Annotated in this window: 47 protein-coding genes and 5 tRNA genes (2 of these 52 cut by a window edge); 17 read left to right on the top strand and 35 right to left on the bottom strand. The window is 63.4% G+C overall.

Annotation, left to right across the window (positions count from 1 at the left end):
- Nucleotides 1-419, top strand: the 3' end of a protein-coding gene (locus NFJ07_RS03975; RefSeq protein ID WP_269992636.1) for an MFS transporter. It extends 826 nt beyond the left edge of the window; the window shows 419 of its 1,245 coding nt (coding positions 827-1,245); its start codon lies beyond the left edge, outside the window; it ends in the stop codon at nt 417-419.
- A 67-nt stretch (nt 420-486) separates the two neighbouring features.
- On the opposite strand, the gene ftsY is transcribed toward NFJ07_RS03975, so the two are convergent.
- The 7 genes from ftsY to coaD form a co-directional block, all read right to left on the bottom strand.
- Nucleotides 487-1,710 carry a signal recognition particle-docking protein FtsY gene (ftsY, locus tag NFJ07_RS03970; RefSeq protein ID WP_269992634.1) on the bottom strand — a complete coding sequence of 408 codons (1,224 nt, stop codon included), beginning with the start codon at nt 1,708-1,710 and terminating at the stop codon, nt 487-489.
- A gap of 20 nt (nt 1,711-1,730) precedes the next feature.
- On the bottom strand, nt 1,731-5,324 hold the full coding sequence (gene smc / locus NFJ07_RS03965) for a chromosome segregation protein SMC (RefSeq protein ID WP_269992633.1): 3,594 nt from the start codon (nt 5,322-5,324) through the stop codon (nt 1,731-1,733).
- A 97-nt stretch (nt 5,325-5,421) separates the two neighbouring features.
- The gene (gene mutM / locus NFJ07_RS03960; protein ID WP_269992632.1) at nt 5,422-6,417 is read right to left on the bottom strand and encodes a bifunctional DNA-formamidopyrimidine glycosylase/DNA-(apurinic or apyrimidinic site) lyase; all 996 of its coding nucleotides are present in this window, start codon (nt 6,415-6,417) and stop codon (nt 5,422-5,424) included.
- Between the two features lie 6 nt (nt 6,418-6,423).
- The gene (rnc, locus tag NFJ07_RS03955) at nt 6,424-7,155 is read right to left on the bottom strand and encodes a ribonuclease III (RefSeq protein ID WP_269992631.1); all 732 of its coding nucleotides are present in this window, start codon (nt 7,153-7,155) and stop codon (nt 6,424-6,426) included.
- Between the two features lie 22 nt (nt 7,156-7,177).
- On the bottom strand, nt 7,178-7,381 hold the full coding sequence (rpmF, locus tag NFJ07_RS03950) for a 50S ribosomal protein L32 (RefSeq protein ID WP_028264646.1): 204 nt from the start codon (nt 7,379-7,381) through the stop codon (nt 7,178-7,180).
- 32 nt (nt 7,382-7,413) lie between these two features.
- On the bottom strand, nt 7,414-7,941 hold the full coding sequence (locus tag NFJ07_RS03945) for a YceD family protein (RefSeq protein ID WP_269992630.1): 528 nt from the start codon (nt 7,939-7,941) through the stop codon (nt 7,414-7,416).
- 146 nt (nt 7,942-8,087) lie between these two features.
- The gene (coaD, locus tag NFJ07_RS03940) at nt 8,088-8,573 is read right to left on the bottom strand and encodes a pantetheine-phosphate adenylyltransferase (RefSeq protein ID WP_269992628.1); all 486 of its coding nucleotides are present in this window, start codon (nt 8,571-8,573) and stop codon (nt 8,088-8,090) included.
- Nucleotides 8,574-8,678: 105 nt separating this feature from the next.
- Here coaD and NFJ07_RS03935 point away from each other — a divergent pair, with 105 nt between their 5' ends.
- Together NFJ07_RS03935 and NFJ07_RS03930 are read left to right on the top strand one after the other, a co-directional pair.
- Entirely contained in the window at nt 8,679-9,908 is a 1,230-nt protein-coding gene (locus NFJ07_RS03935; RefSeq protein WP_269992627.1) for an aminotransferase class I/II-fold pyridoxal phosphate-dependent enzyme, read from the top strand.
- A 2-nt stretch (nt 9,909-9,910) separates the two neighbouring features.
- Nucleotides 9,911-10,699 (top strand): spermidine synthase, encoded by a 789-nt coding sequence (locus NFJ07_RS03930; RefSeq protein ID WP_269992626.1) that lies wholly within the window; start codon nt 9,911-9,913, stop codon nt 10,697-10,699.
- 43 nt (nt 10,700-10,742) lie between these two features.
- Here the strand turns inward: NFJ07_RS03930 and rsmD are convergent, their stop codons facing one another.
- Genes rsmD through thiL form a run of 4 tightly spaced genes read right to left on the bottom strand, consistent with a single transcriptional unit; the run spans nt 10,743 to nt 15,721 of the window.
- A complete protein-coding gene (gene rsmD, locus NFJ07_RS03925; protein WP_269992625.1) occupies nt 10,743-11,309 on the bottom strand; it encodes a 16S rRNA (guanine(966)-N(2))-methyltransferase RsmD in 567 nt (188 codons plus the stop codon).
- Between the two features lie 51 nt (nt 11,310-11,360).
- The gene (locus NFJ07_RS03920; protein ID WP_269992623.1) at nt 11,361-13,640 is read right to left on the bottom strand and encodes an ATP-dependent DNA helicase RecG; all 2,280 of its coding nucleotides are present in this window, start codon (nt 13,638-13,640) and stop codon (nt 11,361-11,363) included.
- Nucleotides 13,630-14,685 (bottom strand): DAK2 domain-containing protein, encoded by a 1,056-nt coding sequence (locus NFJ07_RS03915; protein ID WP_269992683.1) that lies wholly within the window; start codon nt 14,683-14,685, stop codon nt 13,630-13,632. Before NFJ07_RS03915 ends, NFJ07_RS03920 begins: the two co-directional genes overlap by 11 nt.
- 22 nt (nt 14,686-14,707) lie before the next feature.
- Nucleotides 14,708-15,721: a thiamine-phosphate kinase gene (thiL, locus tag NFJ07_RS03910; RefSeq protein ID WP_269992621.1), complete on the bottom strand. Its 1,014-nt coding sequence runs from the start codon at nt 15,719-15,721 to the stop codon at nt 14,708-14,710.
- A gap of 96 nt (nt 15,722-15,817) precedes the next feature.
- Between thiL and NFJ07_RS03905 the strand changes: the two genes are divergently transcribed.
- Nucleotides 15,818-16,333 carry a DUF3515 family protein gene (locus tag NFJ07_RS03905; RefSeq protein ID WP_269992620.1) on the top strand — a complete coding sequence of 172 codons (516 nt, stop codon included), beginning with the start codon at nt 15,818-15,820 and terminating at the stop codon, nt 16,331-16,333.
- A gap of 56 nt (nt 16,334-16,389) precedes the next feature.
- Here NFJ07_RS03905 and NFJ07_RS03900 read toward each other — a convergent pair whose 3' ends face one another.
- Genes NFJ07_RS03900 through murA form a run of 4 tightly spaced genes read right to left on the bottom strand, consistent with a single transcriptional unit; the run spans nt 16,390 to nt 20,718 of the window.
- Nucleotides 16,390-17,538, bottom strand: coding sequence for a D-alanine--D-alanine ligase family protein (locus tag NFJ07_RS03900; RefSeq protein ID WP_442865282.1), 1,149 nt, complete (start codon nt 17,536-17,538; stop codon nt 16,390-16,392).
- A gap of 17 nt (nt 17,539-17,555) precedes the next feature.
- On the bottom strand, nt 17,556-18,608 hold the full coding sequence (locus tag NFJ07_RS03895; protein ID WP_269992617.1) for an NAD(P)H-dependent glycerol-3-phosphate dehydrogenase: 1,053 nt from the start codon (nt 18,606-18,608) through the stop codon (nt 17,556-17,558).
- Entirely contained in the window at nt 18,605-19,381 is a 777-nt protein-coding gene (locus NFJ07_RS03890; protein WP_269992616.1) for a lysophospholipid acyltransferase family protein, read from the bottom strand. The genes NFJ07_RS03895 and NFJ07_RS03890 overlap by 4 nt, the downstream gene beginning before the upstream one ends.
- An 11-nt stretch (nt 19,382-19,392) precedes the next feature.
- Nucleotides 19,393-20,718: a UDP-N-acetylglucosamine 1-carboxyvinyltransferase gene (gene murA, locus NFJ07_RS03885; protein WP_059387657.1), complete on the bottom strand. Its 1,326-nt coding sequence runs from the start codon at nt 20,716-20,718 to the stop codon at nt 19,393-19,395.
- A gap of 321 nt (nt 20,719-21,039) precedes the next feature.
- On the opposite strand from murA, the gene NFJ07_RS03880 reads away from it, so the two are divergent.
- On the top strand, nt 21,040-21,981 hold the full coding sequence (locus NFJ07_RS03880) for a hypothetical protein (RefSeq protein ID WP_269992615.1): 942 nt from the start codon (nt 21,040-21,042) through the stop codon (nt 21,979-21,981).
- A gap of 119 nt (nt 21,982-22,100) precedes the next feature.
- Here NFJ07_RS03880 and leuD read toward each other — a convergent pair whose 3' ends face one another.
- Together leuD and leuC are read right to left on the bottom strand one after the other, a co-directional pair.
- Nucleotides 22,101-22,703: a 3-isopropylmalate dehydratase small subunit gene (leuD, locus tag NFJ07_RS03875; RefSeq protein ID WP_269992613.1), complete on the bottom strand. Its 603-nt coding sequence runs from the start codon at nt 22,701-22,703 to the stop codon at nt 22,101-22,103.
- A 10-nt stretch (nt 22,704-22,713) separates the two neighbouring features.
- Complete coding sequence (leuC, locus tag NFJ07_RS03870; RefSeq protein WP_269992611.1) at nt 22,714-24,168, bottom strand: 3-isopropylmalate dehydratase large subunit; 1,455 nt, start codon at nt 24,166-24,168, stop codon at nt 22,714-22,716.
- A 112-nt stretch (nt 24,169-24,280) separates the two neighbouring features.
- Between leuC and NFJ07_RS03865 the strand changes: the two genes are divergently transcribed.
- Nucleotides 24,281-25,000 carry an IclR family transcriptional regulator gene (locus NFJ07_RS03865; protein ID WP_028264661.1) on the top strand — a complete coding sequence of 240 codons (720 nt, stop codon included), beginning with the start codon at nt 24,281-24,283 and terminating at the stop codon, nt 24,998-25,000.
- A gap of 69 nt (nt 25,001-25,069) precedes the next feature.
- Complete coding sequence (locus NFJ07_RS03860) at nt 25,070-25,636, top strand: DUF1697 domain-containing protein (protein WP_269992610.1); 567 nt, start codon at nt 25,070-25,072, stop codon at nt 25,634-25,636.
- Between the two features lie 248 nt (nt 25,637-25,884).
- On the opposite strand, the gene ltrA is transcribed toward NFJ07_RS03860, so the two are convergent.
- From ltrA to NFJ07_RS03845, 3 genes are all read right to left on the bottom strand, one after another.
- Nucleotides 25,885-27,132, bottom strand: coding sequence for a group II intron reverse transcriptase/maturase (gene ltrA, locus NFJ07_RS03855; RefSeq protein ID WP_269992609.1), 1,248 nt, complete (start codon nt 27,130-27,132; stop codon nt 25,885-25,887).
- A gap of 631 nt (nt 27,133-27,763) precedes the next feature.
- Nucleotides 27,764-27,836: transfer RNA gene (locus tag NFJ07_RS03850), tRNA-Glu, on the bottom strand.
- A gap of 156 nt (nt 27,837-27,992) precedes the next feature.
- Nucleotides 27,993-28,064, bottom strand: a tRNA-Gln gene (locus tag NFJ07_RS03845).
- A gap of 332 nt (nt 28,065-28,396) precedes the next feature.
- On the opposite strand from NFJ07_RS03845, the gene NFJ07_RS03840 reads away from it, so the two are divergent.
- Nucleotides 28,397-29,860 carry a hypothetical protein gene (locus tag NFJ07_RS03840; RefSeq protein ID WP_269992608.1) on the top strand — a complete coding sequence of 488 codons (1,464 nt, stop codon included), beginning with the start codon at nt 28,397-28,399 and terminating at the stop codon, nt 29,858-29,860.
- An 11-nt stretch (nt 29,861-29,871) separates the two neighbouring features.
- Here the strand turns inward: NFJ07_RS03840 and NFJ07_RS03835 are convergent, their stop codons facing one another.
- The 4 genes from NFJ07_RS03835 to NFJ07_RS03820 form a co-directional block, all read right to left on the bottom strand.
- Complete coding sequence (locus tag NFJ07_RS03835; protein ID WP_269992607.1) at nt 29,872-30,585, bottom strand: HAD family hydrolase; 714 nt, start codon at nt 30,583-30,585, stop codon at nt 29,872-29,874.
- A 12-nt stretch (nt 30,586-30,597) separates the two neighbouring features.
- Nucleotides 30,598-32,112, bottom strand: coding sequence for a glutamate--tRNA ligase (gene gltX, locus NFJ07_RS03830; protein WP_269992606.1), 1,515 nt, complete (start codon nt 32,110-32,112; stop codon nt 30,598-30,600).
- A gap of 106 nt (nt 32,113-32,218) precedes the next feature.
- Nucleotides 32,219-32,995, bottom strand: a complete 777-nt coding sequence (locus tag NFJ07_RS03825; RefSeq protein WP_269992605.1) for a fumarylacetoacetate hydrolase family protein — start codon at nt 32,993-32,995, stop codon at nt 32,219-32,221.
- 56 nt (nt 32,996-33,051) lie between these two features.
- Nucleotides 33,052-33,834, bottom strand: a complete 783-nt coding sequence (locus NFJ07_RS03820) for an MBL fold metallo-hydrolase (protein ID WP_269992604.1) — start codon at nt 33,832-33,834, stop codon at nt 33,052-33,054.
- A 153-nt stretch (nt 33,835-33,987) separates the two neighbouring features.
- On the opposite strand from NFJ07_RS03820, the gene NFJ07_RS03815 reads away from it, so the two are divergent.
- Nucleotides 33,988-34,710, top strand: a complete 723-nt coding sequence (locus NFJ07_RS03815; protein WP_269992602.1) for an SGNH/GDSL hydrolase family protein — start codon at nt 33,988-33,990, stop codon at nt 34,708-34,710.
- A 191-nt stretch (nt 34,711-34,901) separates the two neighbouring features.
- Here the strand turns inward: NFJ07_RS03815 and NFJ07_RS03810 are convergent, their stop codons facing one another.
- From NFJ07_RS03810 to ilvD, 10 genes are all read right to left on the bottom strand, one after another.
- The gene (locus NFJ07_RS03810; protein ID WP_269992601.1) at nt 34,902-36,014 is read right to left on the bottom strand and encodes a branched-chain amino acid aminotransferase; all 1,113 of its coding nucleotides are present in this window, start codon (nt 36,012-36,014) and stop codon (nt 34,902-34,904) included.
- Nucleotides 36,015-36,149: 135 nt separating this feature from the next.
- Nucleotides 36,150-37,214, bottom strand: a complete 1,065-nt coding sequence (locus tag NFJ07_RS03805) for a 3-isopropylmalate dehydrogenase (protein WP_442865278.1) — start codon at nt 37,212-37,214, stop codon at nt 36,150-36,152.
- 370 nt (nt 37,215-37,584) lie between these two features.
- The gene (metG, locus tag NFJ07_RS03800; RefSeq protein ID WP_269992600.1) at nt 37,585-39,144 is read right to left on the bottom strand and encodes a methionine--tRNA ligase; all 1,560 of its coding nucleotides are present in this window, start codon (nt 39,142-39,144) and stop codon (nt 37,585-37,587) included.
- A gap of 77 nt (nt 39,145-39,221) precedes the next feature.
- Nucleotides 39,222-39,977 (bottom strand): ABC transporter ATP-binding protein, encoded by a 756-nt coding sequence (locus tag NFJ07_RS03795; protein WP_269992599.1) that lies wholly within the window; start codon nt 39,975-39,977, stop codon nt 39,222-39,224.
- Nucleotides 39,974-42,778, bottom strand: a complete 2,805-nt coding sequence (locus NFJ07_RS03790; RefSeq protein WP_269992598.1) for an ABC transporter permease — start codon at nt 42,776-42,778, stop codon at nt 39,974-39,976. The genes NFJ07_RS03795 and NFJ07_RS03790 overlap by 4 nt, the downstream gene beginning before the upstream one ends.
- 210 nt (nt 42,779-42,988) lie before the next feature.
- Nucleotides 42,989-44,584, bottom strand: a complete 1,596-nt coding sequence (serA, locus tag NFJ07_RS03785) for a phosphoglycerate dehydrogenase (RefSeq protein WP_269992597.1) — start codon at nt 44,582-44,584, stop codon at nt 42,989-42,991.
- 185 nt (nt 44,585-44,769) lie between these two features.
- Complete coding sequence (ilvC, locus tag NFJ07_RS03780) at nt 44,770-45,795, bottom strand: ketol-acid reductoisomerase (protein ID WP_269992595.1); 1,026 nt, start codon at nt 45,793-45,795, stop codon at nt 44,770-44,772.
- Between the two features lie 94 nt (nt 45,796-45,889).
- Nucleotides 45,890-46,402 carry an acetolactate synthase small subunit gene (gene ilvN, locus NFJ07_RS03775; RefSeq protein WP_028264679.1) on the bottom strand — a complete coding sequence of 171 codons (513 nt, stop codon included), beginning with the start codon at nt 46,400-46,402 and terminating at the stop codon, nt 45,890-45,892.
- 2 nt (nt 46,403-46,404) lie between these two features.
- Nucleotides 46,405-48,306 carry an acetolactate synthase large subunit gene (locus tag NFJ07_RS03770; protein WP_269992593.1) on the bottom strand — a complete coding sequence of 634 codons (1,902 nt, stop codon included), beginning with the start codon at nt 48,304-48,306 and terminating at the stop codon, nt 46,405-46,407.
- Between the two features lie 410 nt (nt 48,307-48,716).
- Complete coding sequence (gene ilvD / locus NFJ07_RS03765) at nt 48,717-50,438, bottom strand: dihydroxy-acid dehydratase (protein ID WP_269992591.1); 1,722 nt, start codon at nt 50,436-50,438, stop codon at nt 48,717-48,719.
- Between the two features lie 260 nt (nt 50,439-50,698).
- Here ilvD and NFJ07_RS03760 point away from each other — a divergent pair, with 260 nt between their 5' ends.
- The 3 genes from NFJ07_RS03760 to NFJ07_RS03750 all read left to right on the top strand — a co-directional run bounded on the left by NFJ07_RS03760 (nt 50,699) and on the right by NFJ07_RS03750 (nt 52,203).
- Nucleotides 50,699-51,781 (top strand): sunset domain-containing protein, encoded by a 1,083-nt coding sequence (locus NFJ07_RS03760; protein ID WP_269992589.1) that lies wholly within the window; start codon nt 50,699-50,701, stop codon nt 51,779-51,781.
- A 200-nt stretch (nt 51,782-51,981) separates the two neighbouring features.
- Nucleotides 51,982-52,057 (top strand) — tRNA-Lys (locus NFJ07_RS03755).
- A 70-nt stretch (nt 52,058-52,127) separates the two neighbouring features.
- A tRNA-Lys gene (locus NFJ07_RS03750) sits at nt 52,128-52,203 on the top strand.
- A 118-nt stretch (nt 52,204-52,321) separates the two neighbouring features.
- Here NFJ07_RS03750 and NFJ07_RS03745 read toward each other — a convergent pair.
- Nucleotides 52,322-52,810, bottom strand: a complete 489-nt coding sequence (locus NFJ07_RS03745; protein ID WP_269992587.1) for a MarR family winged helix-turn-helix transcriptional regulator — start codon at nt 52,808-52,810, stop codon at nt 52,322-52,324.
- Nucleotides 52,811-52,918: 108 nt separating this feature from the next.
- Here NFJ07_RS03745 and bcp point away from each other — a divergent pair, with 108 nt between their 5' ends.
- The 5 genes from bcp to NFJ07_RS03720 form a co-directional block, all read left to right on the top strand.
- Nucleotides 52,919-53,392, top strand: coding sequence for a thioredoxin-dependent thiol peroxidase (gene bcp, locus NFJ07_RS03740; RefSeq protein WP_269992586.1), 474 nt, complete (start codon nt 52,919-52,921; stop codon nt 53,390-53,392).
- A gap of 134 nt (nt 53,393-53,526) precedes the next feature.
- A tRNA-Leu gene (locus tag NFJ07_RS03735) sits at nt 53,527-53,608 on the top strand.
- A gap of 155 nt (nt 53,609-53,763) precedes the next feature.
- Entirely contained in the window at nt 53,764-55,431 is a 1,668-nt protein-coding gene (locus tag NFJ07_RS03730) for an ABC transporter substrate-binding protein (protein WP_269992584.1), read from the top strand.
- Between the two features lie 79 nt (nt 55,432-55,510).
- Nucleotides 55,511-57,016, top strand: a complete 1,506-nt coding sequence (locus NFJ07_RS03725; RefSeq protein WP_269992582.1) for a malate:quinone oxidoreductase — start codon at nt 55,511-55,513, stop codon at nt 57,014-57,016.
- 64 nt (nt 57,017-57,080) lie between these two features.
- Nucleotides 57,081-57,671 carry the beginning of an efflux RND transporter permease subunit gene (locus NFJ07_RS03720; protein ID WP_269992581.1) on the top strand. 2,634 nt of this gene lie beyond the right edge of the window, so 591 of the gene's 3,225 nt are visible here — the first part of the coding sequence; the start codon lies at nt 57,081-57,083; the stop codon falls past the right edge of the window.

Below are 57,671 nucleotides of genomic sequence, written 5' to 3'. Positions count from 1 at the left end.
TGACCTTCTCCGGCCGTATGGCCGACAGTTACGGCCGCAAACCCATGATGCTGCTTGGCTTGGTCGTCACCGGCCTGGCCACGGCCACCATCGGGTTGACCGGCAATCTTCCCGCGTTTTTAGCGGCGTCTGCCGCGGCCGGCTTCGGCTCCGGCTTGCTGAACCCGGCCCAGCAGGCCGCCGTCGGGGACATCATCGGTCGTGGCCGCTCCGGTGGCAAGGTGCTGGCCGTCTTCCAGATGGCCTCCGACGCCGGAGCGATCGTGGGCCCAGTCCTGGTTGGCCTCCTGGCCGATGGACTTGGCTACGGGTGGGCTTTCGGCGCGACCGGCGGCATCCTCCTGCTCGCCGCCGTCGGCTGGTCCGTGGCACGCGAGCCGATGCAACGCGGCCCGGAACGCATCGACTCACCCAAGTAGCTCGCAGTTGATGTCGTTCTGAGGGCTCAAAACGACATTAACTGCGAGCTAGTTGGGTGGGATGCGGCTAGTTCAGCAGGGCGTCGACGAACGCTTCGGCCTCGAACGGCGCGAGGTCGTCCGGTCCTTCGCCGAGGCCAACGAGCTTTACCGGTACGCCGAGGGCCTTTTGGATCGCGACGACGATCCCACCCTTGGCGGTGCCGTCCAGCTTCGTGAGCACGATTCCCGTGATGTTGACCACTTCGGAAAAGACCTTGGCCTGGTTCAGGCCGTTCTGGCCGGTGGTCGCATCCAGAACCAGAAGGACTTCGTCCACTTCGGCCAGTTTCTCGATGACGCGCTTGACCTTGCTGAGCTCGTCCATGAGGCCGACCTTGTTTTGGAGGCGCCCGGCGGTGTCGATCATGACGACATCCACTTCCTGCTCAATACCGGACTTGACGGCTTCATAAGCGACAGAGGCGGGGTCTGCGCCGTCGATGTGCGACCTGACGGTTGCGACGCCGACTCGCTGGCCCCATGTGGCAAGCTGCTCTGCAGCTGCCGCGCGGAAGGTATCGGCCGCGCCCAGCAGGACGTCCTTGTCTTCGGCGACGAGAACGCGCGCCAGCTTGCCTACGGTGGTGGTCTTGCCGACCCCGTTGACGCCGACGACGATCATGATGGCCGGGTGGCCTCCCTTGCGTTCCACGTTCAAGCTGCGGTCCATCGTGGGGTCCACGAGCTTGATGAGTTCCTCGCGCAGGAGGGCCTTGACGTGTTCGGGATCACGGGCGCCCAAGACCTTTACGCGTTCACGCAGGGCATCCACGAGCTGCATGGTGGGCTCGGTGCCGAGGTCGGCAAGGAGCAGTGTTTCCTCGACTTCGTCCCAGACGTTTTCGTCGATCTTGTCGCTCGAAAGCAGGGCCAGGAGCCCCTTGCCCAAAATGCTGTTGGACTTGACGAGCCGCGCCCGAAGCCGGTTGAGGCGGCCCTCCACCGGCGCAGGGGTCTCCACCTGGATAAGTTCCAGTCCCGCGGCGTCGTCCGGAACGTCGGCCTCCGGTACAGCAAGGTCGGCGGGTTCGACGAGGTTGCCGGGCTCCGTGCGATCCGGCGCCGTCCCGGGGGCGTCGTCGACGATCGTTCCGCCGCCTGCCGACGCCTTGTCAGCGGCATCGTTGGCGTCGCGCGTTCCAGCGTAAGTCGAAGAGGACTTCCGCGCCTTGAGCAAGACAGGAATCAGCCCTCCGACCACCACGATGGCAGCGACAATGGACAAAATAATGGGGAGGAGATCGTTCACTCCCCTAGCTTCTCACAAAGCTAGACCTCGGCACCGAGCCTCTGGCTGATGACGGTGGACACGCCGTCGCCCCGCATTGTCACTCCGTAGAGGGCGTCCGCGACTTCCATGGTCCGCTTCTGGTGCGTAATGACAATCAGCTGGCTGGACTCGCGCAGCTCTTCGAAAATCGTGATGAGCCTGCCAAGGTTCGTATCGTCCAACGCAGCTTCCACTTCATCCATGACGTAGAACGGCGAAGGCCGCGCCTTGAAAATCGCCACGAGCAACGCGACAGCTGTCAGCGACCGTTCGCCACCGGAAAGCAAGGACAATCGCTTGATCTTCTTCCCGGCAGGCCTGGCCTCGACCTCGATGCCGGTGGTCAGCATGTCATCGGGGTCCGTCAGCACCAGTTTGCCCTCCCCGCCGGGGAAGAGCCGCGCAAAGACGTGGTCGAACTGCTTGGAGGTATCGGCGAAGGCTTCAGCAAAGACCTGCTGGACGCGGTTGTCCACTTCCTTGATGATGTCCAAAAGGTCCTTACGACTGGATTTGAGGTCTTCCAGCTGCGTGCTCAGGAATTGGTGGCGTTCCTCAAGCGCGGCGAATTCCTCAAGCGCCAAGGGGTTCACCTTGCCAAGGGCTGCGAGGTCCCGTTCGGCCTTGCGGAGCCGTTTCTCCTGCTCGGCGCGGACAAAGGGAACACCCTCAACGATGGCGTTTCCGTCCTCGTCCACCGGCGCGCGGAGTTCGGCCCACTTGTCCACGGTGGCGGCGGGCACCGGAACGGGCTGCTCCGGACCGAAGTCGGCCACGAGTTGTTCCGCTGACAGGCCGAGCTCCTCAATGGCGCGGGTTTCCAAGGCTTCAATCCTGAGCCTTTGCTGGGCTCGAGCGAGTTCGTCGCGATGTACCGAGTCCGTCAGTCCGGCCAGCTCCTGGGCCAACGTCTCATTACTGCTCCGGACATCCGTGAGTTCCTTTTCGCGCTGCTCCCGGACCGCCTCGGCGAGGTCGCGGTCGCGGGCCGCCAGGTCCACTGAAACGTCAACGAATCGTACGGTCTGTTCGACGGCGGAAGCGACTGCGGAGGCCCGCTCCGCTTGGGCTTTGCGGCGCATGGCCCGGCGCGCAGCCTCCTCGCGTGCCCGCCGCTCGCTGGCGGCGGCCCGTTCGAGGGATGCGGCCCGGTTGCTGGTTGCGGCGAGCTGTTCTTCGGCACTCCGCAACCCCAGTCTGACCTCCATCTCCCGGGACCGGGCTTCGCTGGCAGCCCTGGACAAGGCATCGCGGTGCTCCGTGGAAGGCTCTTCCTCCTGGGGGGCTTCTTGCGCCGCGGCCAGCCGTTCCGCCGCAAGCTCAAGGGATTCCTCTGCCACGGCGATGTTCAGTTCGGCCTTGGCCAGGGACTCCGCCATTCGATCGCTTTCCGCGACGGCGCTGCGCAACTGGGAATTCAGGTGGCCAAGCCGTTCCGCGACCGCAGCTAGGCGGGCATCCGAGTCGTGAAGTTTGTCCAGCGCCGCGTTCGCCCGCTCCTGGGCATCGGCCCGGCGTGCTTCGGCTCCGGCCAGGGCGAACTTGCCTCGTTCAAGGCGGGTGGTGAGCTCCAGGAGGCGGGTGTCGGCATCGTCCACTGCGGCTTGAACCTCAAGGAGCGACGGCGCCGTCGCGGATCCACCGTCCACCGTCAGGGCCCTGAAGACGTCGCCTTCGAGGGTCACTGCGGTAAGCCCCGGGTTGCCGGCAACGAGGCTTGCCGCCGCGTGCAAGTCATCGACGACGGCGGTAAGCGCCAGGAGGTTCATCGCGCCACTGGCTTCGGTGGCGTCAGTCGCCACCAACTCGGCAGCCCAGCGCGCACCGCCAGGCAGCGTCGGCCATTCCTGCGGGCCAAGCTCCGGCCCCGCGGAGGGTACCGCGCCTGCCACCAAGAGCGAGGCGCGTCCGGCGTCGGCGTCCTTCAACAGCTGCATCGCGGCGACGGCTCCCGCGCCGTCGGCCACCACGACGGCGTCGGAGGCACTGCCAAGTGCAGCGGCCACGGCAGTCTCATACCCGGGCTCCACCGTCAGGAGGGAAGCCAGCGAACCCAGGACTCCGGGGTGGTCCGAGGACAGAAGCCGCGAAGATCCATCCTTGCGGTTGAGTCCAAGCTGCAAAGCATCGCGGCGGGCGGTGAGCGCATCGCGTTCGCGGACTTCATCGCGTTCGGCAGCTTTCAACGCTTCAATCCCGGCGTTGATCTCGTCAAGAAGGGCGGTGGCGTCCTCGTATTCGGCGTCGAGGCTTTCTTCGCCGTCTTCAACGCCTGCCACTTGCGACTCGAGCGCCGTAAACTCACTTTGCGCGTGGCGACGGCGTTCCTCGCCGGCTGACAGCGAGTCCCTGAGCCTGCCCCGCTCAGCCTCGGCTGCCTCGGCACGGGAGCGTGCGGCAGCCAATTGACCTACGAGTTTCGCGAGGCCTTCACGGCGATCAGCCGCTGCCCGCAACACGGCTGTCAGGCGTTTGTCCTCCGCCGCGGCCAGGTTCTCGGCTTCCTGCTTGGCCGCCGTGGCCTCAAGCAGGCCTGCTTGCTTCGCCAGGATGTCGTGCTCCAGGGCCACCTGTTCCTGCCGGACCCGGGCGGCCTGCCGGTCCAGATGGTCCGGGTCGCGGCCTGAATCCGGGGCAGCATCGGAGGCACCGAGGAGGCGGCGGCGCTCGGTAGCGAGGGATCCCAGGGCGCGAAGCCGGTCCCTGGTTGCAGACAACTGGTACCAGTTGTCCCTGGCCGCGTTGAGCCTGGGTGTGGCCTCAGCCGCGAGTTGCTCAAGACGGATCTGGCGTTGACGGCCTGCGCCGAGCTCCGCTTCAACTACCTCGCGGCGCTCCTTCAGCGCAGCTTCGTCGGCGACATCCTTCTCCAATGCCCGGGTGAGCTGGACGAGATCATCCGCCAACAGCCTGGACTTGGCGTCACGAACGTCGAACTGAACGGTCTGGGCGCGGCGGGCGACCTCGGCCTGTTTGCCCAGCGGCGTGAGTTGGCGGCGGATTTCTGCCGTCAGGTCGCCAAGGCGTTGCAGGTTCGCCTGCATGGCTTCCAGCTTGCGGACAGTCTTTTCCTTACGACGCCGGTGCTTGAGGATGCCTGCGGCTTCTTCAATGAATCCCCTGCGGTCCTCGGGGGTGGCATGCAGGACACGGTCCAACTGCCCCTGCCCCACGATCACATGCATCTCCCGGCCAAGGCCTGAATCCGAGAGCAGTTCCTGGATGTCCAGGAGGCGGCATGGCGAGCCGTTGATGGCATACTCGGATCCGCCGGTCCGGAACAGCGTGCGGGAAATGGTGACTTCGCTGTATTCGATCGGCAGGGCGCCGTCGGCGTTGTCAATCGTCAGCGCAACGTGCGCGCGGCCCAGGGGCGGCCGCCCCGATGTTCCGGCAAAGATGACATCTTCCATTTTGCCGCCGCGCAGGGTCTTGGCACCTTGTTCGCCCATGACCCAGGCCAGCGCGTCAACCACATTGGACTTGCCCGAACCGTTGGGGCCGACAACGGCGGTGACGCCCGGCTCGAAGTCGAACGTCGTGGCCGACGCGAACGACTTGAATCCCCGGACAGTCAAACTTTTCAGATGCAAGGTGTTTCGGATCTCCTGAGTGGCTGATTTCCCGTTCTCAATCTACTGCCCGACGGCGGAAATCCCCGGATTTGCGGGGCACACCGGCGAATCCGTGCTACCAGCGGCCGTTGCGCGGCTTCGGCTGGCAGACTGGGCAAGTGTACGAGGAGCGGTTCATGAATTGCTCGCGCTTGATCACACCCGGAAGTCCAACGGCGGAACAGCGCCTGCACGGCTCGCCCGCCCGGCCATAGGCATCCAATGACCGGGCAAAGTATCCCGAAGCTCCGTTGACATTGACGTAAAGCGAATCAAAGCTCGTCCCACCTGCGGCGAGGGCGTCGCTCATGACTTCCTTCGCGGCATTGACGAGCCTCACGGCATCTGCCCGCTTGAGGGTGTCCGTCGGCTTGGCGTAGTGGAGTTTGGCCCGCCAGAGGGCTTCATCGGCGTAGATGTTGCCTATGCCGGAGATGACGCCCTGATCCAACAGGGCACGCTTGAGCCCGGTCTTGCGGGCTTTGACTTTGCGGTAGAACTCGTCAAATGAAAAGTGCGGGTCGAGCGGATCGCGGGCGATGTGGGAGGCTTCTTCGGCAATTTCCGGAAGGGGCGTCTCGCCCTGGCCGCCGGGACCGCCGTCGGGGGTCGGTACAAGGGAAGTGACAAACAGTCCGCCGAAGATCCGCTGGTCCACAAACCGCAGCTGCTCGGGCATGCCGTCGGAACGGCTGAGACGGAGACGGACTTTGAGGTGCTTCTCATCGGGAACCTCAGGGTCCTGCATGAGGAGCTGCCCGCTCATGCCAAGGTGCGCCATCAGCGCGACCCCGGGCCGTTTCTCGCCGGACAATGCCTCGCCCGGCACCTCGGCGGCGGTGCCCCCAGAGCTGCGTGGTTCCTCGGTTCGCAGGGGCATCCACAGGAACTTACCCCGGCGGACGACGTCCAAAACCGTGGAGTTCTCAAGGTTGCCGATAAAGTCTTCCGTGCCCAACGCGTGGCGGCGGATGGAGCGGGGGTCCAAGACGTCCACGGACGTGATGGTCCGGCCGCGCACCCAACGTGCCAGGCCGCGGCGGACCACTTCGACTTCGGGCAGTTCCGGCATGGGGACTCAGGCGCTGTGCGCAGGATCAGCTGGAGCGTCGGCTTTGCTGTTCAGCGTGACTTTGCTGTTCAGGGTGCGCCACGCATCTGCGGCGGCTTCCTGCTCGGCTTCCTTTTTGGAGTGGCCCGCGCCTTTGCCGTAGGCGGTGCCGCTTATCTGGAGCACTGCCTCAAAGGTGCGCGCGTGGTCCGGACCGGAGCCTTCGACGGCATAGTAGATGGATCCGAGCTGCCGGCTCGCGGCAAGCTCCTGCATGCTGGTCTTCCAATCGGTGCCTGCCCCAAGGGCTGCGGCATCCTTCAGCAACGGACCAACGAGCCGCATGACCAACTGCCGGGCGGTCTCAATGTCGTTGGAAAGGTAGGTGGCGCCAATGAGCGCTTCCATGGTGTCCGCAAGAATTGAGGACTTGTTCTTACCGTCGGTGAGTCTTTCGCCCTGCCCGAGGTAGATGAATTCGCCGATGCCGAGATCCCTGCCGATACCTGCCAGGGCGCGGGTGCTGACGACGGCGGAGCGTCGCTTCGCGAGTTCGCCTTCCGGGAGTGCCGGGTTGTCGCGGTACAGCGAATCGGTCACGGAGAAGCCCAAGATGGAGTCGCCCAGGAATTCGAGGCGCTCATTGGTGGGAATCCCGCCATTTTCATACGCGTATGAACGATGTGTCAGAGCAAGACGAAGCGTCTCGGCGTCAATAGAGACACCGAGACGCTTCAGAAGCTCTTCAGTTGAAGACATCCTTGTCAGCCTTGTGGCGGATTTAGACGTCAGCGACCTTGCGGCCCTTGTATTCAAGGAACAGCGCAGTCCCGGCAGAGTCGGTAACGACCTTTGCCTGGTGCGGCAGGCTGTAAACAACCTGTCCGTTTTCGATGGTCTTGACCAGGTTGGGGGCAGTTGCCTTCCACTGGGCACGGCGGGCGCGTGTATTTGCGCGAGACATTTTCCGCTTGGGAACAGCCACGGCTATCTCATTTCTCTTTTAGTCAACACTTACTAATCAGTTTGCCGGTCGGTCTTAGCCAGTTCAGCTAGGGCAGCCCAGCGAGGATCCAGGTCCTCGTGGTGGTGCCCCGGCTCGTCTTCCAGACGCACTCCGCATATTGAGCAAAGGCCCTGGCAGTCTTCCCGGCACACCGGCTGGAACGGCAGCATGGTTACAACCGCGTCCCGCAACACCGGTTCAAGATCGATTAGATCGTGCTCGACTCGACGTTGCTCTTCATCGTCTTCTTCGTCCGAAAGCTCGACGCCCTCATAGAAGAAAAGTTCTTGCACATTGACCTCAAGGTCATACGCAAGGGGATCCAGGCATCGTCCGCATTCGCCCTTGACTTCAGCGAACACGGTTCCAGATACCAGAATTCCTTCGTGTACGGCCTCAAGCCTCAGGTCGAGCTCGATATCCGAGCCTTCCTGAACGCCAATGAGTGCCACGCCAAGATCACCTGGCGCGGGTACATGTTCCGTGAGCGTCCGCATGCTTCCTGGACTACGTCCGAGGTCCTTGACGTCCAGCGTCAAAGGCGAACTTGCATCTCGCTTAATGAGAACTCCTGTAGAACATATGACCGACGTACCATCTTAGCCTGAACGCATGAACGGACTCAAACCGGGTCAATTGCAACGCGTTCTGCCCGAGGTACCGATCCAGCTTACCCGCTGCGGGGCTACTCCGCTGCCGACTCGCCAGCCAGGAGCCTCTTGAGCACCGACTTAGGCACGAAATCGGAGACATCGCCGCCCAGGAGGGAGATCTCCTTGATAAGCGTGGACGACAAATGCAGGTAATGGGCCTCCGCCGGGAGAAAGACAGTCTCGACGCCGGACAGTTGGCGGTTCATGGTGGCCATGGGAAGTTCGTAGTCAAAATCCGAGGACGAGCGCAGGCCCTTCACGATCGCCGAAATTCCCCGGTGCCTGCAGTATTCGGCCAGCAGTCCCTCACCCATGGGCTCCACGATGATGCCCCGCAAGGAAGCAAGGGTCTGCCGAGCCATGTCCATGCGCTCTTCCAGGCTGAAGCGGTACTTCTTCGTGTAGTTGGTGGACACCGCGACGACGACTTCATCGAACAAGCCGGCGGCCCTTGCGATGACTTCCAAATGTCCGTTGTGGATGGGGTCGAAGGAGCCAGGGCACACTGCGCGTCTCATGGTTCGAACCTACCCCATCCGGGGCCGCAGGCACTATGGCGATACCATGGCTGAAACGGCGGGCCGGACGAGCCGGAAGCCAGCACCCAGGAAGGCAACCCCACAGTGACGAGCCCGGCCTCCCTCAGCGAGAACACCTCCGTCGCCCCTTGGCAACGTGCCGCCAGCGGCGCCAACCTGCTTTCGGCCGACGGCAGCCTCGGAGTGACCATCTTCGAAGAAATGACCACCCTGGCAGTATCCACCGGCGCCATCAACCTGGGCCAAGGATTCCCGGACGAGGACGGGCCCGCGGAAATCAAGGCAGCAGCGCAAGCAGCCATCACGGCGGGAGCCAACCAGTACGCACCGGGCAAAGGCATCCCTGAACTTCGCGAGGCCATCGCCACACACCAGGAACGCTTCTACGGGCTGACCCCGGACCCGCAGACCGAGGTCATTGTGACCACCGGGGCCACTGAAGCCATCGCCGCGTCACTGCTCGCATTCATCGAACCCGGCGACGAGGTCCTGACCTTCGAGCCCTTCTATGACTCTTACGGCGCCATTATCGGACTCGCCGGCGCCAAGCATGTGACCGCTCCGTTGCTGGCGCCGGGCTTCCTTCCGGACGTGGATGCCATGGAATCGGCATTCAGTGAGCGCACCAAGGTTGTGCTCCTCAACAACCCGCACAATCCCACTGGCGCGGTCTTCCCGCGCGAGGTGCTGGAACGCGTCGTCGAACTCGCCCGGAAATACGATGCCGTGATCCTCAGCGATGAAGTCTACGAGCACCTCACCTTTGGAGTGAAGCACCTTCCGATCGCCAGCATCCCCGGAGCCGCCGAACGAAGCGTCACGATTTCCTCGGCCGGCAAGACGTTCTCGTTCACCGGCTGGAAGATCGGCTGGCTCAGCGGACCTGCCCACCTTGTGGCAGCGATCCGCACAGTCAAACAATTCCTCAGCTACAGTTCCGGCACCCCCTTCCAAAGTGCGATCGCCGTAGGCCTGGCCCTGCCCGATGAGTTCTACACCGGCATCGCGTCCACCCTCCAGCACAAGCGGGACATCCTGGCTGAGGGGCTGCGGGCCGCCGGCTTCGGCGTCTTCACGCCACAGGGAACATACTTCATCAACGTGGACACCGCGCCCCTCGGCATCAGCGACTCCGTGGACCTGGCACGAAGGCTGCCAGGGCTCGTAGGAGTGGCTGCCATCCCCGTTCCGGTGTTTTGCCATCCGGAAGGCGCGGAAAGGACGCGCAGCCTTCTTCGATTCGCGTTCTGCAAAAAGACCGAAGTATTGGAAGAAGCGGCCGCCAGGCTTGCCACCCTGCGGGACAAGCTCTGACTGTGCCTACCGGTCAAAATCACGAGGGACGGCGTTTCCTGCGGACCACCGGCCAACATGCCGCGATCGAAGCCGACGCGCTGATTGACTGTGCCTACATCCTGCGCATCGGCGACGCCGAGCAATCACACGTCAATCTCGCGGAACCCGCGGAAATCTTCTACGAATACCTGCGCCGGATCGGCCATGTGGTGGATCTGCTCGCGCCAAGCGGGAAAGCCATCACAGCCCTTCATCTCGGCGCGGGGGCGTTGACCCTGGCCCGATACATCGAGGCGACGAGGCCCGGCTCGGAACAGTACGCCGTCGAGCTCGAGCGTGAATTGCTCGACTTCGTGCTGCAGAAGTTGCCCATGCCGGACGGCACCCGCTTGGAAACGCATATCGGCGACGCACGCGAAACCCTCGCCGAGCTGCCCGCGGAACTCGAGTTCGACGTCGTGATCCTGGACATCTTCTCCGGTCCCGAGGCTCCGGCACATATTGCCTGCCAGGAGTTCTATGAAGAAGCCGCGGCGCGACTCAGGTCCGATGGGGTGCTCATCGTCAATGTCGGAGACGAAGCGGCCCTGACCCTGGTGCGCAGCCAGGTCTCCGCGATGCGCCGGGCGATGCCCGACGTCGCCGCCTTCGCCGAGAGCGGCATGTTCGCCGGCCGCTACCCCGGCAACATCATCCTCGTGGGGACCCGCTGGCCGTGGCCAGCGGACTGGACAGCGGAACTCCTGGCCCGGGGGCCGCATCCGGCGGCCGTACTGAGCGGAGTGGAGCTGGACCGGATCTCGGGCTAGCGCCGCCTTTCGAGCTAGCGCCGCATCTCCGGCTGGGGCCGTTCTACACGGGTTCGGCGAACCAGAGCTTGGTTTCGCCGTACTTCTTGTCGGCAAACCGTTCGAGGGTGTCCGGCCAGTCCGGTTCAGGGGACCGTGAGGAACGCTCGACGACAACCACGGCGCCTTCATCCAGGTGGAAGGCAAGCTTGGCGAGGACAGCCTTGAGGGAAGGCTCATCCAAAGGGTACGGCGGATCCAGGAACACCAGGTCCCAGAGAACGTCATCCGCCGCGCGTTCCAGGAAGGACTCCACTTTGGAACGATGGACGGAGGCGATCCTGCGTCCCAGCACCTGGTTGGCCATGTCTGCGTTTCGCTGGCAGACCTCGGATGCACGTGCATCGAATTCCACGAGTTCGGCCGAGCGTGCGCCCCGGCTGGCACTTTCGATGCCGAGCGAACCCGAACCCGCATAAAGATCCAAAACCCGGGCATCGTCGATGGCGTCGAGGGCCTCGAGCCGCGAGAACAAGGCCTCCTTGACGCGGTCCGTCGTGGGCCTGGTGGCGTTTCCCGGGACGCTGACCAGCGGATTGCCGCCGACCACGCCGGCAATGATCCGGCTCACCGGCCAACTCCCGGGGCGGCGCACACAGGCGTGCCTTCAGGCGTGGATTCCTTAGCCGCGTTCAAGGAACGCCTCCTTTTCGGGGTTCAGATATTCGTCAATTGCCGCGGCCAGGGCCTGTTGGCCCTGCAGCAGGGGGTCGTCCGCCACGAGCCACTGGGCATCGGTGCGGGCACGGGCGATCACGTCCTCATGCTCCAGGACCCGCAACAGCTTAAGGGTGGAGCGCCCACCGGATTGCGAGGCGCCCAGGATGTCCCCTTCACGGCGCAGCTTGAGGTCTTCTTGGGAAAGCTCGAAGCCGTCAGTAGTGGAAGCAACGGCGTCAAGGCGCCTGCGGCTTGGATGACCCGGCTCGAGCGTCGTGACCAGCAGGCACGTGCCTGGAAGACCGCCGCGGCCCACCCTCCCGCGCAGCTGGTGGAGTTGCGAAATTCCGAAGCGGTCAGCATCAAGGATCACCATCAGCGTGGCGTTATGGACGTCCACCCCCACCTCGATGACCGTGGTGGATACCAGCAACTGGGTCTGGTTGGCAGTGAACGAGGCCATGGTTTCGGACTTGAGTACCGGATCCTGCCGACCGTGAAGGGGCTCCACCCGGACGCCCCTCAGGGCGGGCTCCTGACTGAGGGTTTCGACGACGGCGGTTACCGAAGCGAGCTCGCGCGCGGGGCCCTCTTCCGAAAGTTCGGCGTCGCTTGGTTCCGCTTCGCCCGGGCTGAAGTCGCCGTCGTCGTCTTCTCCGATCTTGGGACACACGACGTACACCTGGTGGCCGGCGTCGATCTCTTCCCGCGAGCGTTTCCAGATCCTGGCCGCCCAGCCCGGGTTTTCGGCGAGCCCTACGACGTGGGTGGAGATGGGCGCCCGGCCTGCGGGGAGTTCGTCCAGCACGGACGTTTCGAGGTCGCCGAAGACGGTCATGGCAACGGTGCGCGGAATCGGAGTGGCGGTCATCACCAAGAGGTGCGGCGGCCTGTTGGCCTTGGCACGTAGGGCGTCGCGCTGTTCCACCCCGAAGCGGTGCTGTTCATCCACCACGATCAGCCCCAGGTCCTGGAACGAGGTTTTGTCACTCAGCAGGGCGTGGGTGCCGATCACAATGCCGGCGTTGCCCGAGGCCGCGTCCAGCATCGCTTGCTTGCGGGCAGCCGTCGGCATGGAGCCTGTCAGCAGGGCGAGCTGGACGGACACGGGGCCACTTCCAGGGTCGCCGTCCAACAATCCGGCTCCGCCCAGCATCCCGGCACCTCCGAACAAACCGTCGCGGGCCAGCGGGCCCAGGGTCCTCCGGATGGAATCGAAATGCTGTGCCGCGAGGACCTCCGTGGGTGCAAGAAGTGCCGCCTGTCCGCCGGCATCCACCACTTGCAGCATGGCCCGCAAGGCCACGATCGTCTTTCCGGAACCAACCTCGCCCTGCAGCAGGCGGTTCATCGGCGAGTCCTGTGCCAGCTCGTGGGAAAGCGTCTTTCCGACGGCGGCCTGGCCGGCAGTCAGCGTGAACGGCAGCTGCCGGTCAAAGGAAGCAAGGAACCCTTCGGGCAGGGGCCGGCGCGCGGTGGCCTCTTCGGCAGCCAACTGGGCCCGGCGCCGCGCCAGCGCAGTCTGTAGAACCAGGGCTTCCTGGTAGCGGAACCGGTCACGGGCACGCTGCCAGTCGGCCGCCGTTTCCGGCGAATGGATCAGCCGGTACGCCTCCCCTACCCCCAGGAATTTCTCCCGGGACGCGATTTCGGAAGGTAGCGGATCCTCGATGCTGTCCACATCGATGGTGTCCAGCAACGTGGTGATGACCTTGTGGATGGACCAACTGGTGAGCTTCGCGGTGGCCGGGTACACGGGGATGGGCATGGCTGCCAGTTTTTCCGGATCGACGGAACCGGCCAGTTCCGGGTCCTCGTCAAGCAGCATGAAGTCCGGATTGGTCATGCCCAGGGATCCGCCGTAGCGGCTGACCTTGCCGGAGAACATCACTCGGCGCCCCGGCTGAAGCTCACTGCGGGCACGGAAGCCGTTGAAGAAACTGATCTTCAAGGTTCCGGGAATCTGTTCACCGCTGGCCTCGTCCGTGACCACGACGTCGGTCAACGATCCGCGCCTTGCACGCATTTGCCGGGTGGAGTTGGACAGCACCCTGGCGATGAGGGTGGCCTCTTCATCCAACGGCAGTTTACTGATGGGCGTCAGCTCCCCGCGGCTCAGGTAACGGCGGGGAAAGTAGTTCAGCAGCTCCCCCACAGTGTCCAGGCCAAGGTGCTTCTCGATAACGGAGGCGGAGCGTTTGCCGATCCTGCGCTCGAGGGGAAGCTGAAGCTCAGTATTCATGCCCGTGCTGGCCTGCCGGAAGGCCTGGGTCGCGCGGCATCGACAGCTGGCTGACGGAGATGTCGGTGGGGTCGCCGAGTGAGCGGATGACAGCCACGGCGGGTTCGGCTTCCGGAACATGGACATGCACGCGCCAGCGGTAGCTGGCTTCTGCGGCGTCCTCGTCGTCATCGTCGTCGTCCCCGGCGTCATTCCGGCTGCCCACTTGGCTCGCACTGCCCGCCTGGATCGCGCTGCCCACCTGGCTCATGATGACGGAGTCGCCGAGTTCGTCCAACCGCTGACGGAGCGTGGCGGCGGCCAGCGGTGAAAGGCTGATGGTGCACATGACCTCGACGCCGTCGTCGTCAGGCATTCCGGCGTGGATGTGCGGATCCTGCAGGTCATAGCCGTGCAGCCCGTCCAAGAGCTCATCCTGGAGTTCTTCGCCGAGCACAGCCGAACGCAGGCAGTCCAGGATCAACAACATTCCAACCCCGCCCGCGTCCACAACATGGGCGGCGTGTAACGGGGCAAGTTGGTCCTCGGTTTGCACCACTGCATCCAGCGCGGCATTGACGGCGGCATCAAGGGCCAGGCCCAGCGCTTGGTTGCTGTCGTCGCCGTTGTGCGCAGTATCGCATTCGCCCGCTGCCCTGGCGGCAGCTTCGAGAACAGAGAGCATGGTGCCCGGTACCGGCTCGCTCAAGGCCGACCATGCCCGGATCTGGGCCCGGTTCAGGGCGGTGGCAAGCAGGGGCGCACTAAGGCGCGTGTGCCCGGCCAGCGGTTCAGCTAGTGCGCACAAAAAGACGGCAAAGAGTGTTCCGGAGTTACCCCGGGCCTGCTCCATGGCAGCCTGACCTGCCGCGGCCAGAACGGCACCGACGTCGTTCACCGGTTCATCTGCGGTGGAACCGCCAGCGAATGCCGCCGCAGCGGAGCGGACAGTGAGGTAGAGGTTGGTGCCGGTGTCGCCATCTGCCACCGGGAAGATGTTGATGGCGTTGAGGCGGTCGCTGTGGTTCCCGAGCGTCGTCTCCGCTTTGCCCAGCCACCGCTTCATGGCGTGCGTATTGGCGGCAATCTTAGTCTGCAAAGTGATCCCATCCCACGGTGTCAGCGGGCATTCCCGCTATCCGGACGCCGCTGTGCTGTCCTTCGGCAACGGCCTGGATCGAGCCTATCGCAGTGAAGCCGGAAGGTAGCTGAACATTTGCTGGAAATGTCGCCAACAGGCCATGGTCTTCTCCACCCCCCAGGATCCAGTCCATGGGATCGCGGCCAAGAGGAGCCGAGGCAGCTTCCAAGGGAGTGGCGAGGGCCTTGAGCGCGATGGGGTCGAGGTCGAGTACGACGCCGCTGGCTTCGGCGAGGCGGGCGCCGTCGCGCAAAAGCCCATCGGAGACATCCATCATGGCCGTTGCCCCAGCCTTGGCACCCTGCGGTCCGGCGGCAAGGGGCGGCAGCGGCCGGCACTGGCTGTCCATGAGTCCGCGCTGGGCAGGCTTCAGCGTGCCTACGGGGATCGTGCTTTCAAGCAGGGCCAGGCCGGCTGCGGCTCGGCCAACAGTTCCGGCAAGGGCCAAGGTGTCTCCGGGACGTGCCCCGGAGCGCAAGACAGCAGGGAGGCCGTGCATTGTCCCGACGACGGCGACGGTCACCGCGATTTCGCGGCCACGGCCCAGGTCTCCCCCGGCAACTGAACAATCTACAGCCCCCAAGCCGACGATGCCGGCCGTCAGGCCATCCGCGAAGTCCTCAACCCACTGCACCGGAGTACCAGGCGGCATGGTCAAGCTGACGACGAGGGACACCGCGGTGCCACCCATCGCGTTGATGTCGCTGAGATTCTGGGCCGCCGATTTCCAACCGACGTCATACCCCGTAGTCCGGTATCCGTTGTTCCATTCCAGGCGAAAGTCCTGATCCTGGGTCTGGGTGTCAATGGAAATGAGGGTCCGGCCATCCGGGGCGGCTACGACGGCGGCGTCGTCCCCTGGCCCGAGCAGCACGCTGCTGCTGTGGTGCAGGCGCGGAAAGATGCGCGCGAGGAGCTCGCCTTCGGAGAGCTCGCCGACAGTCTGTTGTTCTATGGACACAGCTCTACGCTATCGCGAACCGCCGACAACAAAGGGCTGTCCCGTGGCCCCCGCTTCCCGATCCTCTGATTGCCGCAGCCGCGATAGGCTTGATCAATGCAACAAACGAAAGCCGCTGTGTACGTTCGCGCCCTCTGTTCATTGACAGCCGCGGCGGTTTCGGTCCTTTCCCTTGCAGCCTGCTCTCCCGTCGTCGACGTCCAGCCCGCGGCTGATGCCCCCAATGCCGCCTGCGCGCCCATGATGGTGTCGCTCCCGGACACCATCGGCAACGCCGCCCTGCGGAAGACCAACAGCCAGGCCACGGCGGCATGGGGCGACCCGTCGGTGTTGATCTTGCGTTGCGGCGTCAACGTGCCCGGCCCCACCACGGACCGCTGCGTCACCGTCAACGACGTCGACTGGGTCATCAAGGAAGGCGACCCGGTATGGACCCTCACCACGTACGGTCGCGAGCCAGCCACCGAAATCCTCATGGACCCGAACAAGATCAGTTCCGCCACGGTCCTTGCCGATCTGGCACCCGCCGCAGCGAAAATCAAGGCCGTACGCAAGTGCATCGGTCAGCCTGAGCTGTTGCAAAACCTGCCCACGAGCACCCCTGGCAAGTAGCGAACACAGCCCGGGCCGGCTTTCAGCCCAGGCAGGCTATCAGCGCCAGCCGGTTTTCAGCGCAAGCCGGTTTTCCGGTTGAGGGCCAGGTAGATGAGCTCGTCGATCAACTCTGCGTAGCCCAGTCCGGAAGCCGCCCACATTTGCGGATACATGCTCTTCGGGGTGAATCCGGGCATCGTGTTGATCTCGTTGATGATGAGTTCGCCGTCCGGAGTGTAGAAAAAGTCCACGCGGCTGAGGCCTTCGGCCCCGACAGCATCGAATGCCGCCGCAGCGAGCTCACGGACGCGGGCAATGGCCTCATCCGGAATATCGGCCGGGCAGCTAAGGGCTGCGGCGCCGTCCTCCACATATTTGGCGTTGAAGTCGTAGAACTCGTGGTCGCCTGAAGCGACGGCGATTTCCCCCGGCATGGAGGTTCGCGGGGCCGCAGTGCCACGTCCTTCAAGGACGGCACACTCGATTTCGCGGCCGACAATGCCTGCCTCGATCACCAGCTTGAGGTCATGCCGACGAGCTTCTTCGATAGCGGCGTCCAAATCATCCATCGAATCCACTTTGGAAATTCCCATCGAGGAACCGGCGCGGGCGGGCTTCACGAAGACCGGAAAGCCTAGGCGGTCCACGCGCTTGCGCACGGCTTCGGCATCGTTGATCCATTCACGGTCAGTGACGGCGACATACGGTCCCACCGCAAGCCCGGCGGCCTCGAAAACGACCTTCATGAAATGCTTGTCCATGCCGACGGCGGATGCCAGGACTCCGGCTCCCACGTAGCGGGTGTCCGAAAGCTCCAAGAGACCCTGGACAGTGCCGTCTTCGCCCCAAGGGCCGTGCAGGAGCGGAAACACAACGTCCACGGAGCCCAGTTCCTCAGGCACCGTGTTCGGGGCCGTGACGATCAATTGGTGGGCTCCACCCACCTCAGCGAGGGTTACGGTCTTCCCCGAAGGCGAAACCTCAGGCAAGGCAGAGGCGCTCAGCGACCACTGGCTGATGTCAGCGGAGGGGATCACCCACTGGCCCGACTTGGCTATCCCGATGGGGACGACGTCGTACTTGCCCTTGTCGATAGCGCCCATGACGCCGGCCGCCGTCACGCAGCTGACCGCGTGCTCGCTGGACCGGCCACCAAAGAGCACGGCGACGCGAGGCCGCCGATGTTCGGCCGGCTTCGCGGACTCGGCAGTTCCAGCAGTCAAGGATTCTTCGGTCACAGTCAGTAATCGCCTTCGGACTTCAGGGAGCGGGCCAGGAGTCTGGGCCCAAGTTCATCAACGGATAGTTTGCCTTCAAGGACGGCTACCACGGCCGCGGTGATCGGCATGTCGACACCGAGTTTTCCGGCTAGTTCGTAGACAGCGTACCCGGATTTGATGCCTTCCGCCGTCTGCGTCATGCGCTCGGTGACCTGTTCAAGGGTCAAGCCTTCGCCGAGCAACCGCCCCGCCGTGTGGTTCCGGGACAGGGGCGAAGAACAGGTAGCCACGAGGTCTCCCAGTCCAGCAAGGCCTGCCATCGTGCGCGCCTCGCCACCCAACGCAAGGGCCAGCCGCGACGTCTCCGCGAGGCCGCGCGTGATCACCGACGCCTTGGTGTTGTCGCCCATTTGCTTGCCTTCACAGATACCCACGGCAAGGGCAATCACGTTTTTCACGATTCCCCCGATTTCGACGCCGACCACGTCGTTGCTCGTGTACGGGCGGAAGTATGGTGCGGTGCAGTAGAGCGCGAACGATGCAGCCGTAGCTTCGTCGCTGCATGCCACCACGGAAGCCGTCGGTTCCTGGCGCGCGATCTCCATTGCCAGGTTGGGTCCCGAAACAACGGCCACCCGTTCCTGCGGAATGTCGAGTTCCTCGGAAATGACCTGGCTCATGCGGGAATCCGTACCGAGTTCAAGGCCCTTCATGAGGGAAACGACCACGGCGCCAGGGGCCACGAGTGGTTTCCATTTGCGTAGTTGAAGCCGAAGCGACTGCGCCGGCACGGCCAGAATCACGATTCCGGCGCCCGCAAGAACCTCGGCCACATCTGTTGAGGCCGTGATGGAATCGGGCAGCGCAATGTCCTTCAAGTACTGGGCGTTCCGGTGCTCGGTGTTGATCTGGGCAACCACTTCGTCGCGCCGGCCCCAAATGCGGATGGTGCGCTCCGCGCCAGTGGCTATTGCCGCATCCGCCAGGACCTTTGCGAACGTCGTACCCCAGGATCCCGCGCCAAGCACGGCGACAACGCCCGTGTCGGCTATGAGTTCTTCCCCGGAGGTCACTTCTGTCCGTCCGTCCCATTGGTGCCCGACGCTTCTTCAGTCGCTTGGAAGCGGCCGTGCTTCGACTGGTTGTGGGCGGCAGGGTCCCAGCGTTCCTTGGGCGGTTCTTCCCCGCGCAAGGTAGCAACAAGCTCAGTGATGGCGACCATGATGATGTCCGTAGCCTCAACCAGCGTGGCCCGGTCCAGTGGCCGGCCGTGGAAAGCGCTGAGGTCCACGGGATCGCCTACCAGGATGCGGGAGGTCTTCCGGGGGAAGACATGCAGGCGTTTCGCGTACCGGGGGAACACCTCATGGGCGCCCCAATGGGCAATGGGAACCACTGGTACGCCGGTCTGGATTGCCAGGCGCGCAGCGCCCGTGTGGCCCTTCATCGGCCACAAATCCGGGTCGCGCGTCAGGGTGCCCTCCGGATAGATGATGATGGCGCCGCCGGCATCCACCACTTCCTGGGCGGCTTGCAACGAGCGGTTCGCCCCCGTCGTCGAGCGCTCCACTGGAATCTGGTTCGTGGCGCGCAACAGGCTGCCCAGGACGGGGGCCTTGAAGAGGCCCGCTTTCGCGAGGAAATGAGGTGGACGCTTCATGTTGTAGAGCATGTGCCCCACGACGACGGGATCGATCTCTGTGCAGTGGTTCGGGGCCGCAATGAAGCCACCCGCGGGGAGCTTTTCGGTCCCCTCCCACTTCTTTGCCATGAGGATGTTCATGAGGGGTCGCGCAACTCCCGCAAGAACAGCGAACATGGCGCGGCTCTGGGCCGATTCCTTCAAGGTGTCCCCCGTTACTTGGATTCGGTGAGGTCGAAATCGGCGCCCAGCCCGGCGAGCTTTTCAGTAAAGCGCTCGTAGCCGCGGTTGATGATGTCGATCCCGGTCACCCTGGACGTGCCGGTCGCGGCAAGCGCCGCAATAAGGTGGCTGAATCCGCCACGGAGGTCGGGAATGTCGATGTCGGTGCCCCTCAGCGGAGTGGGGCCTGAGACGACGGCGGAATGCAGGAAATTGCGCTGGCCGAAGCGGCATGGCACGCTCCCAAGGCATTCGCGGTGGACCTGGATGGTTGCGCCCATGCGGGTCAGTGCGTCGGTGAAGCCGAAGCGGTTTTCGTACACGGTTTCGTGGACAATCGACACGCCTTCAGCCTGCGTCAAGGCGACCACGAGCGGCTGCTGCCAATCGGTCATGAAGCCCGGGTGCACATCCGTTTCAAGGACGAGCGGGCTCAGCTTTCCGCCAGGGTGGTAGAAACGGATGCCGTCCTCGCGGATATCCATGCCGCCGCCCACCTTGCGATAGGTGTTGAGGAAAGTCATCATGTCCCGCTGCGAAGCACCCTCCACGAAGATGTCTCCACGGGTCACCAAGGCAGCGGAAGCCCACGACGCCGATTCATTGCGGTCCGCCAGTGCGCGGTGGTCGTAGCCACCCAGGTCCCGAACGCCCTCGATCCGGATGGTGCGATCGGTCTGGACGCTGATGATGGCACCCATCTTCTGCAGCACAGCGATGAGGTCGATGATTTCCGGTTCGGTGGCGGCACCGCTAAGTTCCGTGATGCCCTCGGCGCGGGTGGCGCTCAGCAGGACTTGCTCCGTGGCTCCCACCGACGGGTACGGGAGAGAGATCTTCGCGCCGTGGAGTCCCTTGGGAGCGGAAATGTGGATCCCGCCCGGGCGCTTTTCGACGACGGCGCCAAATTGGCGGAGCACGTTCAGGTGGTAATCGATGGGCCGGTCGCCGATCTTGCAGCCACCGAGATCGGGAATGAATGCTTCGCCGATGGCATGGATCAACGGACCGCACAGCAGGATCGGGATGCGGGAGTCCCCGGCATGGGCGTCGATCGCGGTACTGGATGCCGTCTTTGCATTCTTGGGATCCAGGGTCAGATCGCCAGTGACGGGATCCTTCTGAACAGTCACGCCATGGAGCTGCAACAGGCTGGTGACCACCTCCACGTCCTTGATTTCCGGGACGTTCCGCAGCACCGAGGGTTCGTTGCCGAGGAGGGAAGCCACCATGGCCTTGGGAACAAGGTTCTTGGCACCTCTGACGGTGACGCGGCCGGTCAAAGGGACGCCGCCGCGGATTGTCAGAACACTACTCATCTATACCGGTTTCCTAACGAGTTGATGCCCCCACACTTACGAAGGCTCCAGCTAAGCATAAAAGCTGGCGTTACCGATTCGAAATGGAGGGGCGTGGCGTAAGCGGTTGCTGCTGCCGTTGCTGGCGCGAGCGCGCGGAAACAACTCCGCAACCGGAAAGGACCGGCGCACCCGGTAGATCAGGTGCCGTGGTCCATAACTGCTGCCGTTGCTGGCGCGGGCGCGCATGGCGTGGCGCGTTCGTTCACGTTTCCGCAGCAGTTTTCCACATACGACGACGGCGGGCTGGCCACCGGCCGCTGCACGCCAAAGGGTGGAGGCATGCAACCCTTCCGGCCCGATCCATGGGTAACCCCCCATTCCAACCCCGACGACGACCATGGAGGACGCACCGTTGCGAGAATGGCCCGGCGCAATGAACTAGTCCGGATTCGCCGGGGCTTGTATCTTCCGGTCAGCCGATGGATGGAACTTGAGCCGTGGGAACAGTTCCGCGTCAAAATCCAAGCCGTGAACGACGCCGCCCGCAAGCCGCCGGTCTTCTGCGACCAATCAGCAGCCGCATTGTGGGGCCTTCCGCTGATCGAGGTGCCTGAGGAAGTCGAGACGCTGGTCATGCCGGGGCCGGGCGGCGGCAGGTCCCGGTACGGCATCAGGCGCCGCTTGGCCGTCCCGGAGGCTTGCGAAGTTGTGGTCCTGGACGGTCTGTTGGTTACCTCGATGGACCAGACCATTAGGGACCTTGCCGCTCTATTGCCCCTCACTGGATCCTTGCCGGCCGCGGACCGCGCAGCCTCGTTCTGGAAGCAATCGGGGCGATCCCCGGAGGAATTCGGCGAAAGAATCCTGTCTCAACTCGGTGGGCTAAGCAAAGTCAAACAACGGCGAGTGCAAAGAGTACTTGCGGCGGCCGATCCCACGTCCGGTTCGCCGGGCGAATCATTGAGCCGCGCAGTGATGATACAGGCTGGTGTTCCGAAGCCCGAACTGCAGACGGCGCATCGCGACGCTCAAGGGCTGATCGGGTACTCGGACTTCCACTGGCCTGAACACGGCGCCGTGGGCGAATTCGATGGCTGGGCGAAATACAGTCGCGGCGAATATCTGGCCGGACGCAGCCCGGAAGACGTGCTGGAGGCCGAAAAGATCCGGGAGGACCGACTGAGGGCAACGGGGTTGACCGTAGTCCGCTGGATGTGGCCGGAAGCGAAAGACGGTGCCCGACTCTTGTTGAAGCTGCGCAAAGCCGGGATCAGGCAATGAACACATCCCGCGAAACACGCCGCGCACACGAAAAGGACCGGCGCACCCGTCCCTTCGGGTGCGCCGGTCCTTCCAAGGTGCAGAAGCTAGTCAGGCAGCCTCGAGCACTTTCCCGCCGCCTACTGCGTTCGCGCCGGCAGGGTTTTCGGCTTGAAAGAGGGCCTCGTGGCCTCGTAGGCCGTGATGTCTTCCTCGTGCTGGAGCGTCAGGCCGATGTCATCCAGGCCTTCCAGGAGGCGCCAACGGGTGTAGTCATCGATCTCGAAGGGTGCCACGACGTTTCCGCATTCAACAGTCTTGGACACGAGGTCCACCTTGACTTCGGTACCGGGCGCGTTTTCGAGCACTTTCCAGATGAGCTCGATGTCGTCCTGGGCAAGCTCGGCCGCCAGGAGGCCTTGTTTTCCCGAGTTGCCGCGGAAAATATCCGCGAACCGGGAGGAGAGCACGGCTTTGAACCCGTAGTCCTTCAGTGCCCAGACTGCGTGCTCGCGGGATGAACCGGTACCAAAATCGGGTCCCGCCACAAGTACGGAGCCAGCGTTGAAGGGCTCTTGGTTCAGGATGAAGGATGCGTCCTTGCGCCACGCAGAGAACAGCGCGTCCTCGAAACCGGTGCGCGTAATCCGCTTCAGGTAGACCGCAGGAATGATCTGGTCCGTGTCCACATTGCTCTGGCGCAGCGGGACACCGATGCCGGTGTGGGTGGTGAACTTTTCCATGGGGATCCTCCTAGGCGGCGTCGGTGGTGGTGGATGCGGAGACTGAGGCGGGCTCCAGGTCCGAAGGCGAGCTCAGCGTTCCGCGTACTGCCGTGGCTGCGGCGACGACCGGCGACACCAGGTGAGTGCGGCCGCCCTTGCCCTGGCGACCCTCGAAGTTGCGGTTCGAGGTGGATGCGCAGCGCTCACCCGGTTCCAGCTGGTCCGGATTCATGCCCAGGCACATGGAGCATCCGGCAAAGCGCCATTCAGCGCCGAATTCCTTGAACACTTTGTCCAGGCCTTCGGCTTCGGCCTCGAGGCGGACGCGTGCCGAGCCGGGAACCACCAGCATCCGGACCTTCGGGTCTTTTTCCCGCCCGCGGATGACATCGGCTGCGGCGCGGAGGTCCTCGATGCGCGAGTTGGTGCAGGATCCGAGGAAGACCGTGTCCACCCGGATGTCCTTCATGGGCGTGCCGGCTTCGAGTCCCATGTACTGCAGGGCGCGTTCGGCCGCCAGCTTGGCGTTCTCGTCACCGAAGTCCCCGGGAAACGGGACCGCTTCATTGAGCGAAATCCCCTGGCCCGGGTTGGTCCCCCAAGTCACGAACGGCTCCAAGGTATCGGCGTCGAGGTCCACCTCGACATCGAAAGTGGCGTCGTCGTCGGTGTGCAGCGTGTTCCAGTATTCGACGGCGGCATCCCACTCCTCGCCTTGCGGAGCGTGTGGGCGGCCGTACATGTACTCGTAGGTCGTCTGGTCCGGAGCTACCAAGCCAGCGCGGGCACCGGCTTCGATGGACATGTTGCAGATGGTCATGCGGGCATCCATGGAGAGCGCCCGGATGGCCGAGCCACGGTACTCCAGGACGTAGCCCTGGCCGCCGCCGGTGCCGATCTTAGCGATGACTGCCAGGATGATGTCCTTCGCCGAGACGCCCGGACGCAGGGTGCCTTCAACGTTGATGGCCATCGTCTTGAACGGCTTGAGGGACAGCGTCTGGGTGGCCATGACGTGTTCCACCTCGGAGGTGCCGATGCCCATGGCGAGCGCCCCGAAGGCGCCGTGGGTTGAGGTGTGGGAATCGCCGCAGACAACCGTCATGCCCGGCTGGGTGAGGCCCAGCTGCGGGCCGACAACGTGGACAATGCCTTGTTCGGCGTCGCCGAGCGAGTGCAGGCGGACTCCGAACTCCTTGCAGTTGTTGCGCAGGGTCTGGATCTGCGTGCGGCTGGTCAGATCGGCAATCGGCTTGTCGATGTCCATCGTCGGAGTGTTGTGGTCTTCCGTGGCGATGGTGAGGTCGGGGCGGCGCAGGGGACGTCCGGCCAAGCGCAAGCCCTCAAAGGCCTGTGGCGACGTCACCTCATGCACGAGGTGCAGGTCGATGAACAGAAGATCGGGCTGGGCGTTGGCTCCTTCGCCTTCGCCCTTGCGCACCACGTGCGCATCCCAAACTTTCTCGGCCAGTGTCTTTCCCACGGCCTACTCCCTTCACTGCGGTTGGCTTGACTACTTCCACTGAACATCAGCGATCAAAACTTCGCCAGTGAAACAACTTGCATCTCAGATATTGAGACGTCAATATCATTACATGGACAATTCTAGTGGAGTCGGCGTCATCGATAAAGCGGCCCAAGTGCTCGACGCACTTGAGGCGGGGCCAACCACCTTGGCTCAACTTGTGGCAGCAACAGGGCTGGCCCGACCCACCGTGCACCGGCTCGCGCTGGCGCTCGTCCACCACCGCCTCGTGAGCCGCGACATCCAAGGCCGCTTTGTCCTCGGCAGCCGCCTTGTTGAGCTTGCCTCGGCGGCCGGCGAAGACCGGCTCATCGCTTCTGCCGGTCCCGTCTTGATCCAGTTGCGCGACGCGACCGGAGAAAGCGCCCAAATCTTCCGACGCCAGGGCGACTGGCGCGTCTGCGTTGCCTCGGCTGAACGTCCGATCGGCCTGCGCGATACCATTCCCGTCGGCACCCAGCTTTCCATGAAGGCCGGCTCCGCCGCCCAGATCCTGCTGGCATGGGAAGACCACGACCGTCTCCTGGACGGACTTCAGAACGCCCGGTTCACGCCGACGGTCCTGGCAGGAGTACGACGCCGGGGCTGGGCCCAGAGCCTCGGCGAACGCGAGCCTGGCGTCGCCTCAGTTTCCGCGCCCGTTCGAGGCCCTTCAGGCCGGGTCATTGCTGCGGTGTCCATCTCGGGCCCTATCGAGCGCCTGACCCGCCAGCCGGGACGCCTCCATGCCGAAGTCGTCTGCAACGCTGCACGGGTACTGACAGAAGCCCTGCGCAAAAACAACGACTAAGCGATTCCCATTTCCCGCCTGCTTCGCCGTGCCGCCCCTCCCTTAGAGGGGCGCATGTAGGGTAGGCGCATGAACAGCTTTGCCGTGTTCCTGCGTGGGATCAACGTGGGCGGGATCAACATCAAGATGGCCGACCTCAAAGCAGCCCTCAAGTCATACCCTTTCACCGACGTCAAGACCCTGCTGGCCAGTGGCAACGTGGTGCTCCAGAGCGAACTCGACGCGGCAGGAGTCAAAAAGCAGTGTGAAAAATGCCTGCGGGAAGCATTTGGTTATGACGCCTGGGTGGTAGTCCTGACCGCCGAAAGGGTAGCCGAACTGGTGGAAGCCTGCCCTTATCCAGCCGACGACAAAACCACGCACAGCTACATCACCCTCTCCTCGGACGCGGCAATGTTGGACGAACTATTCGACGCCGGCACGGCCCTCGGCGCGCCCGGGCAGGGCGGCGTCGAGCAAGTCCGGCTGGGTCCCGAGGCCTCGGCGTGGCTCGCCCCGGCGGGAGGCACCTTGGACAGCCCCTTCAGCAAGCTCTCCGCAAAGGCCCGCTACAAGGCGAGCACCACCACACGGAACCTGCGCACGCTCATCAAAGTCAGGGACGCCGCAGGAGCCCTTCAGAAGGACAGCGCCTAGTGTCTTGGGACGTGGATGTGGCCTGCTGCGGCTTCCGCCCGCGCCGTCGCTACCTTCTTTGAAATGGGAAAGCGCTTGCGACACGGCGAGTCTCGTCATTCTGGAAGTTCAACGAGGCAAAGAAGGTCAGGGCGGCGTGGCGCACGACGCTCGCCCTGTCCCGCCCCGTGCAAATCGAGTAGGTGGGTCGGGTTTCCCGACCCACCTCTCACACCACCGTACGTGCGGGCCTCGCATACGGCGGTTCGCTAGGTCGTTTGAAAGCGATCCCATGCAGCGCGAAAGTGGATGAGGCCTTGCCCTGCCCAGTAATCTGTTGGGAGGGCCCTGTGGAGGATGGGCGATTTCGCGATCCGCCAGTACGCTCGGCTGCTGTTGCCCCATTGGTAGGCCAGATCCGGCCTGATCCCGAGCTTGCGCAGATTCGCGATACGGGTTCGCGGACGTTTCCATTCTTTCCACCGGATTTGGCGCATCCTCCGCCTGAACCATTCATCGAGTGCGGCGAACTTCTTCGGTGTCTGTGACAGCCGGAAGTAGCCCATCCACCCCCGGACATAGCGGTTCAGTTGTTGGACGCGGTCAGCCATGGAGATACTCCATTTGCGCGAGGTCAGCACCCTGATGCGGTCCTTCATGCGTTTGAACGCCTTCGGGGCGATCCGGATCTTCACCCCGCCCTTGGCGAAGTAGAACCCGAAACCCAGCAACGTAGCTACACTTGCCGGATTGATCGTGGACTTCTCCTTGTTGACCCTCAATTTCAGGTCCCGTTCCAGAACTCTCGTGCCCTGGTCCAGTACCCGTTCCGCGGCCCTCTTGGACTTCACAAAAATTCTGATGTCATCGGCATACCGTACGAAGCGGTGCCCCCGAGCCCAGAATTCCTGATCAAAATCATCCAGCATGATGTTGGAGAGCAACGGCGACAAAGGCGACCCCTGCGGGGTTCCCTCCTTCGTCGGCTGCCGCACCCCGTCAGCCATGATTCCCGCTTCAAGATAGCGCCGAATCAGTTTCAAGAGCCGCTTGTCTTTCACTTTCCGCGCAACCCTGGCCATCAGCACGTCGTGGTTCACCCGGTCAAAGAACGCATCCAGGTCAACCTCGACCACCCACCGATACCCTTGGCCGATCACCGTGCGGGCGACCTTCACCGCATCGTGGGCGCTTTTGCCCGGCCGGAACCCATACGAGACCGGCACGAACCCCGGATCAAAGACCCGGGACAGGACTTGCGCGACTGCCTGCTGGATCAACCGGTCCAGCACGGACGGTACTCCCAGCTTCCGTTCCCCGCCGTCAGGTTTGGGAATCATCACCTGACGCACCGGCAGCGGAGCATAAGTACCCGCGTCCAACGCTTCCCGGGTTTCTGTCCAATGTCCTAAGCACCACGCACGGAGTTCCTCCGTGCGCAGCCCGTCAGCACCGGCAGCACCCCGGTTACGCTCAACACGCTTCAACGCGATCATCAGATTCTGCCGGGAGAACACTTCCTCCCACAGGCCCTGACCATCCCTGATGTTCTCCCCGATACCCGCCGGATCCTCACTACGCACAGACAGGGCCCTCCCGGATTCACCGTTCGCTCCTTCACTCTCTGTCCCACCACTCCCGTGGGTTGGCTGCGATTCTTGTGGAACACACGAGAAGCACCGCTTCAAACCATCAATTCCCAGCGTTCAGCCCTTCCCGGCAAATCACGCATGATTCCCGCCGGTACTACGGCCTCGGCTGACTTCTGCCCCGTCAGAACAGCCCTTAAGGCTGATCCGCTCCGGCACCCTTCACGAGCGCCGACGCACCGGGACAGACCTCCCCAGATAAGAACATTCACTTTCCCCCTGCCGCCGCCGCATTTACACACTGGCCGTTTCGGTGGGACGGGCTTCACCATCTTCTGCTGGCTTACCCCGACCAACATGCCTTCTATGCGGTTCGTGTCCCTCGGTGCAGGGATTTGCCTCCGGCTTCCTTCCCACCCCACCTCACGATGACGCAGTTGCCATTGGCTAGAAGTTAAACCACCTTCTCCTCCAGAGGACTTCCACCTCCAAGCGAATGCCCATGCTGGGCGTACAGAAAAATCCCCCGGAACCGATTGGTTCCGGGGGATTCATGTTGTGACCCCAGCGGGATTCGAACCCGCGTTACCGCCGTGAGAGGGCAGCGTACTAGGCCGCTATACGATGGGGCCTTGCACTTGAACTACTTGCACTTCCAATTACCGCACTTTTGAATACCGCTTCCGGCATTCAAGCTGAATGAGTATTTCATACATTCAACTTGGTTTCAAATCAGCGAACCGATTCGAAACTCCAAATTCCCGCACAAATATGCGGATTATTCAGAGCTGGGATACCAGGACTCGAACCTAGAATGACGGTACCAGAAACCGTAGTGTTGCCAATTACACCATATCCCATTGGCGCTTTTAGGCCGGATTCGATGGCCTAAACCTTCGCTCCGTGCCCCTCAGCACGAGTAATTACTTTACCCGAGACTTTCGATGCACACAAATCGAGCCCGCTGGCCCGCGCCCGCCCCAGGCAACACCCCCGGCAATCAGCCGACGTCGACAAAACCCTTGCAATCGACAGGATCATAGGTTTACTCTCGGTAAGTTACCAATCGGTAACTCACGCCACACACTTGTTTCGTGGCACAGCTGCAGGCCAAGCCGCCTGTTAGCTGCGTCACATGGGGGGATCCCTGGCAGCAGCGCCGCCGTCAGGAAGTCATCGAGAGGAATTGCCCATGACACCGAACCCTGCCATTGCCAGCAGAACACGAAGCCGCGCACAGATAATCGCTATTGCCGTACTCGCACTCCTGCTGATCGCACTCCTCGGCTTCTACACCTTGGTCATCGGGAAGATCGCGGCAGGGTCGGCGCAGCTGGATGACGGCGCAGGCCAGGCATCTGCCGGCGCCGGCCAGCTCAAGGACGGCGCGGCAAGGCTTGCAGGTGGAGCTGCGGAAGCCGGGACAGGTGCGGCCAAACTGGCGGATGGCGCGTCAAAAGTCCAAACCGGAATCCAAGGCAAACTGGCCCCGGGGGCCCAGCAGTTGAAGGACGGAGCCGACAAACTCGCTACAGGGGCCGTGAAAATCCAGAATGACGTCAATGCCAAGCTTGCACCGGGAGTCTACAAAGTGGACGACGGCGCTCAGAAGCTCGCCGCCGGTGCCGCACAGCTTTCTGCGGCGTTGACTCCGACGCCGGGAGGCAACGCTGAGAACAACCTCGGCGACGGCGCCACCCAACTAAACAACGGAGCGAACCAGCTCAACAACGGAGCCGCCCAGCTCGACGCCGGTGCGGCCCAACTCGACGCGGGCTCCGCCAGGCTCGCAGCGGGCACCGATCAGCTCAAGGGTTACCCGGGAGCCGGAAACGATCCCACCAAGGGAACAGGCTCCGCTGCCTTGGCCCAAGGGCTTCAACAGCTCGCAGACGCTGCCAACGGCATCCAGGGCGTGGTGCCCCTCGCAGCGCTGAAAGCCCAGATCAATGCGCTCAACGATGGGGCACATCGTCTTGACGCCGGAGCCTCGCAATTGCAGGCCGGGGCGGGCCAGCTTTCGGCCGGAGCGGCACAACTGCACGACGGCAGCGGACGGCTCGCCGACGGCACCGGGAAGCTCGCGGCAGGAACCGGCAAGCTGACGGCCGGTTTCGCCACTCTCGCCCAGAAGCTCAACAGCCAGGATCCAGCGTCCCCGGGTGTGGTTCTGGGGACACAAATGCTCGCCGATGGGACAGCAAAGATCCGCGTGGGGATGGACGGCGTTCCGGGCGATCCTGAGCATCCGGGGCTCCTCAAGGCAACCGCCAGCATGACGGACGGAACGTCCCGCTTGGCTGCGGGAACGGACTCGTTGATGACGGGAATCAAGGGCAGCCCTGCTGATCCGTCCTCCCCCGGTCTACTGGACGGCTCCACTGCGTTGGCAGCGGGCGCCTCCAAGTTGTCCGATGGAAATGCCAAACTTGCCGCGGGCTCTGCCCAGTTGTCCACCGGTGCCGACAAACTCGCGGACGGGAACGCGCGAATCGCGGCGGGCACCGCGGAACTGCACCAGGGAGCTGCGGCGGTATCGCCGTCGAGCATGGCCGAAAAGTCGGACACCGGCACTGCCCTTGGACTTGTGGGCGTCCTGGGGGCGGGTTCCGTGGGAGCGTTCGTTTTCCTGCGGAAGTTCCGGCTGGCCGCGTAGTCGCGGAAGTGTCAGGCGAGCAGTTGCGTCAAAGAGTCTATTTCCCGGCCGGAAAAGCCGGAGGCGAGCTCGCCCGTGCGGTTCAACCAGACGCCCAGCAATCCGGCGGCAGTGGCGCCGTCGGCGTCGAGAAGGCGGTTGTCTCCCACAAAGAGGGTCTCAGCCGGGGTGGTGCCCAAGCGGCGGACCCCTTCCAGGTAAATGGCGGGGTCCGGCTTGGGCACACCGACGGTGTCCGTGCCGACAAGGACCGAGATCCGGGCGAGTCCAGCGCTGTCGAGCTTGACCCGCTGGTAGTCATGGACGTTGTTGCTCACGGCGCCGTAGGGGATGCCCGCGGCGTCAAGGGCGTCGAGGACGGGCCGGACATCGCTGAAGGCCCTGACATAACTCGGCTGCAGGCGGGAATAGTCACTGAGCCACGTGTGGGAGTCCTCTCCCCCAAGTTCCACGCCGAAATGCCCCAGCGCTGCACGGCCACGAAGGAGTCGCTGTTCGTTGAACGTCAATTCACCGGCGAGGTATCGGTCATAGAAATGCGTGGTTTCGTGCGTGAAAATCCGTCCGAACTTCTCCCACCCGGCCTGGTCCAGGCCGGGCAGGAGGTGTTCGCTCACATCACGCAGAGCCGTTGTCATGGCGTACTCAAGGTCCACCAGGGTGTCGTCAATGTCGAACAGGACACCCCGGACCGTGCCGAATGACTCATGAAATGCGCTGATCACGGCGTACCTGAACTAGCCGCGGAACGAGCGCAAGCGGGTGAGCGAGGAATCCTTGCCCAGGATGACCATCGATTCGAACAACGGGGGCGAGATGCGGCGGCCGGAGATTGCCGTGCGCACGGGCCCGAACGCGAGCCGCGGCTTGATGCCGAGATCCTCCACCAGGGCCTGCTTGAGCGCTGTCTGAATACCTTCAGCTGTCCAGTCCGCGAGGGGTTCCAGCGCAGCCAACGCGGCGTCCAAAACGTCGCTCAAGTTCTCCGGGAGACCCTTGCGGGCGTCGTCAGCGACGTCGATCGCGTCGTCGTCCTTGAACAGGAAGGCGAGCATCTCCGGAGCCTCGCCCAGCAGGGTGATCCGCTCCTGGACCAGCGGCGCGGACTCGGCAAGGATCTCTTCCTGACGCGGAGTCAGGATCTCCCCGACGAAGCCAGCGGCACGCAGGTACGGCACGAGCCGCTGACGGAAATCCTCCGGAGCAAGCATGCGCACGTGCGTTCCGTTGATGGCTTCGGCCTTCTTGATATCGAAGCGCGCAGGGTTGCCCAGGACATCGTGGATGTCGAAGTTGGCCACGAGCTCCTCCACGGTGAAGATGTCCTCGTCTGCGCTCAAAGACCAGCCCAGGAGGGACAGGTAGTTGAGCAGTCCTTCACGGATGAAGCCACGTTCACGGTGCAGGAACAGGCTGGATTCCGGATCGCGCTTGGAAAGCTTCTTGTTGCCCTGGCCCATGACGTAGGGAAGGTGGCCGAACTCGGGCATGTACTCAGCCACGCCGATGGCGTATAGAGCACGGTAGAGGGCGATCTGCCGTGGGGTGGAGCTGAGCAGGTCTTCGCCGCGGAGGACGTGGGTGATGCCCATGAGTGCGTCATCAACCGGGTTCACCAGTGTGTACAGCGGGGCCCCGTTGGCACGCACCACGGCGAAGTCGGGCACGGATCCCGCCTTGAACGTGATCTCACCGCGCACAAGGTCGTTGAAGGTCAGGTCCTCGTCCGGCATGCGCAGGCGCAACACGGCATTGCGGCCTTCGGCCTTGTACTGGGCGAGCTGCTCCTCGGTGACGTGGCGGTCAAAGCCGTCGTAACCGAGCTTGGGATCCCGGCCAGCGGCGCGGTGCCGTGCTTCGATCTCCTCGGGGGTGGAGTACGACTCATAGATGTGACCGCCGGCCTTGAGCTTGGCGATGACGTCCTGGTACATGTCGCTGCGCTGCGACTGGCGGTACGGTTCGTGCGGTCCGCCAACCTCGACGCCCTCGTCCCAGTCGATGCCGAGCCACTTCAGCGCGTCAAGCAGTTGGTGGTAGCTTTCCTCGCTGTCGCGGGCCGAGTCGGTGTCCTCGATCCGGAAAACCAGCTTGCCACCGGTGTGCCGCGCATAGGCCCAGTTGAAGAGGGCCGTACGGATCAACCCAACGTGCGGAGTTCCCGTGGGTGAGGGGCAGAACCGGACGCGGACCGGGGTTTCGGCGTTGACGGCAGGAATGGCGGCAGAGTTCGACGCAGCAACAGTAGTCATAATGGTTCCAACTTTACCCCGTGCCGCCGCTCGACTTTCGCCGCTTGAAACGCCCGACGGCGGCACCCGGGTGAGTGCCGCCGTCGTACCTTCCGCGTCGGATCGCCTAGCGGCGGACTACCGGGTTGGACAAGCGGCCGATGCCTTCGATCTCGATCTCGTAGCGGTCGCCCTCCTGGACCAGGCCGACGCCGGCCGGAGTCCCGGTCATGATGACATCTCCGGGAAGCAGGGTGAAAGCCTGCGAAACGATCGAGACCAGCTCCCGAACGCTGCGAATCATCTGGTTGGTGCTGCCGTCCTGGCGGAGCTCACCATTGAGCCAGCCCTTGATGGCCAGGTCCTCGGGGTCGAGTTCCGTCTCGATCCACGGGCCGAGCGGCGCGGAGGTGTCAAAGCCCTTGGCACGCGCCCACTGCAAGTCTGTCTTCTGGACGTCGCGGGCCGTGAGGTCGTTGCCGCAGGTGTAACCGAAAATGACATCGTCCACGCGATCTTCGGGCACATCCTTGCAAATGCGGCCAATGACAACGCAGAGTTCCGCTTCAAAGGAGACTTCCTCCGAGAACTCCGGCAACACGATGGGATCGTTGGGGCCAACGACGGCGGTGTTCGGCTTCAGGAACAGGAGGGGATGCTGCGGGACGTCATTACCCAGTTCCCGGGCATGCTCGGCGAAGTTCCGCCCGACACCGATGACCTTGCTGCGCGGAATGATCGGTGCCAGCAGGCGCACGTCTTCCAGCTTGTGGCGGACCGAAGTCCGCTCGACGCCGTTGAAGAAAGGGTCGCCGTGGATGACAGTGATGACTTCACTGCCGGGCTCCCCTTCGACGACGCCGTAGATGGGATCAGAATCAACAACAAACCGGGCGATACGCATGGTTTCTAGCGTACCGTCCACAAGCGGCCAGTATGCGCGCGCTGCGGAGGTGTGCGCTAGCCGCGCAGATAGTCCAACTGCGCCGCAACCGAGGTTTCAGCTGCCCAACGAACGGAAGGATCGACGTCGGGGTACACCGCATCGGTGACGGCCTGGACCCCGGCCTGAGTTCCAAGTCGCGCCAGGGCTTCGCGGATCTGGTCCAGCCGCATCTCCCTGTGCGCCCGATACTCGCGGCACACGGCGTCCACAGCCGGCAGGACGGGTCCATGTGCGGGCAACAGGGTTGCCGGACCAAGGCTTTCGAGTATGTCGAGGCTGGAAAGATAGTCCCCCAGCCTTCCATCGGGATAGTCCAGGACAGTGGTTCCACGCCCCAGGATGGTATCGCCCGTCAGCACAGAGCCATCCGCTCCGTCGCCAGGAAGGTGGAAGCAGACTGAATCCGAAGTATGGCCAGGCGTGGCAAGCACGCGGATCTCAACCCCTGCAGCCTCGATGACCTCGCCACCCTGCAACGGTTCGCCACCGTGGCAGTGCACCGGATCCGCCGCGCGGACGGGCGCACCCGTGAGTTCATGGAAGCGCGCAGAGGCCTCGGTATGGTCCTTGTGGCGATGGGTGATCAGAACGAGCTCTACCGTTCCGCTCGCGGCCAAGGCCGCCAGGTGCGATTCGTCGAGCGGCCCGGGATCGACGACGACAACTCCGGCAGCGTCCGGGGCGGCAATGACATACGAATTGGTGCCGTCGAGGCTCATCGGACCCGGATTGGGCGCGAGCCGCGAGCGGGTGAGGGGGCTGCTGTTCTGGAAAGAGGCGTCATTGACCGGATTCACTTCTCCATCTTGGCACACGCCAAGTGGCCGGACCCGGGTACGGGAGCCGGATGCCACGAGGCTGGAACCAAGAGGCAAGCGGGGCACGCGACGTAGCATGGTGCCAAGGCGCTGGGACGGATGAATGTGGACAGTTGCGGAGGAGTGGTCGAATTGCTGCGGAATCAAACCCGACGAAGAGGACTTCTCTGGACGACGACGGCGATCGCCACCGCCTGCCTTTCCGTCCTCGCAGTCCTGAGCGCCTGTTCCTCCGACGCCGGACCCCGGTCCGCCACGGCCCCGGTCCAGCCCACAGTGGTGATCATCGGAGACTCCCTCAGCACGGGTCACGGCACGTCCCCTGCTGATGCCTGGCCCAATCTTGTGGAGAACGATCCCGGCTTTCAACAGTTCCAAGCGACCATCGTCAATGCCGCGCGGGATGGCAGTGGCTATGTCAGTGTCGGCGAGAACGGATCGACCTTCGGTTCCCAAGTGGACACAGCGGTAACCGACGAGACCCGCTTGGTGTTGTTCTTTGGTTCGGAGAATGACATGGGCACCTCCCCCGGAGAAACCGAGGCTGCGGCCGCACGGGCGTTTGCCTCAGTCAAGTCGCGCGCTCCCCACGCCGACATCGTGGTGGTCGGGCCGCCGTCGTACACGAGCACGCCCGAGGCGGAAAGACTCGACATCCGCGACCAGGACAAATCCGCTGCGCTGAAAGCCGGCGTCGACTTCGTTGATCCGATCGACCTCGGCTGGATCATGGACGATGCCGCCGACCTCATTGGTCCCGACGGCGATCACCCTTCCGCGGCGGGCCAGCAGTATCTGCAGGCCAAGATGGAAGCGCTCATCGAGCCGCGGATCCAACAAACCCAGGCCCAGTAACACCCCGCTCCCGGGTTAAACGACGACGGCGACCCGCCCACCAAAGTGGGAGGCCGCCGTCGGGCGCTCTCAAAGACAGGGCCCACGCCGGCGAGGGACCCGAGCCGAGCTTGCGAGGCTTGGGAGCCGGTAGGGCCCACGCCGGCGAGGGACCCGAGCCGAGCTTGCGAGGCTTGGGAGCCGGTGGGGACTTAGGCCAGGCGGGTGAGCCAGCCGTGCTTGTCCTCGACCGTTCCGGTCTGGATGCCGAGCAACTGCTGGCGGATGGCCATGGTGGTTTCGCCGGCCTTGGCGTCCTCGGAGCCGATGAACTCGGTCTTGTCCTTGAGCACGCCGATGGGTGTGATGACGGCCGCGGTTCCGCAAGCGAAGACCTCGGCGATTTCGCCGGAGGCCACGCCGTCGCGCCACTCAGCGAGGGTGATCTTGCGCTCGGAAACCTCGCGGCCCATGTCCTTCGCCACCTGAATGACGGAAGAACGGGTCACGCCTTCGAGGATGGTTCCGGTGAGTGCCGGGGTGACGAGTGAGCCGTCCTTCATGACGAAGAAGACGTTCATGCCGCCGAGTTCCTCGACGGCGTCGTCGTTGAATTGGTCCAGGAAGAGGACCTGCTTGCAGCCGTTCTCCTCGGCTTCCATCTGGGCGATCAGGGAAGCGGCGTAGTTTCCGCCACACTTGGCTGCACCGGTACCGCCGCGGCCAGCGCGGGCGTATTCACGGGAGATCCAGATCGACACCGGCTTGAGCTCGCCGCCGAAGTAGTTGCCGGCCGGGGACGCGATGACCCGGAAGGAAACCTCGCGGGCTGCGCGGACACCGAGGAAGGCCTCCGTGGCGATCATGAACGGGCGCAGGTACAGGGCTTCGCCGTCGCCGGACGGGACCCATTCCTTGTCCGCCTGCACGAGTTCACGGACGGCGCCGAGGAAGTACTCCTCGGGCAACTCCGGGAGGGCCAAGCGGCGGGCCGACTTGTTCAGGCGGGCCGCGTTGGCCTCGGGACGGAAGGTCCAGATGGAGCCGTCAGCGTGGCGGTATGCCTTGAGTCCTTCGAAGATCTCCTGGCCGTAGTGGAAGACGGCTGCCGAAGGATCCAAGGAAATGGGTCCGTAGGCCTCGACCCGGGCACTGTGCCAGCCGCCCTTGCCCTCCGCGTCGACGCTGTAGTCGACAATGACGGTGTTGTCGGTGAAGTAGTCGCCAAATCCCGGGTTTGCCAGGATTGCTGCACGCTCCCCAGCAGACTTCGGGGTCTCCGAGAGCTGCTGGCTGAATTCGACGCCGTGGGCAGTCTGAGTCATGTTTCCTCCAGTCGGCTACCTGGCAGAGCGAACCATCTCTTGGAGGATATGGTTCAGCAACGGACCACGGCAGCAGGTAAATAATTCAAGTAAAGCTTACGCCCGAGTGCAGACCCTAAAGTGACAGCACAGGCCCTAAAGTGCGGCTGCGATAGCGTCGCCGATGGCCGCGGTGCTGCGGGTCTCGCCGCTGCGGCTTTCGATGTCAGCCACGACGGCTGCCTCGATCCTGCGTGCGGCCGTAGTGTAGCCGAGGTGGTCCAGCAACAGGGCCGCGGACAGGATGGCGGCGGTTGGATCCGCTTTCTGCTGTCCGGCGATATCCGGGGCGGAGCCGTGGACGGGCTCGAACATGGAGGGCGCGGTGCGGTCCATGTTGATATTGCCCGAGGCTGCCAGCCCGATGCCGCCGGTGATGGCCGCGGCGAGGTCGGTGATGATGTCTCCGAAGAGGTTGTCGGTGACAATCACGTCGAAGCGGGAGGGGTCGGTCACCATGAAGATCGTCGCGGCGTCGATGTGCAGGTAGTCGTGGGTGACCTCGGGGAATTCCTTGGCCACGGCCTCAACGGTGCGCTTCCACAGGTGGCCGGCGAAAACCAGGACGTTGTGCTTGTGGACGAGGGTGACGTGCTTGCGGGGACGCTCGCTGGCGCGGCGGAAGGCGTCCCTGACAACGCGCTCGACACCGTAGGCCGTGTTGAGCGATACCTCGGTGGCAACCTCGTGGGGGGTCCCTCCGCGCAGCGTACCCCCGTTGCCGACGTACGGTCCCTCGGTGCCTTCGCGGACCACAATGAAATCGATGTTGCCGGGGTTGGCCAGCGGGCTTCCCACCGTGCCATAGAGCCGCGAGGGGCGCAGGTTCACAAAGTGGTCCAAGCTGAAGCGGAGCTTGAGCAGCATCTCGCGTTCAATGATGCCGGAAGGAATGCGGGTGTCCCCCGGGGCCGCGCCGACAGCGCCGAACAGGATGGCATCGCGGGTGCGCAGATCGGCCAAGACCTCGTCCGGGAGGGTCTCGCCGGTTTCAAGCCAATGCTGGGCTCCAAGCTTGTATTCAGTCTGCTCCAGGGCGACGCCTTCTTCGGCGACGACCTTTTCCAGGACCTTGAGGGCTTCGGCAATGACTTCGGGGCCGATGCCGTCGCCGGGAATGACAGCCAGGTTGATCGTTGCGGCGGGTTGCGTTGCGCTCATGTTTTCAGACTGCCAAGGCATCCACATTCTGGTCAAAATCGTCTCACCATTTGAGCACACTCTCCGACGCTCGCTCACATATATGGCACTTTTCGTCGATCCTCGCTCACATATAGGGGAGAAAAGACAAACGCTCCTTCAGGTCTGCCCGGCTGACGGGAAAGATCTGAAGGAGCGTTTGCGTCACGCACCGTATATGTGAGCGAGCGTTCGCCCAAAAGGCAGCGTATGTGAGCGAGCGTTTGCCCGAAAGGCCGCAAAAGTGAGCGAGCGTCTGCCCAAAAGGCGGCGTATGTGAGCGAGCGTTTGCGTCACGCACCATATATGTGAGCGAGCGTTTGCCCAAAAGGCCGCAAAAGTGAGCGAGCGTCTAGGACTCGGCGGGCTCCTCGTAACGCGGGAAGACCGGGGCGGGGGCCGGGAGCTCCGTGCCCGGGACGATCGGCGTGGCGATGGCCGCGAACTGGCGGGCCTCACCTTCCGGCTGTCCCAGCACCTCAAGCAGCTTGGCGGCCGACGTCGGCATGATCGGCTGGGCGAGGATCGCCACGATGCGGACAACCTCGAGCGTGACGTACAGGACCGTGTTCATGCGCTCGACGTCGGTCTTGCGCAGCACCCACGGGGCCTGCTCGGCGAAGTACGCGTTGGTGTCGCCCAGCACAGCCCAGATTGCTTCGAGGGCACGGCTGAATTCCTGCTTCTCGAAAGCAGCGCGGGCCACGTCCAGCAGTCCGCCGGCCTGGGCTAGCAGCGCGGTGTCCTCGGCCGAGAAATCGCCGGGAACCGGCACCTTGCCTTCGCAGTTCTTTGCCACCATGGACAGCGAACGCTGGGCCAGGTTGCCGAAGTTGTTGGCGAGGTCTGCGTTCATGCGGCCCACGATCGCCTCGTGGTTGTAGCTGCCGTCGGCGCCGAAGGGCACTTCGCGCAGGAAGAAGAAGCGCACCTGGTCCAGGCCGTACTGCTCCACGAAATCCTTGGGCGCCACCACGTTGCCGAGGGACTTGGACATCTTGACGCCATTGTTGGTCAGGAAGCCATGGATCATGACGCGCTTCGGCAATTCCAGGCCTGCGCTCATCAGGAAGGCGGGCCAGAAAATCGCATGGAACCGGGAGATGTCCTTGCCAATGACGTGGACGTCCGCGGGCCAGAACTTACGGAATGTCTCCGATTCGGCATCCGGGTAGCCAATCCCCGTCAGGTAGTTGGTCAGGGCATCGACCCACACGTACATAACGTGCTTGTCGTTCCCAGGCACCGGGACACCCCAGTCGAAAGTCGTCCGGCTGATGGACAAGTCCTGCAGCCCCTGCTTGACGAAGCTGATGACCTCGTTGAAGCGGTATTGGGGGGCGCCGAACTCCGGCTGATCCTCGTACAGTGCCAGCAACTTGTCCTGGTAAGCGGACAAGCGGAAGAAGTAGCTCTCCTCCGCGGTCCACGTCACCTCGGTGTCGGTACCGCGCGAGTAGCGGACGCCGTCGTCCTTCAGTACGGTCTCGTCTTCGGTGTAATAAGCCTCGTCGCGGACCGAGTACCAGCCCTCGTACTTGGACAGGTAAATGTCCCCCGTGGCTTCCATCTTCTTCCAGATGGCCTGGGAAGCGGCGTAGTGATCGGCGTCTGTGGTTCGGATGAAGCGGTCGTAGGAGATCCCCAGGGCAGCGTGGGCGGCCTTGTAGATTTCGGCATTCCGGTCCACGAGTTCCTTGGGCGTGATGCCTTCCTTCTCAGCAGCCTGGGCAATCTTCATGCCGTGCTCGTCCGTACCGGTCAGGAACATCACGTCGTAGCCGTCGAGGCGCTTGAACCGGGCCATCGCGTCGGTGGCGATGTACTCGTAGGCATGCCCGATATGCGGCTCGCCGTTCGGGTACGTAATGGCGGTGGTGATGTAGAACGGGGGTTTATCTGGAGACGTCACTCTACGAAGTTACCTTCTCTTGGAGATGGAAAGACCGGACCGGCCGCATGTGACGGCCGGTCCGGAGGCATCTGATACTAGTTCAATTCAGTCAGCGTATCGCTGAGCCTGACAAGCTCGTGGTCGTGCGACGCCACCAGCACGGCAATTCCGTCATTGGTGGTGTCCTTCAGGATGCTGATGATGCGGTTTGCCGAGGTACGGTCCAGGCTGGCCGTTGGCTCGTCCACCACCAGGACACGGGTGCCCAGGATCAGGGCGCGGGCGATCGCGACACGCTGGCGCTCACCCCCGGACAGCTGCGCCGGACGGTGGCGCATGCGCCGGCCCAGCCCCACGAGGTCCAGCAGGTCCTTGGCCATTTCGGTGCGCTGCTCCACTTCGCCGTCGGGAACGGCCGGCAACAGCACATTCTCCAAAGCGCTCATGCCGTCGATCAAGGCGCCGCCCTGGTCCACGTACCCGATCAGGGCGCGGCGGCGGTCGGCGATTTCGTCGTCGCCCATCTTCTCGAGGGAGTCGCCTTCCCAGAGGACACGGCCCGACGTCGGAAGCGTGAGTCCGGCTCCCACTGTCAGGATGCTGGTCTTGCCTGAGCCGCTTCGCCCGGCGACGCAGTGCATCTCACCGGCGTGCAGGGTCAGGTTGAAGTCCTCGACGACGGTGACCGGCTCAGCGCCACCCTTGTCACCGCCGTAGCGGATGGTGATGTTGCTCAACTTCAAGGGCGTAGCGTGGTCCGCGGCCCTCACGATGGTGTTGGCGCGGGTCTGGAACGACTCGTCGGTGGATTCCGTGGTCGCGGTCAGATCGGGTTGGAGATTGTCAGTCATTTGACCACTTTCGTTGCAATCGGAATCCAGCAAATTACTGCCAGCACTCCGGCCAAGGCGGCCCAAAGTGCGGCATAGGGAGCGAGTAGCAGGCCCAAGCCCAGCGCCCCCAGGACGCCCAGGATCAGGGCCACGGCTCCGACCAAGGCATTTTCGAAGAATCGGACCTGGCCCAGCATGTCCGGGTTCCACCCCATGGCCCTGAGCGTGCCGAGCTGCTCGCGCCTGGCCTGGAGTTCGAACCGACCCGTGACCAAGGTCAACACGAGGCCCACAAGCACCCCGCTTACTGCCAGGATGACGCTCGGCAGCGCGATGGTGGCGGAGGCAAGCCCGCTGAGGGCGCTGGCTCCCGCTGCGCGAGGGATGTCGATGAGCAAGGCGATCAGGGCGCCAACGGCCGCTCCGAACACACCCACGGCCACGGCCAGCGCAACCGAGCTGAAGCGGTGGGTGACGAGTTGGCGGTATGCAAACGTCAGCGGCGAATCCACCGCGATCAGGCGTTCATCGTGTTGGGGTTCCTGGTCTACGACGTCCCGGTGCCGCAATTGCTGGGCCGCGATATAGGCGGCACCGCAGTAAATGAGCAACACGGACGCGGAAACAATGACCGTAGCCAGGTTCCAGCTCAGGAGGCTCAGCGCGATCCCTGCCACGGCAACGATCGCGGCGCCGATGCCGAACTCCTCAAGGACCCAACTGCGGATCTTCCTTTGGGTCCAGCCCATGGCGCGGAGTATCCCCGCCTCGCTGCGTCGCTGGCGGATATAGCTGACTGTGGAAGCTCCGGTCAGGAGGGTGGCCCCGCACAGCGTCAGGAAAAGGAGGGTGATGTTGGTGCCCGTCAGGGAGCCGGAAACGGCGTCGGCCGCATCCTGCCGAACCCACGACTGCTGGACGGTGCCCAGCGCGGATTCCTTGCCGGCGTCGTCCTTGGAATATCCAGGGACGAAGATGTTGGCGTCTTCACGCGCGGAGCCCGCAACCACGGTGGCTTCGAGTCCCATGCCGCGGATCTGCGCCGCGAGCTTGTCGACCTCCGGCTGGGCTTGCTTCCAGTTGCCTGGTGCGCTGGCGCGGACCCGGACGGCATCGATCACGTTGGCGTTGGAATCGTAACCGCGAGCAGCGGCAAGGCCGTAGTAGTCGGTAATGGCACCGGCAGACTGGCTGACCAAGCCCGTGGCGCTCAGCGAGGGCTTGAGGCCCTTGGCTGCGGTGTCATTGCCCGAAGCGTCCTTCTGGAGCGTCATCGGGGCCGGGTCATAGCCACCCAAGGGCAGCTTGTTGACGTCGCCTGCCGCTTTCTGGATCTGGGCCGGATCAAACGTCCCATAGACCATCGGCAGCGGGGTAGCGGGCTTCGATCCGGTGGACAGGTTATCCCGGTAGGAGCGCTCGTCGACAGGCTTGCGCTGGGACTGGTCCACGATCGCCCCGAAGGCCGACTTCTCGGGCAGCTTGTTGACGGTAACCCAGTCCCCCGGCGTGGCGGACTTGCCGACGGCTCCATTCGCGGAGGTTGCGCCGTCCGTGTATTTGGGTGCGGCGGCGAAGTCCGTGCTCCACTGGGCCGGCTGGTACAGGCCTTGGCTGAAGTTGCCCATGTTGCCGAGCAACTGGCTATGGTCCGTGGATCCGGGCCATTCCAGGGCGAACGGCGACTTTGACACGAAGGGCAGGTAATCCTTGTCCAAGGAACGCGAGACAGTGCCGACGTCGTTGACGACCTTGCCCGAATCATCGATTTCCTGGATCTTGACCGAGTACTTCAGATCCAGTGAGGTTCCCTGCCGGACGATCAAAGGAATGGCCTGCGAGGCATCCGTGATCTGGCCGGACAGCTTTGCCTGCTGGTACTGGGTCATGAGGGGTGCCCAATATTTGAGCTTGACGCCGAGGAAATCCGGTCCTTGTTCGAGTTCCTGCTGCGTAGGGCTCTTGGCGAAGAGTTGTTCGAAGTAGCGGCCGATTACACCGGCGTTGCGGGCGTCGGCCGGCGGCGCCTTTTCCAGCGGAGCAAGGAAGTCCCCCGCCGAGCCCAAGAGGGCGCGTTCAGCTGTCGGATCGACGGCGACGACCGACTCAGTGACCGGTGGAGCCATGGGCAGCGCCACAGAAAGATTGAAGAGGTTGTGTTCCGAACCACCGGCAGGCGCAGGGAACTTGATGCCGGTCTCCCCCGCGGGGCCGGCGATGCGGATGCTCTTGCCCCCGGCGGTCTGCTGCTCTATGACCTGCCCCTTGCCGAGCGTGCCTTCAGCGCTGGTCTGGAAGAGGGTTTGCTGGGACACCCCGTCGGAGCTCACGGCAGTGGCAGTCAGCCGGTACTTCTTGGGCTGTGCGGGAAGCACGGACTCCGGCGCGGGCCAGTTCTTGGAGTCCGTTCCGGTCGGATCTCCTGCCGTGGCTCCACCAGCCAGTCCCGCGTTGTAACCAAGGTAATCCATGGCATCAAGCCGCGGGGTTTCCAGGTTCTGCGTCACTCGGGAAACGAGGCTGATCGGCGCCGCAACGGACGTACCGCTCAGCCCGCGGATCTTCTCGAGTTGCGGGAAGCTGATGCCGCCCTGGCCGTTCGCGATGTCCGGCTGGAGGAGTGCCCCGCCGTCCTTGGTATTCGCGGACTTGGCCTGGACCAGGATGTCGTACAGGCCTCGTGAGTTCTGATCCACCGTCCGATTCAGCGCGGCCTGCGACTGGCTCTGGATGAAGACGGACAAGCACATGGCGACGATCAAAATGGCCGCGGTCAACAAAAGCACGCGGCTTCTGATGAACCTCTGGACGGCGTTCATAGGGCTCCCTGAGTCCTGGATTGCGGGCGTGCACACTGCTGTCCCTGGAACCATGCCGAGGCAATAGGTATCCACCGGGTATGTGCAAAAGATATTGGCCGGCCTGCCGCCGGATCCGAATTTCGGACCAAGCCATTGTAGGCAGACCGGCCAATAATATGTGGCCGATGTGAACTGCGGCACACATTCCTAGCTCAAACGGTTCGGATGCTAGTCCTCCAGATCCACTTCACGAACCATGTCGGCGCCGATGCCGGCCTTGATGGCTTCAAGGACCTGCTGCGGCACCGAAGTGTCGATCGTGAGCAGCGCCAGGACCTGGCCGCCTTCGCTCTGGCGGGCCACCTGCATGCCACCGATATTGATGTTGTTCATGCCCAGGATGTGGCCGATGGTGCCGATGACACCGGGACGGTCCGCGTAGGAAACAACCACCAGGTGCTCGCTGATCGGGATTTCGACGTCGTAGCCATTGACGCCCACCAGCTTCTGGACCTGCTTGGGTCCGGTGAGCGTGCCGGCCACGGAAATCTGGGAGCCGTCGCTGAGTGCCCCGCGGATGGTCAGCACGTTGCGGTAGTCCTCGGCTTCCGACGTCGTGATCAGGCGGGTGTTGATGCCGCGCTGCTCGGCGATGACGGGTGCGTTGACATAGGAGACCTGCTCGGTCACGACGTCGGCGAATATGCCCTTGAGCGCTGCCAGCTCGAGGACCTTCACGTCCAGGCTGGCGATTTCGCCGGCAACCTCGACGTCGATCTGCGTCAGGGAAGCGTGGGTCAGTGCCGTGAAGATCCGGCCGAGCTTCTCGATCAGCGGGATTCCGGGGCGAACGTCGGAGGCGATCACGCCACCGGCCACGTTGACGGCATCCGGGACGAGTTCGCCGGCGAGGGCGAGGCGCACGGACTTCGCCACGGACACGCCGGCCTTTTCCTGGGCTTCATCCGTGGAGGCGCCCAGGTGGGGCGTCACGATGACGTTGTCCATGCCGAAGAACGGAAGGTCGGTGCTCGGCTCCTTGACGAAGACGTCGATTCCGGCGCCGGCGATCTGACCGTCTTCCAAGGCCTCGTGGAGGGCTTCTTCGTCGATCAGGCCGCCACGGGCAACATTGACCACGTAGGCCGTTTCCTTCATCTTCTTGAAGGCGTCGGCGCCCAGCATGCCCACTGTTTCCGGGGTCTTGGGCATGTGGATGGTGATGAAGTCGGACTTCTCCAGCAGCTCGTCCAGGGTGACAAGCTTGACGCCGAGCTGCGCCGCGCGTGCGGAGGTGATGTAGGGGTCGTAGGCGAGGATCTCGGTCTCGAAGCCTTGCAGGCGGGCAGCCACGAGCGCTCCAATGCGTCCGAGGCCGATGATGCCGATCTTCTTCTCGAAGAGCTCGATGCCCGTGTACTTGGAGCGCTTCCACTCGCCGCCCTTCAGGGCGGAGCTGGCCTGCGGGATGTGGCGGGCAAGGCTGAGGATGTGGCCGACCGTAAGTTCAGCAGCGGACACAATGTTCGACGTCGGAGCGTTGACCACCATGACGCCGGCCTGGGTGGCGGCCTTGATGTCGACGTTGTCCAGGCCGACGCCGGCACGGGCAATGATCTTGAGGTTCTTGGCTGCGGCAATAGCCTCGGCGTCCACCTGGGTGGCTGAACGCACGAGGATGGCGTCGACGTCGACGATTGCGGAGAGCAGCTGGGAACGGTCCGCACCGTCGGTTTGGCGGATCTCGAAGTCCGGACCAAGGGCCTCGATCGTGGCGGGCGAAAGTTCCTCAGCGAGGAGTACTACTGGCTTGGTGCTAGTCACCGGTGACCTCTTTAGCTCTCTTTTTTCAGGTGGGGTTTTGGTGAAACGATTCTTTGACGACGAAGGCCGGACCCGGTATACCGGGTCCGGCCTCCATGCCGGGCGGCTTCATTTCGAGCCTATCCCGAACGGCGTTCTGTGTTGAATTGCTACGGCTCCTGCCGCGACTTCAACGAGTGCCTTGATTAGCGGGCTGCGGAGCCTTCGACGTAGTCCTCGTCCTGCTGCTGCCAGGAGAACAGGGAACGCAGCTCGCGGCCAACACCCTCGATGGGGTGCTGCTCTGCCTTGGCACGCAGTTCCTTGAATTCGACCGCACCGTTGTCCTGGTCGTCGATGAAACGCTTGGCGAAGGCGCCGGACTGGATGTCGGCGAGGACGCCGGCCATGTTTTCCTTGACCCGGGGGTCGATGACGCGCGGGCCGGAGACGTAGTCGCCGTACTCTGCGGTGTCGGAAACGCTCCAGCGCTGCTTGGCGATGCCGCCTTCCCACATGAGGTCAACGATGAGCTTGAGCTCGTGAAGAACCTCGAAGTAGGCGATCTGCGGCTGGTAGCCGGCTTCGGTCAGGGTCTCGAAGCCGTACTGGATCAGCTGGGAGACGCCACCGCACAAGACAGCCTGCTCGCCGAAGAGGTCGGTTTCGGTCTCTTCGGTGAAGGTGGTCTTGATGACGCCGGCGCGGGTGCCGCCGATTGCCTTCGCGTAGGACTTGGCCAGTTCCCAAGCGGAACCGGAAGCGTCCTGCTCGACGGCGATGATGTCCGGGATACCGCGGCCGGCTTCGAACTCGCGGCGCACAGTGTGGCCGGGAGCCTTCGGGGCGATCAGGATGACGTCAACGCCCTCGGGCGCCTCGATGTAGCCGAAGCGGATGTTGAAGCCGTGGGCGAAGGCAAGGGCCTTGCCGGCGGTCAGCTTGTCCTTGATGGAGTCGTTGTAGATCGCGCGCTGGTGCTGGTCCGGTGCCAGGATCATGATGACGTCGGCCCATTCGGCGGCGTCGGCAACGTTCTTGACCGTGAAGCCTGCGTCCTCGGCCTTGGCGATCGACCTCGAGCCTTCCTTGAGCGCGATGACGACCTCGACGCCGGAGTCGCGCAGGTTCAGCGCGTGGGCGTGGCCCTGGGAACCGTAGCCGACAATGGCAACCTTGCGACCCTGGATGATCGACAGGTCTGCGTCGTCGTCGTAGAACATTTCAGTCACTTGCGTAACTCCTCTTGAGTGGTTTTGTAGATATTGTCTGTGGTTCGGTATCGGGCTACTACGCAGTACCTAGGACAGTGCCTAAGACGGTGTCTTACGCGCTGCGCAGAGCCCTGTCACTCATGGAGCGGGATCCCCGCCCAACGGCCAAGGTGCCGGACTGCACTATTTCGCGGATGCCGAACGGCTCGAGCACTGAAAGCAGCGCTGCGAGCTTTTCCGGGGTACCGGTTGCCTCAATGACCACCGAGTCTGTGGAAACGTCAACCACTGAGGCACGGAACAAGTCTGCAGCTTGGGTGACCTGCAGGCGTGTCGCGGCATCCGCACGTACCTTGACCAGGATGTGGTCACGTTGCACGGAAGATTCTGAAGTCAGCTCGACAATCTTGATCACGTTGATCAGTTTGTTGAGCTGTTTGGTGACCTGTTCGATGAGGTCGCCATCGGCGTCGACGACGACGGTCATCCGGGAAATCCCGGAGACCTCGGTGGGGCCAACGGCCAGGGAGTTGATGTTGAAGGCCCGCCGGGCGAAGAGGCTGGCCACGCGGGTCAGCACGCCGGGCTTGTCTTCGACCAGAACGGACAGTGTGTGGCGGCTCATGGCTAGTCCTCCTCTTCCCATTCCGGGGTCATGTTGCGGGCAACCTGGATCTGGTCATTCGAGACTCCGGAGGGGACCATCGGCCACACCATGGAGTTCGGGCTGACCACGAAGTCGATGACCACAGGACGGTCATTGATTTCCAAGGCCTTTTGGATGGTTGCGTCGATGTCCTCGTCCCGCTCGCAGCGGAACGCGGCACAGCCGTAGGCGTCTGCCAGCTTGACGAAGTCCGGGATGCGGACGGTGTCGTGGCCGGTGTTCAGGTCGGTGTTGGAGTAGCGGCCGTCGTAGAAGAGGGTCTGCCACTGGCGCACCATGCCCAGCGAGGAGTTGTTGATGATGGCAACCTTGATGGGAATTTTGTTGATGGCGCAGGTGGCCAGTTCCTGGTTGGTCATCTGGAAGCAGCCGTCGCCGTCGATGGCCCAAACCACGCGGTCGGGTTCGCCGACCTTGGCGCCCATGGCTGCCGGCACGGCATAACCCATGGTGCCGGCACCGCCGGAGTTCAGCCAGGCGTGGGGACGCTCGTACTTGATGAATTGGGCGGCCCACATCTGGTGCTGGCCAACGCCTGCAACGTAGATGCCTTCCGGACCCGTGAGCGCACCGATGCGTTCGATGACCCGCTGGGGGGCACTGAGTCCGTCTTCCGGTTCGGTCCAACCCAGGGGGTAGGTATCGCGGAGGTTGTTGAGGAACGCCCACCAACCGTCGAGGTCCGGGGTGCCGGATAGTTCGAAAGCGGTCCGGACGGCCTCGCTCAGTTCCGGAATGATCTCCTTGACAGAGCCCACGATCGGAACGTCGGCCACGCGGTTCTTGGAGATCTCCGCGGGGTCGATGTCCGCGTGGATGATCTTTGCATGCGGAGCGAAGGTGCTGAGGACGCCCGTCACCCGGTCATCGAAGCGCGCACCAAGGGTGATCAACAGATCGGACTGCTGCAGTGCGGTAACCGCAGAAACCGTGCCGTGCATGCCGGGCATGCCGACGTGCTGGGGGTGGGAGTCCGGGAACGCGCCGCGGGCCATGAGGGTGGTGACCACGGGCGCGCCGGTGAGCTCCGCGAGTTCGCGCAATTCGGCCGAAGCATGGGCCTTGACCACACCGCCACCTACATACAGGACGGGCTTGCTGGCCGCAGCGATCAGCCGGGCAGCCTCGCGCACCTGCTTGTTGTGGCCGCGGACCACCGGACGATAGCCCGGCAAATCGATCTTGGGCGGCCAGGAGAAGGTCATGGTGCCCTGCTGGGCGTTCTTGGCGATGTCCACCAATACGGGACCGGGACGACCGGTGCTTGCAAGGTGGAAAGCCTCGGCCATGACATGCGGAATGTCATTGGGATCCGTCACCAGGAAGGAATGCTTGGTGATCGGCATGGTGATGCCGACGATGTCCGCTTCCTGGAAGGCATCCGTGCCAATGACGGACGCTGATACCTGGCCGGTAATGGCCACGAGGGGCACGGAGTCCATGTGGGCATCCATGATGGCGGTAACGAGGTTGGTGGCACCGGGGCCCGAGGTGGCGATGCAGACGCCAACCCGTCCGGTAACCATGGCGTAGCCTTGGGCTGCGTGGCCGGCTCCCTGTTCGTGACGGACCAGGATGTGATTCATCTTGGAGGCCATCAAGGGGTCATAGGTGGGGAGGATCGCGCCACCGGGCAAACCAAAAATATCGTCGACGCCGAGTTCTTCGAGCGAGCGGACAATAGCTTCCGAGCCGGTCATCACCGTTGGGGGTACAACGTTGTTCGGCCCGAGTACAGGAGAGGGAGTTGCAGCATTGTCGACGACAGCGTCAGCCGGACGGTCGACCTTTTCCGGAGCTTTGGGGGCTCCAGCGGACTTTGCAGCCATCAGCGAGGGGCTGATCGGCGATCCTTTGCTCATCGGACTCTTCCTTTGGGGATCTTCAATTAGTGAAAGTTACTGCTTGGGTACTGCGTTCATGCGGGTTCTTGCTCAATGCGCTGTCCCCTGCGGGAAATAAAAAAACCCCTCAGCCTTGCGGCTCTTCGAGGGGTTGCGCGTGACGGTTCGTTACCAGTCGGGCTAGGAGGCCACGCGCTTGGTAAGTACGACAGTGCCCACGGTGGCGCCGACAGTAACGAATGCGATCATGCGTTCAGTGTTCCCTCTTTGTGAGATAAGTGTCAAACGATGATTGACACTGTCTCACTATGTGGACCCAATTGTCCACAGGCTGGTCCTACCCCGGCCGCCCAACTGACTCGCAGTTGTTGTCGTTATGAGGCGTCAAAACGACAACAACTGCGAGTCAGTTGGGCCGGAACCCGGAACTAGCCGCAATAGGCGCCTGTGGAGGCGCTGTGGACCAGCTTGGCGTACTTGGCGAGTACACCCTTGGTGAACTTGGCCGGGAGGGGCTCCCAACCGACCTTGCGGGACTCGAGTTCGGCTTCGTCCACCAGGAGGTCGAACGAACGGGCGGCGATGTCCACGCGGATCTTGTCGCCGTCCTTGACGAAGGCGATGGGTCCGCCGTCGGCGGCTTCAGGCGCAACGTGCCCGACGCAGAGACCGGTGGTTCCCCCGGAGAAGCGGCCGTCAGTCAGCAGGAGCACGTCCTTGCCGAGGCCAGCGCCCTTGATTGCGCCGGTGATGGCAAGCATCTCACGCATGCCCGGGCCGCCCTTGGGACCTTCGTAACGGATCACGACGACGTCCCCTGCCTTGATCTCGCCCTTGTCCAAAGCGTCGAGGGCACCCTGCTCGCGCTCGAACACGCGGGCGGTTCCTTCGAAGACATCGGCGTCGAAGCCGGCGCTCTTCACGACGGCACCTTCCGGCGCCATGGAACCGTGCAGGATGGTGATGCCGCCGGTCTTGTGGATCGGGTTGTCCAGGGCGCGCAGGATCTTGCCGTCGAGGTCCGGCGGGTTGATGGAGGCGAGGTTCTCGGCAAGGGTCTTGCCCGTGACTGTCAGGCAGTCGCCGTGCAGCAGGCCGGCGTCGAGCAGTGCCTTCATGATGACCGGCACGCCGCCGATCCTGTCGACGTCTGTCATGACATAGCGGCCGAAAGGCTTGAGGTCGCCCAGGTGCGGGATCTTGTCGCCGATGCGGTTGAAGTCGTCCAGGGTCAGTTCGACCTCGGCTTCGCGGGCGATCGCGAGCAGGTGCAGGACGGCGTTGGTGGAACCGCCGAAGGCCATGGTGACGGCGATGGCGTTCTCGAACGCCTTCTTGGTCATGATGTCCCGGGCAGTGATGCCGAGGCGGAGGAGGTTGACTACTGCCTCGCCGGACTTGCGGGCAAAGTCATCACGACGGCGGTCTGCCGAGGGCGGGGCAGCCGAGCCCGGCAGGGACATGCCGAGGGCTTCGCCGATGCACGCCATGGTGTTGGCCGTGTACATACCGCCGCAAGCGCCTTCACCAGGACAGATCGCGCGTTCGATGCGGTCGAGGTCGCCGCGGCTCATCTTGCCTGCAGCGCACGCGCCCACGGCTTCGAAGGCGTCAATGAGGGTGACTTCCTTCTCCGAGCCGTCCTCGAGCTTGACCCAGCCCGGCATGATGGAACCGGCATAAAGGAAGACGCTGGCGAGATCCAGCCGGGCGGCTGCCATCAGCATGCCCGGGAGGGACTTGTCGCAGCCAGCCAGCAGGACGGAGCCATCAATGCGCTCGGCCTGCATGACCGTTTCAACGGAGTCGGCAATGACTTCGCGCGAGACAAGGGAGAAGTGCATGCCCTCGTGACCCATGGAGATACCGTCTGAAACGGAAATAGTGCCGAACTGCATGGGGAAACCACCGCCGGCATGGACGCCTTCCTTGGCGCCCTGGGCGAGCCGGTTCAGGGAGAGGTTGCACGGGGTAATTTCGTTCCACGAGCTCGCGACACCGATCTGGGGCTTGGCGAAGTCGTCATCGCCCATGCCTACGGCCCGGAACATGCCTCGCGCGGGGGCGGCATGGATGCCGTCCGTTACGACCCGGCTGCGTGGCTTGATGTCCGGCTTGTTGTCTGTCGCGTTTGGGGTGCGGTCACTCATGGGCACGAGTCTATGGCTCTTGGGCTGTGGCCAACGAACACTATTGGCGGGTTAAGGCGAATTCATTCAATATTTCATTCAAATAGTGGACAGTCGTCTCGATATGTGAGGAATCAGCCTCATTGTCGACTGCAGTTCCGTACGACAGGATCGCGGAAGCCCCGGAGGTCGCGAATCGATTGACTAACCTAGACAGCCCCGTGACACGGACGTAACGTCAAATCACGACAGCTGTGCCAATCGAATAGAAGGGCTCCCCCATGGATTGGTTGATCTGGGTCATCGTCATTGTGTTGATCGTTGCGATTGTTTGGTGGCTCCTGAGCCGCAATAGCGCGAAGTCTTCCTCGGGCGCCATGACCCCGCCTTCTCCATCGCCGACCGCCTCGTCACCACAAATGGACGTCGCCTCCGCCGCCGTGACGGGCTCTGCCCCTTTGGTTGCCGCAACCGCGACCGCCGAACAAGATTTCGGCGAATCGCGCGCGGCCGCACCCGAGCCCGCACCCGAGCCGGAATCGGCAACTGAGGCGGGCGGCGTCGACGTCGACGACTGGGAGCGCCCTTCTCCTCCTCTGGGAACCAATATGGCCGCCCCGGCAGAGTCCCCCATGACCGGAACCTCTGTGGAGGAGCCGGTATTCGAAGAGCCGGCATTCGAGGAGCCCACACTCTCGGAACCCGTACTGTCCGAGGACGCGGTTTCCGAAGCCGCCGTTTCCGACACTGCCGAACCGATCCCTGCCGAGCCGGAACTCGACGGGGGCGTAACAGCCGACGACGTTACAGTCGCCGACGCCGGGCCTTCTGCTCCCCCCGCTGCCGGCGTTCCGGCGTCGAGAACGGAACCAGCCACCCCGGAACAGTTGGCCGACAGCGCCGAATGGGAAGCCACCTGGAGCGAAGGCGGCGCACCCGCGACCCCCGCTCCGATCCACCACCGCGAGTACACGGACGCCCATGCACCGACGCTTCCCGGTGCCGAATCCGCCGCGGCGGAGGCAGTCGACGCTGCTGCGGAAGGGGTGCAAGCAGATCGAACCGAAACTCCCGAAGCCGTCTCGGCGCCAGTTGAGTCAACCACCCAGGCCCCGGACTCCACGGAAGCGTCGCCGCTGGGCGGGCACCTTGCCGCCGAGCAGCCGTACGGTGAAGGATCGGCTGCTGCCGGAGCTGACGGGAGCGGCCCCGATGGCTACACAGTCAAAGGCAACGCGGACACCATGACCTACCACGATGAAGACAGCCCGTCCTATGACGAAGTCAAGGCCGAGGTCTGGTTTGTTTCGAGCGCCCACGCCGAGGCAGCCGGGTTCCGGCCGCCTCGCAGGAACCGCCGCTGAGAGCCCGAAGGAACTGAAGACCCCAAGGCGCCGCAGGCGTTCACACGCGCGCTGCGTGGGCAACGCTTGGAGCCTCTCCAGCAGGGTCGCGCAGACTGCCCGGGCCGATTTCACACTTCGGCAAGTGTCGTGTAGAGTTACATGTCGTTGCGGAGATCAACGAGGGAAGAAAAGCCCTCTGCCGATCGAAATCGACAAATGCACCTCTAGCTCAATTGGCAGAGCAATTGACTCTTAATCAATGGGTTCCGGGTTCAAGTCCCGGGGGGTGCACCAAAGGGAAGGGCCCTTGAGCGGCAACAGCCGCTCAAGGGTTATTTCTTTGCGTTGCGAGCAACAAACAATTGCACCTCTAGCTCAATTGGCAGAGCAATTGACTCTTAATCAATGGGTTCCGGGTTCAAGTCCCGGGGGGTGCACCAAAGGGAAGATCCCTGGATGGCTGAATGGCCGTCCAGGGATCTTTTTGCTTTTCGGCCAGCTTCGCCCTCGACCGAGCGTCGCCCGACCCAACGGCAAGCCCGACCGCGCTGCGGAAGCTTAGTTGGAAGCTTCTCCCGGCGCCGCGCCTGAATCCGCCGCGGCCACAATGTCACTTACAACGGCCGAGGAATGATTGTTCGCCAATTCGCGTACCAGTGCCTGAAGCTCCCGCCGCAGTTTGGCTGTGTCCACGGGCACAGGTGCAAGCACTTCGCCTTCCAACTGTGTGGCGAGCCCGAGAGTGTGCTCCCCCGCTTCGGTCAAACTGACCACTTGGCTCCGGCGGTCGGAAATGCTGCGTGCGCGGCTGACGTGGCCGTGGGCCTCCAGCCTGGTGAGGGTCTTCCCCATTGTTTGCGCCTGAACCCGGACGATCTGTGCGAGCATCGACTGGGTGGTCGGTCCGTTGACGGCAAGTACTTCCATGACAATGACCCCGGCATGGGTCAGGTCCATACCGCGCAGTTTCTCGTTCCAGGCATGCTCCACGAGTCGCGCGGCCGTGGAGAGCAGGCGCCCGGTGGGCCACCGTTCCATATCAGGCATAAGGGCCAGTATATAGACCGCACAGCGCGGATCAGGCCCGGGTCCAATTCGTGAAGCGGCCAGCTCGTCACTAAGCTGAGTGGTCGCGAACGCTAGCAAGGAGAACAAATGGCTGAACGACTCATTCCAGGCGACACTGCCCCGGATTTCATCCTCAAGGACCACACGGGTCGCGAGGTCAGCTTGTCCTCGCACCGCGGCCGCAATACGGTCATCTACTTCTACCCCGCGGCTTCCACCCCGGCATGTGCCAAGCAGGCCTGCGACTTCCGCGATTCCCTCGCAGCCCTTCAGGCTGCCGGTTACGACGTCCTTGGCATCTCTCCGGACACGGTGAAGGATCTGGAAAAGTTCGTGGCCGAAGAATCACTGACCTTTCCCCTGCTGTCCGACGAAGGGCACCACGTCGCTGACGCCTATGCGGCTTGGGGCGAAAAGAAGAACTATGGACGCACGTACCAAGGGCTGATCCGCTCGACGATCGTGGTGGACCCCGACGGCAAGGTGGCCGTGGCCCAATACAACGTGCGGGCCACCGGCCATGTCGCAAAACTCCGCAGGGACCTCAAACTCGACAAATAGCCACCCCACACGGCCAGTCACCGCCCGGCCGTATGGGCGCGGCTGGAACGGCTGACGCAAAACCGCGGGTACAATAGAGGCCGGTATATGACCGGAGCGGGAAAACCTGAATCCCGGTCCGGGTACCAGCACCAGCGCGAGTGGTGAAATTGGCAGACACGCAGGATTTAGGTTCCTGTGCCTTCGGGCGTGGGGGTTCAAGTCCCCCCTTGCGCACATTCGGGAAGTGCCCCGGCCTTTGGCCGGGGCACTTCCCGTTCCAGCCCGGGGCACTTCCCGTTTCCAGCCGGGACTCAGGGCGCTGAACTAGACTGGACTGCGGTCCGGCTGCCACGGGCCTCAGCCCGTCCAACTGCCTTGAGGGGACAAGAGTGGTAAGCAGCAAGCTTCGCCGAGTCACGCTACAAATCGGCGCAGGCCTTCTGGCCGTGGCCTTGACCTCGTGCACGGTAAGTCCTGGACCGGCACCGTCCACATCGGCCGCAGGCGGCGCTTCGGCAGAGCCGAGCAAGACCTTCAACTTTGGCACCCCATCGATGCCCCTTGGACTCGATCCCGCCCTGACGAACGACTCCGAGTCGTATCGCGTCACCCGGCAAGTGATGGAAGGCCTCGTGGGAGTCGACGCGTCCACCGGCCAACCAACTCCGCTGCTTGCCACGTCCTGGTCTCAAGGGAATGACGGACTCAGCTATGACTTTACGTTGCGGTCAAAGGTCACCTTCCACGATGGAACCACCTTTGACGCCGCCGCTGTCTGCGGCAATTTCAACCGTTGGTTCAACTTCCCGGCAACCGTGCGTCAGCAGGCACCGGGCATCGCATTCAAGAGCGTCTTCAAATCCTTCTCGGACGAGCCTTCGCTTTCGCTCTTCAAGAACTGCAAGGTCGTCTCTCCCGGCCACGTCCAAATCAACCTGACCAAACCCTTCACGGGCTTCCTGCAGGCTTTGACGCTGCCGGCGTTCGCAATGTCATCCCCGAAAGCGTTGGCCGACGGCAATGCCAACGTCTTGGACAAGAAACTGTCAGGACAGCCGGCGTCGGCTTACGCCTCCCACCCCGTGGGCACAGGCCCTTACGTTTTCTCCTCATGGGGCAAAGACCGCATCACACTCACCAGCTACAAGGGGTACTGGGGCGACCGCGGAGAGATAGCCACAGTCAACTTCATTCCGTTCGACTATCCGCAGGCCCGGCTCCAGGCCCTGCTCGCAGGCACCATCGACGGATACGACCTTGTCACCGCCGGCACCTTCGACCAGCTGGTCAAGAAGGGCATGCAAATTGTCCAGCGGGATCCGTTCTCCGTGATGTACCTCGGGATGAACGAGTCCGTGGCGCCGCTCCAGAATCTTGGAGTGCGCCAGGCAATCGAGATGGCCATCGACAAAGACACCCTCATCCACAAGTTCTTCATCGACAACACCTCACCAGCGTCCCAATTCGTTCCCCCCAAGCTGAGCGGCTTCAACAACAACGCACCGTCCTTGGGATACGACCCGGAAAAGGCCAAGCAGCTGCTCGCCAAGTCCGGTTACAAAGGCGAGGAACTCAAGTTCTACTACCCGCTCAACGTCACGCGCGCCTACCTTCCCACTCCGGAGAAGATCTACGCGGAGATCAGCGCAGAACTCACCGCCATCGGACTGAACATCAAACCCGTGCCCGTGAATTGGGATGACGGCTACCTCCAGAAGGTCCAATCGCCGGGTGACCATGCCCTCCATTTGCTCGGCTGGAATGGCGCCTACTCGGACCCGGACAACTTCGTGGGCACCCTCTTCGGGGAGAACAACGGCGAGTTCGGCTACAGCGATCCGCAGGTCTTCTCAAAGATCGACCGGGCCCGGGGACTCCCCGACGGCGCTGACCGCAACTCCCAGTACCAGACCATCAATTCCCAGATCGCTGCGACCGTCCCGGCAGTACCCATCGCCTTCCCCATCTCGGCATTGGCCCTTTCCGACCGCGTCGAGAAGTACCCTGCATCGCCTGTCTTAAACGAAGTTTTTACAAACGTTCGCCTGAAGTCTTGACGTCCCGCCGCAATTTCAGTTATGTGCCCACGCGGGGATATTCTGTGACAGCCAGTGCCGCCGCTATCGGAGATAGATCGTGACCTTCATTTCCAAGACACACCACGCTGACGTCGTCCTTATTGGGGGCGGGATCATGAGCGCAACCCTGGGTGCGTTCATCAAGCAACTCGAACCCAGCTGGACCATCTCCCTCTTTGAGCGACTCGACGAAGCCGGCCTGGAAAGCTCCGGACCGTGGAACAACGCGGGAACCGGGCACGCAGCGCTCTGTGAGCTTAATTACTCGCCCGCAGCAAAGGACGGCTCGGTTGACCCGTCCAAGGCCCTCCACATCAACGAGCAATTCCAGCTTTCCCGTCAGTTCTGGTCCCACTTTGTGGACAACAAATTGATCGGCTCCCCCAAGGGCTTCATCAACACCGTTCCGCATATGAGCTTCGTCATCGGCGACAAGCACGCAGACTTCCTCAAGACACGCTACGAGGCACTCAAGCCCAACACGCTCTTCCGCAGCATGGAATACACGGAAGACCAGGCACAGATCGCCAAGTGGGCTCCGCTGATCGTCCAGGGCCGCGACGCCAAGCAGCGCGTTGCCGCCACCCGCGCAGCAGAAGGCACCGACGTCGACTTCGGCGCCTTGACCCGCGAGCTGACCGGCTACCTCGCTGACAACGGCGTTGAAGTCAACTATGGCCACGACGTCACCAATGTGAGCAAAGCCTCCGACGGCGGCTGGGACCTTTCGCTCAAGCACCCCGCTTCCGGCGAACACGGCCAGATCCACGCCAAGTTCGTTTTCGTCGGCGCCGGCGGCGGAGCACTCCACCTGCTCCAGGCATCGGGCATCCCGGAAAGCAAGGGCTACGGCGGTTTCCCGGTATCCGGGCAGTTCTTCCGCTGCACCGACGAGGCCATCTCCGGCCAGCACAGCGCCAAGGTATACGGCCAGGCCTCCGTGGGCGCCCCGCCGATGTCCGTGCCGCACCTTGATACCCGCTACGTTGACGGCAAGCGTTCCCTGCTTTTCGGCCCGTACGCCGGTTTCTCCACCAACTTCCTCAAGACGAGCAGCTACCTTGACCTGCCGCTGTCCATCCGCCCTAGCAACATCATCCCGATGCTGGCTGTGGCCAAGGACAACATGGACCTGACTGCCTACCTGATCAAGGAAGTGGCCAAGCGCCACGACGCCAAGGTGGAGTCCCTCCGTGAGTACTACCCCCAGGCCGACGGCGGCAACTGGGAGCTCATCACCGCGGGCCAGCGGGTGCAGATCATTAAGAAGGACTCCAAGAAGGGCGGCGTGCTGCAGTTCGGCACCGAAGTCATCACGGCTCGTGACGGCTCCATCGGAGCACTGCTCGGCGCCTCCCCCGGCGCTTCCACCGCCGTCCCCATCATGATCGAGATGCTCCAGCGGTCCTTCCCGAAGAACTTCAAGGGCTGGCAGTCCAAGCTCAAGGAAATGATGCCGGGCTACGGCGTCAAACTGAACGACAATCCCGAGCTTTCGGCCGAGCTTGAAGCGAGCACTGCCCGTTCGCTCCAGCTTGAGCCTGCCGACGCCGTCCAGCGCTAGCAGCCGTCCGGGCTGCGGCCGGTTCGAGACAAGAAACAGACCGTAGATCCCAGGAGACAGTGCAATGTTCCGTCTGGCAAAGCTTTCACTGGCGAACAGGGCATTGATCGCGCTGATCACCGTCTTCGCGGCGGTGTTCGGCGTGATCACCATGTCTTCCCTCAAGCAGGAGCTCATCCCCTCGATCGAGTTCCCGCAGATCTCAGTGATCACGGCCATGCCTGGCGCGTCCCCGGAAGTCGTCGACAAGCAACTCAGCCGCCCGCTCGAAACAGCGCTGAACAGCGTCGAGGGCCTGGAATCCACCACGTCGACGTCGCGGAACGGCGTTTCGCAGATCACCATGGTGTTCACGTACGGTTCGAACCTGGACCGTGCACGCAACCAGATCGATCGCGCGATCTCGAACGCCAAGCGTGTCCTGCCGGCCGACGTCGAGCCCCAGTCTTTTGCAGGCAGCATCAGCGACTTCCCGATCGTGTACTTGGCGGTGTCCTCGGACAAGCCCCTCAGCGAGCTGAACACGGACCTGCAGCGCTTGAGCGTTCCCCGACTCCAGAAACTCGACGGGGTCCGCAGCGCTGACGTGACGGGTGGGGCCACCCAGCACATCCTGATCCAGCCCAAAGCCCAGGCCATGGCCGCCAACGGCGCC

The organism is Arthrobacter sp. B2a2-09 (assembly GCF_027587375.1).
GTDB lineage: Bacteria > Actinomycetota > Actinomycetes > Actinomycetales > Micrococcaceae > Arthrobacter.
The sequence above is the reverse complement of the archived record's forward strand: the minus strand, read 5'-3'. Positions and strand labels throughout refer to the sequence as shown.

Coding starts and splice junctions, on each gene's coding strand:
- NFJ07_RS03805 (WP_442865278.1), bottom strand. CDS start 37,214: ATGAGCGCAACGCAACCCGCCGCAACGATCAACCTGGCTGTCATTCCC.
- NFJ07_RS03905 (WP_269992620.1), top strand. CDS start 15,818: ATGCAACAAACGAAAGCCGCTGTGTACGTTCGCGCCCTCTGTTCATTG.
- NFJ07_RS03745 (WP_269992587.1), bottom strand. CDS start 52,810: ATGCCTGATATGGAACGGTGGCCCACCGGGCGCCTGCTCTCCACGGCC.
- NFJ07_RS03760 (WP_269992589.1), top strand. CDS start 50,699: ATGGATTGGTTGATCTGGGTCATCGTCATTGTGTTGATCGTTGCGATT.
- NFJ07_RS03825 (WP_269992605.1), bottom strand. CDS start 32,995: ATGCGTATCGCCCGGTTTGTTGTTGATTCTGATCCCATCTACGGCGTC.
- NFJ07_RS03920 (WP_269992623.1), bottom strand. CDS start 13,640: ATGAATACTGAGCTTCAGCTTCCCCTCGAGCGCAGGATCGGCAAACGC.
- bcp (WP_269992586.1), top strand. CDS start 52,919: ATGGCTGAACGACTCATTCCAGGCGACACTGCCCCGGATTTCATCCTC.
- mutM (WP_269992632.1), bottom strand. CDS start 6,417: ATGCCGGAACTGCCCGAAGTCGAAGTGGTCCGCCGCGGCCTGGCACGT.
- murA (WP_059387657.1), bottom strand. CDS start 20,718: ATGAGTAGTGTTCTGACAATCCGCGGCGGCGTCCCTTTGACCGGCCGC.
- leuD (WP_269992613.1), bottom strand. CDS start 22,703: ATGGAAAAGTTCACCACCCACACCGGCATCGGTGTCCCGCTGCGCCAG.
- NFJ07_RS03770 (WP_269992593.1), bottom strand. CDS start 48,306: ATGAGCAAAGGATCGCCGATCAGCCCCTCGCTGATGGCTGCAAAGTCC.
- NFJ07_RS03915 (WP_269992683.1), bottom strand. CDS start 14,685: ATGAAGCGGTGGCTGGGCAAAGCGGAGACGACGCTCGGGAACCACAGC.
- NFJ07_RS03840 (WP_269992608.1), top strand. CDS start 28,397: ATGACACCGAACCCTGCCATTGCCAGCAGAACACGAAGCCGCGCACAG.
- NFJ07_RS03790 (WP_269992598.1), bottom strand. CDS start 42,778: ATGAACGCCGTCCAGAGGTTCATCAGAAGCCGCGTGCTTTTGTTGACC.
- NFJ07_RS03795 (WP_269992599.1), bottom strand. CDS start 39,977: ATGACTGACAATCTCCAACCCGATCTGACCGCGACCACGGAATCCACC.
- NFJ07_RS03865 (WP_028264661.1), top strand. CDS start 24,281: ATGGACAATTCTAGTGGAGTCGGCGTCATCGATAAAGCGGCCCAAGTG.
- gltX (WP_269992606.1), bottom strand. CDS start 32,112: ATGACTACTGTTGCTGCGTCGAACTCTGCCGCCATTCCTGCCGTCAAC.
- rnc (WP_269992631.1), bottom strand. CDS start 7,155: ATGTCTTCAACTGAAGAGCTTCTGAAGCGTCTCGGTGTCTCTATTGAC.
- NFJ07_RS03880 (WP_269992615.1), top strand. CDS start 21,040: ATGCAACCCTTCCGGCCCGATCCATGGGTAACCCCCCATTCCAACCCC.
- NFJ07_RS03810 (WP_269992601.1), bottom strand. CDS start 36,014: ATGACTCAGACTGCCCACGGCGTCGAATTCAGCCAGCAGCTCTCGGAG.
- ilvD (WP_269992591.1), bottom strand. CDS start 50,438: ATGAGTGACCGCACCCCAAACGCGACAGACAACAAGCCGGACATCAAG.
- NFJ07_RS03860 (WP_269992610.1), top strand. CDS start 25,070: ATGAACAGCTTTGCCGTGTTCCTGCGTGGGATCAACGTGGGCGGGATC.
- ilvN (WP_028264679.1), bottom strand. CDS start 46,402: ATGAGCCGCCACACACTGTCCGTTCTGGTCGAAGACAAGCCCGGCGTG.
- coaD (WP_269992628.1), bottom strand. CDS start 8,573: ATGAGACGCGCAGTGTGCCCTGGCTCCTTCGACCCCATCCACAACGGA.